General features: G+C 33.6%; 50 protein-coding genes (1 of these 50 cut by a window edge). 33 read left to right on the top strand and 17 right to left on the bottom strand.

The window, feature by feature from the left end:
* The 8 genes from sucD to H603_RS0113135 form a co-directional block, all read right to left on the bottom strand.
* Positions 1-509, bottom strand: partial view of a succinate--CoA ligase subunit alpha gene (gene sucD, locus H603_RS0113170; protein WP_026709047.1) — the 5' portion only. Its footprint begins 364 nt before the window's first position; only the first 509 of its 873 coding nucleotides appear in the window; it begins with the start codon at positions 507-509; the stop codon falls past the left edge of the window.
* Between the two features lie 86 nt (positions 510-595).
* Positions 596-958, bottom strand: a complete 363-nt coding sequence (locus H603_RS0113165) for a nuclear transport factor 2-like protein (RefSeq protein ID WP_026709046.1) — start codon at positions 956-958, stop codon at positions 596-598.
* A gap of 1 nt (position 959) precedes the next feature.
* A complete protein-coding gene (locus H603_RS0113160) occupies positions 960-1,889 on the bottom strand; it encodes a UDP-3-O-(3-hydroxymyristoyl)glucosamine N-acyltransferase (protein ID WP_026709045.1) in 930 nt (309 codons plus the stop codon).
* Positions 1,890-1,900: 11 nt separating this feature from the next.
* Positions 1,901-2,467 (bottom strand): elongation factor P, encoded by a 567-nt coding sequence (gene efp, locus H603_RS0113155; RefSeq protein WP_026709044.1) that lies wholly within the window; start codon positions 2,465-2,467, stop codon positions 1,901-1,903.
* 98 nt (positions 2,468-2,565) lie between these two features.
* Complete coding sequence (lpxA, locus tag H603_RS0113150) at positions 2,566-3,351, bottom strand: acyl-ACP--UDP-N-acetylglucosamine O-acyltransferase (RefSeq protein WP_026709043.1); 786 nt, start codon at positions 3,349-3,351, stop codon at positions 2,566-2,568.
* 73 nt (positions 3,352-3,424) lie between these two features.
* Positions 3,425-4,813 (bottom strand): bifunctional UDP-3-O-[3-hydroxymyristoyl] N-acetylglucosamine deacetylase/3-hydroxyacyl-ACP dehydratase, encoded by a 1,389-nt coding sequence (locus tag H603_RS0113145; protein ID WP_026709042.1) that lies wholly within the window; start codon positions 4,811-4,813, stop codon positions 3,425-3,427.
* The gene (gene lpxD / locus H603_RS0113140) at positions 4,806-5,849 is read right to left on the bottom strand and encodes a UDP-3-O-(3-hydroxymyristoyl)glucosamine N-acyltransferase (RefSeq protein ID WP_026709041.1); all 1,044 of its coding nucleotides are present in this window, start codon (positions 5,847-5,849) and stop codon (positions 4,806-4,808) included. Before lpxD ends, H603_RS0113145 begins: the two co-directional genes overlap by 8 nt.
* Positions 5,850-5,971: 122 nt before the next feature.
* Positions 5,972-7,201, bottom strand: a complete 1,230-nt coding sequence (locus H603_RS0113135) for an HD domain-containing protein (RefSeq protein WP_026709040.1) — start codon at positions 7,199-7,201, stop codon at positions 5,972-5,974.
* A gap of 200 nt (positions 7,202-7,401) precedes the next feature.
* Between H603_RS0113135 and H603_RS0113130 the strand changes: the two genes are divergently transcribed.
* From H603_RS0113130 to H603_RS0113115, 4 genes are read left to right on the top strand one after another with little or no spacing between them, the layout of a single operon-like run.
* Complete coding sequence (locus H603_RS0113130; protein WP_026709039.1) at positions 7,402-7,911, top strand: GbsR/MarR family transcriptional regulator; 510 nt, start codon at positions 7,402-7,404, stop codon at positions 7,909-7,911.
* A gap of 22 nt (positions 7,912-7,933) precedes the next feature.
* A complete protein-coding gene (locus H603_RS0113125; RefSeq protein WP_026709038.1) occupies positions 7,934-9,043 on the top strand; it encodes an efflux RND transporter periplasmic adaptor subunit in 1,110 nt (369 codons plus the stop codon).
* A gap of 34 nt (positions 9,044-9,077) precedes the next feature.
* Positions 9,078-12,245, top strand: coding sequence for an efflux RND transporter permease subunit (locus H603_RS0113120; RefSeq protein ID WP_026709037.1), 3,168 nt, complete (start codon positions 9,078-9,080; stop codon positions 12,243-12,245).
* Positions 12,235-13,635 carry an efflux transporter outer membrane subunit gene (locus H603_RS0113115; protein ID WP_026709036.1) on the top strand — a complete coding sequence of 467 codons (1,401 nt, stop codon included), beginning with the start codon at positions 12,235-12,237 and terminating at the stop codon, positions 13,633-13,635. Before H603_RS0113120 ends, H603_RS0113115 begins: the two co-directional genes overlap by 11 nt.
* Before the next feature lie 234 nt (positions 13,636-13,869).
* Here the strand turns inward: H603_RS0113115 and H603_RS0113110 are convergent, their stop codons facing one another.
* From H603_RS0113110 to H603_RS0113075, 8 genes are all read right to left on the bottom strand, one after another.
* Positions 13,870-14,556: a hypothetical protein gene (locus H603_RS0113110; RefSeq protein ID WP_026709035.1), complete on the bottom strand. Its 687-nt coding sequence runs from the start codon at positions 14,554-14,556 to the stop codon at positions 13,870-13,872.
* A 144-nt stretch (positions 14,557-14,700) separates the two neighbouring features.
* Positions 14,701-16,320, bottom strand: a complete 1,620-nt coding sequence (locus H603_RS0113105) for a YecA family protein (RefSeq protein ID WP_026709034.1) — start codon at positions 16,318-16,320, stop codon at positions 14,701-14,703.
* 454 nt (positions 16,321-16,774) lie between these two features.
* Positions 16,775-17,410, bottom strand: a complete 636-nt coding sequence (locus tag H603_RS0113100) for an NAD(P)H-dependent oxidoreductase (RefSeq protein WP_026709033.1) — start codon at positions 17,408-17,410, stop codon at positions 16,775-16,777.
* Between the two features lie 29 nt (positions 17,411-17,439).
* Positions 17,440-17,862: an organic hydroperoxide resistance protein gene (locus H603_RS0113095; protein WP_026709032.1), complete on the bottom strand. Its 423-nt coding sequence runs from the start codon at positions 17,860-17,862 to the stop codon at positions 17,440-17,442.
* Entirely contained in the window at positions 17,859-18,284 is a 426-nt protein-coding gene (locus H603_RS0113090; RefSeq protein WP_026709031.1) for a MarR family winged helix-turn-helix transcriptional regulator, read from the bottom strand. The genes H603_RS0113095 and H603_RS0113090 overlap by 4 nt, the downstream gene beginning before the upstream one ends.
* A 202-nt stretch (positions 18,285-18,486) precedes the next feature.
* Positions 18,487-18,933 (bottom strand): YhcH/YjgK/YiaL family protein, encoded by a 447-nt coding sequence (locus H603_RS0113085; protein WP_026709030.1) that lies wholly within the window; start codon positions 18,931-18,933, stop codon positions 18,487-18,489.
* A 651-nt stretch (positions 18,934-19,584) separates the two neighbouring features.
* Positions 19,585-19,902: a type II toxin-antitoxin system RelE/ParE family toxin gene (locus tag H603_RS0113080; RefSeq protein WP_026709029.1), complete on the bottom strand. Its 318-nt coding sequence runs from the start codon at positions 19,900-19,902 to the stop codon at positions 19,585-19,587.
* Positions 19,902-20,141, bottom strand: coding sequence for a hypothetical protein (locus H603_RS0113075; RefSeq protein WP_026709028.1), 240 nt, complete (start codon positions 20,139-20,141; stop codon positions 19,902-19,904). The genes H603_RS0113080 and H603_RS0113075 overlap by 1 nt, the downstream gene beginning before the upstream one ends.
* 599 nt (positions 20,142-20,740) lie before the next feature.
* Here H603_RS0113075 and recG point away from each other — a divergent pair.
* From recG to H603_RS0113005, 14 genes are all read left to right on the top strand, one after another.
* Entirely contained in the window at positions 20,741-22,846 is a 2,106-nt protein-coding gene (recG, locus tag H603_RS0113070) for an ATP-dependent DNA helicase RecG (RefSeq protein WP_026709027.1), read from the top strand.
* A 265-nt stretch (positions 22,847-23,111) separates the two neighbouring features.
* Positions 23,112-24,173, top strand: a complete 1,062-nt coding sequence (locus tag H603_RS0113065) for an efflux RND transporter periplasmic adaptor subunit (protein ID WP_026709026.1) — start codon at positions 23,112-23,114, stop codon at positions 24,171-24,173.
* A 45-nt stretch (positions 24,174-24,218) separates the two neighbouring features.
* Positions 24,219-27,314, top strand: coding sequence for an efflux RND transporter permease subunit (locus H603_RS0113060; RefSeq protein ID WP_026709025.1), 3,096 nt, complete (start codon positions 24,219-24,221; stop codon positions 27,312-27,314).
* A gap of 1 nt (position 27,315) precedes the next feature.
* The gene (locus H603_RS0113055; RefSeq protein ID WP_026709024.1) at positions 27,316-28,626 is read left to right on the top strand and encodes a TolC family protein; all 1,311 of its coding nucleotides are present in this window, start codon (positions 27,316-27,318) and stop codon (positions 28,624-28,626) included.
* Positions 28,627-28,697: 71 nt separating this feature from the next.
* Positions 28,698-29,555, top strand: a complete 858-nt coding sequence (locus H603_RS0113050) for a bestrophin family protein (protein ID WP_026709023.1) — start codon at positions 28,698-28,700, stop codon at positions 29,553-29,555.
* A 623-nt stretch (positions 29,556-30,178) separates the two neighbouring features.
* Positions 30,179-31,030 (top strand): hypothetical protein, encoded by an 852-nt coding sequence (locus H603_RS0113045; protein WP_245576120.1) that lies wholly within the window; start codon positions 30,179-30,181, stop codon positions 31,028-31,030.
* Positions 31,031-31,046: 16 nt separating this feature from the next.
* Positions 31,047-31,388: a hypothetical protein gene (locus tag H603_RS0113040; RefSeq protein ID WP_026709021.1), complete on the top strand. Its 342-nt coding sequence runs from the start codon at positions 31,047-31,049 to the stop codon at positions 31,386-31,388.
* 247 nt (positions 31,389-31,635) lie between these two features.
* Positions 31,636-32,259, top strand: coding sequence for an FEKKY domain-containing protein (locus tag H603_RS0113035; RefSeq protein WP_026709020.1), 624 nt, complete (start codon positions 31,636-31,638; stop codon positions 32,257-32,259).
* Positions 32,260-32,549: 290 nt separating this feature from the next.
* On the top strand, positions 32,550-33,347 hold the full coding sequence (locus H603_RS0113030) for a DUF1853 family protein (protein WP_035676074.1): 798 nt from the start codon (positions 32,550-32,552) through the stop codon (positions 33,345-33,347).
* Positions 33,348-33,576: 229 nt separating this feature from the next.
* On the top strand, positions 33,577-34,128 hold the full coding sequence (locus H603_RS0113025) for a TetR/AcrR family transcriptional regulator (RefSeq protein WP_026709018.1): 552 nt from the start codon (positions 33,577-33,579) through the stop codon (positions 34,126-34,128).
* 78 nt (positions 34,129-34,206) lie between these two features.
* Positions 34,207-34,383, top strand: a complete 177-nt coding sequence (locus H603_RS17485) for a hypothetical protein (RefSeq protein ID WP_211223777.1) — start codon at positions 34,207-34,209, stop codon at positions 34,381-34,383.
* A gap of 71 nt (positions 34,384-34,454) precedes the next feature.
* The gene (locus H603_RS0113015; protein ID WP_026709017.1) at positions 34,455-35,033 is read left to right on the top strand and encodes a GNAT family N-acetyltransferase; all 579 of its coding nucleotides are present in this window, start codon (positions 34,455-34,457) and stop codon (positions 35,031-35,033) included.
* 89 nt (positions 35,034-35,122) lie between these two features.
* A complete protein-coding gene (locus tag H603_RS0113010; RefSeq protein ID WP_026709016.1) occupies positions 35,123-35,521 on the top strand; it encodes a DoxX family protein in 399 nt (132 codons plus the stop codon).
* 321 nt (positions 35,522-35,842) lie between these two features.
* The gene (locus H603_RS0113005; protein WP_026709015.1) at positions 35,843-36,082 is read left to right on the top strand and encodes a DUF1059 domain-containing protein; all 240 of its coding nucleotides are present in this window, start codon (positions 35,843-35,845) and stop codon (positions 36,080-36,082) included.
* A gap of 76 nt (positions 36,083-36,158) precedes the next feature.
* Here the strand turns inward: H603_RS0113005 and glmM are convergent, their stop codons facing one another.
* The gene (gene glmM, locus H603_RS0113000; protein WP_026709014.1) at positions 36,159-37,559 is read right to left on the bottom strand and encodes a phosphoglucosamine mutase; all 1,401 of its coding nucleotides are present in this window, start codon (positions 37,557-37,559) and stop codon (positions 36,159-36,161) included.
* Positions 37,560-37,654: 95 nt separating this feature from the next.
* Here glmM and H603_RS0112995 point away from each other — a divergent pair, with 95 nt between their 5' ends.
* The 15 genes from H603_RS0112995 to H603_RS17570 all read left to right on the top strand — a co-directional run.
* Positions 37,655-38,242, top strand: a complete 588-nt coding sequence (locus H603_RS0112995) for an acyl carrier protein phosphodiesterase (protein WP_026709013.1) — start codon at positions 37,655-37,657, stop codon at positions 38,240-38,242.
* Positions 38,243-38,323: 81 nt separating this feature from the next.
* Positions 38,324-40,009, top strand: coding sequence for a gamma-glutamyltransferase (gene ggt / locus H603_RS0112990; protein WP_026709012.1), 1,686 nt, complete (start codon positions 38,324-38,326; stop codon positions 40,007-40,009).
* 152 nt (positions 40,010-40,161) lie between these two features.
* Positions 40,162-41,946, top strand: coding sequence for a chloride channel protein (locus H603_RS0112985; RefSeq protein WP_026709011.1), 1,785 nt, complete (start codon positions 40,162-40,164; stop codon positions 41,944-41,946).
* A 198-nt stretch (positions 41,947-42,144) separates the two neighbouring features.
* Positions 42,145-42,888, top strand: a complete 744-nt coding sequence (locus tag H603_RS0112980) for a LytR/AlgR family response regulator transcription factor (RefSeq protein ID WP_026709010.1) — start codon at positions 42,145-42,147, stop codon at positions 42,886-42,888.
* A complete protein-coding gene (locus tag H603_RS0112975) occupies positions 42,872-45,865 on the top strand; it encodes a sensor histidine kinase (RefSeq protein ID WP_026709009.1) in 2,994 nt (997 codons plus the stop codon). Before H603_RS0112980 ends, H603_RS0112975 begins: the two co-directional genes overlap by 17 nt.
* A 114-nt stretch (positions 45,866-45,979) precedes the next feature.
* A complete protein-coding gene (locus H603_RS0112970; protein WP_026709008.1) occupies positions 45,980-46,225 on the top strand; it encodes a hypothetical protein in 246 nt (81 codons plus the stop codon).
* Positions 46,226-46,239: 14 nt separating this feature from the next.
* Complete coding sequence (locus H603_RS0112965; RefSeq protein WP_026709007.1) at positions 46,240-46,674, top strand: hypothetical protein; 435 nt, start codon at positions 46,240-46,242, stop codon at positions 46,672-46,674.
* 98 nt (positions 46,675-46,772) lie between these two features.
* Entirely contained in the window at positions 46,773-48,077 is a 1,305-nt protein-coding gene (locus tag H603_RS0112960; RefSeq protein WP_169628299.1) for a tetratricopeptide repeat protein, read from the top strand.
* Positions 48,077-48,898, top strand: a complete 822-nt coding sequence (locus H603_RS0112955) for a hypothetical protein (protein ID WP_026709005.1) — start codon at positions 48,077-48,079, stop codon at positions 48,896-48,898. Before H603_RS0112960 ends, H603_RS0112955 begins: the two co-directional genes overlap by 1 nt.
* A 794-nt stretch (positions 48,899-49,692) precedes the next feature.
* Positions 49,693-49,989, top strand: a complete 297-nt coding sequence (locus tag H603_RS0112950; RefSeq protein ID WP_026709004.1) for a hypothetical protein — start codon at positions 49,693-49,695, stop codon at positions 49,987-49,989.
* A gap of 282 nt (positions 49,990-50,271) precedes the next feature.
* A complete protein-coding gene (gene uvrA / locus H603_RS0112945; RefSeq protein WP_026709003.1) occupies positions 50,272-53,100 on the top strand; it encodes an excinuclease ABC subunit UvrA in 2,829 nt (942 codons plus the stop codon).
* Between the two features lie 240 nt (positions 53,101-53,340).
* A complete protein-coding gene (locus H603_RS0112940) occupies positions 53,341-53,580 on the top strand; it encodes a DUF7218 family protein (RefSeq protein WP_026709002.1) in 240 nt (79 codons plus the stop codon).
* A gap of 204 nt (positions 53,581-53,784) precedes the next feature.
* A complete protein-coding gene (locus H603_RS0112935) occupies positions 53,785-55,182 on the top strand; it encodes an exonuclease domain-containing protein (protein WP_026709001.1) in 1,398 nt (465 codons plus the stop codon).
* A 310-nt stretch (positions 55,183-55,492) separates the two neighbouring features.
* Entirely contained in the window at positions 55,493-56,275 is a 783-nt protein-coding gene (locus H603_RS0112930) for an SDR family NAD(P)-dependent oxidoreductase (protein ID WP_026709000.1), read from the top strand.
* A gap of 503 nt (positions 56,276-56,778) precedes the next feature.
* Positions 56,779-57,671 (top strand): PAS domain-containing protein (locus H603_RS17570; protein WP_035676071.1); only part of this gene is annotated, 893 nt, incomplete at its 3' end.

The raw sequence follows: 57,671 nt of genomic DNA, 5'->3' as shown, positions 1-57,671 counted from the left end.
AATCCTTGTTTTACTACTTGATCAGCAGCCTCATATGTTAAAGTACCTGATTTAGATACAATACCTACTGTTCCTTTTTTGAATACAAAACCTGGCATAATACCAACTTTAGCTTCACCTGGAGTAATGATACCAGGACAGTTAGGTCCAATTAATCTTGCGTTTCTTTCTTTAACGTAAGCGTTAGCTTTGATCATATCAGCAACTGGAATACCTTCAGTAATCGCGATGATCACTTTGATACCTGCATCAGCAGCTTCCATGATTGCATCAGCAGCAAAAGCAGGTGGTACAAAAATAATAGTTGTATCAGCACCAGCTTGGTCTACAGCGTCTTTTACGGTGTTAAAAACAGGACGATCTAAGTGAGTAGTCCCCCCTTTTCCTGGAGTTACACCACCAACAACGTTAGTTCCGTACTCAATCATTTGAGAAGCATGGAAAGTTCCTTCACTTCCTGTAAATCCTTGAACAATTATTTTGGAATCTTTATTAACTAAAACACTCATGATATATATTTTATGTGATTTTTAAAAATTGTGTTGCAAAAGTAAGGTTTTGAAATTATTTTGAGCGCATTTATTATCAAAATAAATTAAGATAATTGACTCATTTGGTACCCTCGGTATAATTTTCCGTCTTTAAGTTGCCAAATTGCCATAAAATGTGCTAAAAGCATTTCTTCTCTTGGATTTTCAATCGTTTTTACGAAGTGAGAATAGCGCACTGACACGGTTTCCTCTTCTGTTACAATATGACTCACACGCACTTTTGAGCGCACATAAGCTTTCCCTAATTCAGCTGAAATATCTAGTATTCCTTGAAAATCAAGTTGCACAAAACCCTTACTACTATTCCATTCAAGAATAATTTCTGGATGTAGAAATTCTTTCATGACTGCACTATCGATTAAGGCATCAGACTTATAAAAACTTTGAATAATTTCTTTTGAAGACATATTATTTTAATTTCGTTAGAATTTCTGGTATTCTCTTAATGTTGGCCAATTGTTTCAACTTTTCTCTCGACTCTTCAATTGGAGTTCCAAAATACGTTTTACCGCCTTCTACTGATTTAGTAACTCCTGTTTGCCCTAGAATCACCGCTTTTTCACCTATAGTGATGCCACTAGTAGTTCCTACTTGACCCCAAATAGTTACTTCATCTTCTATTACCACACAACCAGCAATACCCGTTTGTGAAGCAATCAAACATTTTTTACCTATGACAGTGTCGTGACCAACATGTACTTGATTATCAATTTTTGTACCTTCGCCAATAGTCGTATCTCCTGTAACTCCTTTGTCAATCGTACAGAGCGCTCCAATACCTACATTGTCCTTAATAATGACACGTCCTACAGAAACTAATTGATCAAATCCTTCAGCACGTTTTTTATAATAAAAAGCATCAGCTCCTAAAACAGTACCAGCATGGATGATAACATTGTCCCCTATAATAGTATGGTCGTAGATAGCTACATTAGGATGAATCAAACAATTTTTACCAATGGACACATTGTTACCAATAAACACATTAGGCTGTATTATTGTACCCTCCCCTATTTGAGCCGTCTGCGCTATAGCAGCATGGGCTTTTTCAAAAGGTTTGAAATGCTTGGTTAAGGTATTAAAATCTCTAAAAGGATCTTCAGAGATAAGCAGCGCTTTTCCCTCAGGACAGTCCACCACCTTATTAATTAAAATAACAGATGCTGCAGAGTTTAATGCTTTATCGTAATACTTGGGATGATCTACAAAGACAATATCTCCTTTTTCAACCACGTGAATTTCGTTCATTCCAGTGATAGAAAAAAGAGCATCGCCCACATATTCACAATTGATTATGTTGGCGATATCTTTTAAAGAATAGGCATTTGAAAATTTCATATAATAATCAATTACTCTTTAACACGCTCCATGTAATTTCCTGAAGTCGTATCAATCTTGATTTTGTCACCTTCGTTAATAAACAAAGGAACGTTAATTTGAGCACCAGTTTCTACAGTAGCAGATTTGGTAGCATTAGTTGCTGTATTTCCTTTTACTCCTGGTTCAGCGTAAGTCACTTCTAAGATTACTGAAGCTGGCATATCTACAGATAAAGGTAAATCAGTCTCTGTATTAATACTTACCATCACACTTTCTCCTTCTTTTAATAAATCTGGTGAATCAAGGATGTTCTTGTTTAAAGAAATTTGTTCGAAAGATTCTGTATTCATGAAATGGAATTCATCACCTTCAGGATATAAAAACTGAAATTTATGATTTTCAACACGAACCTCTTCAATTTTATGACCAGCAGAAAAAGTGTTATCTAAAACTTTTCCATTACTTAAACTTCTTAATTTAGTTCTAACAAATGCAGGTCCTTTTCCAGGCTTCACGTGTAAAAATTCAATAATTTTGTAAATATCGTTATTGTACTTAATACACAATCCGTTTTTAATATCTGATGTTGATGCCATTATTTTTTATTTTAGCTACTGGTTTTGTTTGTAGCAATTTATATTCGTTTTTATTGTTTTTGCAATGCTAAAAGCTTGCACGATTTCCTAGAAATTAATTAATAATTCCCCGTATATCCTTTCATTACACCTCGAGAAGAATTTCTAATAAAGTCGATGATTTCATCTCTTTCTGGAGTTGCTTCCATCTCAGCTTCGATAATTCCTAGTGCTTGTGTAACGTTATAATTTTTTTGGTATAAAATTCTGTAAATCTCCTGAATTTCTTTAATCTTTTCAGATGTAAACCCTCTTCTTCTAAGTCCCACAGAATTAATTCCTACATATGACAAAGGCTCTTTTGCAGCTTTTGTAAATGGTGGAACATCTTTTCTAACTAGAGATCCTCCAGAAACCATAGCATGATCTCCTACACTTATGAATTGATGAATTGCTGCCAATCCTCCAATTACAGCGTGATTCCCTATTGTTACGTGACCACCTAATAGCACACCGTTAACAATTATTGCATTGTGTCCTACGTGACAGTCGTGTGCAATGTGTGCAGCAGCCATGATTAAACAATTGTTTCCAATTAATGTTTGACCTGATGCAATTGTTCCTCTATTAATAGTAACACACTCTCTAATGGTGCAGTTGTCTCCAATAATTGCTAAAGACTCTTCACCACCAAATTTTAAATCTTGCGGTACTGCAGATATTACTGCTCCTGGAAAAATATTACAATTCTTTCCAATTCGGGCACCTTCCATAATGGTGACATTCGATCCTATCCAAGTTCCATCTCCTATTACCACATTGTTGTGAATAGTCGTAAAAGGTTCAATAACTACATTTTTGGCGATTTTTGCGCCAGGATGAACATATGCTAATGGTTGATTCATCTGCTTTTTTTTATGTTTGCATTAATTATAAAAAGTCAGCGAAAGATACCGCTCACTTCATTATAATCCTATTTTATTGTTTTTTGGCTATTTGTGCCATTAATTCAGCCTCTGCAACTAATTTACCATTAGCATAAGCATTTGCTTGCATGTGACAGATACCTCTTCTAATAGGAGTAATCAAATCACATTTAAATATCAATGTATCCCCAGGCAATACTTTATGCTTGAATTTTACATTATCAATTTTCATGAAATAAGTTAAATAATTCTCAGGATCTGGTACAGTACTTAAAACTAAAATCCCTCCCGTTTGAGCCATGGCTTCAACAATAAGAACTCCAGGCATTACAGGTGCTTCAGGAAAATGTCCAACAAAGAAATTCTCATTCATTGTTACATTTTTCATACCCACAACATGCGTCTCAGACATTTCGATAATTCTATCAATCAACAGAAATGGTGGTCTGTGAGGCAATACCGCCATAATCTTATGAATATCCATTAACGGCTCTAAGTTCAGGTCATAAACCGGAACATAATTGCGCTGCTCAATTTTTATAATTTTAGCCATCTTTTTAGCAAACTGTGTGTTCACAAAGTGACCTGGCTTATTAGCGATAATTTTACCTTGAATTTTTGTTCCTATCAAAGCTAAATCACCTACAACATCAAGCAGTTTGTGTCTTGCTGCTTCATTAGGGTAATGCAAAGTAAGGTTGTCTAAAATTCCGTTAGGTTTTACATTGATATCTTCCTTACCAAATGCAACTTTTAAGTTTTGCATTGTCGTTTCAGAGATTTCTTTGTCAACATAAACAATAGCATTATTTAAGTCACCACCTTTAATCAAGCCGTTATCTAATAAAGCTTCTAATTCATGCAAAAAGCTAAATGTTCTAGAATTAGAGATCTCCTGCTTAAAATCATCGATGTGCTTTAAATTAGCATTTTGAGTACCTAAAATTTTAGTACCAAAATCAACCATTGTAGTTACAGAGTAGGTATCGCTAGGCATGATTAAGATTTCGCTTCCAGAAGCTTCATCTGTATACGAGATCACTTCTTTAACCACGTAAACGTTACGTTTACCATTTTGTTCTTCGATTCCCGCATTTTCAAGCGCTTCAACAAAATATTTAGATGAACCATCCATAATAGGAAGCTCAGAAGCATTTAATTCTATGATAACATTATCTAAATCGCAACCTACTAAAGCTGCTAATACATGCTCAGGAGTTTGAATTTTAACACCTAATTTCTCTAAATTAGTTCCTCTTTGTGTGTTTACCACATAGTTAGCATCAGCTTCTACCACTGGCTGTCCTTCTAAATCAACTCTAACAAATGTAAAACCATTATTAATAGGAGCTGGTTTAAAAGTCATCTTAACTTCTTTACCAGTATGGAGTCCAACACCAGTTAGTGAGATTTCGGTCTTGATGGTCTTCTGTTTAACCATTGTTTGCTTTTTTTTGATTTAATATTTGTTTTTTTAACTCTTCTAATTCATTCACAAGTTTTGGCAAGTTCTTGAAATGAACATACGACTTACTGTAGTCGCTATATCCAAACGACGGACTTCCTTGTAATATTTCATTATCTTTGATGTTCTTACCTACACCAGCCTGAGCTTGTATACGAACATTATCTCCTATTGTTAAATGGCCCACAATACCTACTTGGCCACCTATCATTCCGTTCTTACCTATTTTAGTAGAACCAGCAATACCTGTTTGCGCTGCAATCACAGTATTTTCTCCTATCTCTACATTATGTGCTACTTGAATTTGATTGTCAAGTTTTACTCCTCTTCTTATAATCGTTGATCCCATGGTTGCTCTATCTATCGTAGTGCAAGACCCAATGTCTACATTATCTTCGATGATCACATTCCCAATTTGAGGTATCTTTTTATAACTTCCATCAGCTACGGGAGCAAAACCAAATCCGTCTGCGCCTATTATTGCACCAGAATGAATCGTACAGTTGTTCCCTATTATAGTATCAGAATATATTTTTGCACCCGCAAAAATAGTGACATTATTTCCAATTTTAACGTCATCTCCTATAAAACAATTCGGATAAATTTTAACATCATCTCCTAGAGTCACTCTAGAACCAATGTAACTAAAACTTCCAAAATATAAATTAGTACCGTATTTTGCATCTTCTGAAATCACAGAAGGTTGCTCAATTCCCATCTTAACTCCTTTTGCCTGATCATAAAATTCCAGCAATTTAGAGAATGACATATAAGCATCTTCCACCTTTATTAAAGTAGTAGCAATATCTCCTTCAGGAATAAAAGCCTTGTTTACTATGGTTATAGTAGCTTTTGTAGTGTAAATAAAATTGTTGTATTTAGGATTAGAAAGAAAAGTTAATGAACCTTCTTTACCTTCTTCGATCTTTGCCAACTCGTGCACCTCAGCTTTTGGATTACCAATGATTTCTCCTTCTAAAATACCCGCTATTTGTTCTGCTGTAAATTTCATCTTATTTGATTGTATTTTTAATAGTATAAGATGCGTGATGAGCGCAGTTCTCTAAACACATAAAAAAATGATTAACTTTTGATTCGCACAAAAATATAAAAAAATAGATTTTAAATCTTGATTTATACAAGTTGTTTTGGGAAACAAATATAATATTTGGTTACCGCTTTTGATAATGATTTTAAATTCAGCTGATCTGATGATTCAATTACATCCTCCACAGTACGGTCTTTCTTTAAAATTCGTATAGGTTCTGCCTCCTTACTGTAGGCTTGGTTTTTTATCTTTCCTTTAAAAATAAAATAATCAGTATCGTGTAAACTAATCTTATTTTCGGCTGCAAAACGCTCTTTTAAAGGCTGTAAATCTTCACTAGGTACCTTTTCGCTTGTCAGTTTAATTTTTAATAAATCACGGTTAATAATCATTTTACTTAAAGATGATAATATAAAATCAGGATTGTATTGCCATGCCTTCAATGCACTAATAATATCAAAATCATCTAGTCTTGAGAACAAATCTAAATTAGTTGTATCAAATGCTTCCAATGTGATTTTGTGTTGTAAAAAAAATTGCAAAGCATCACTGCAAGGTAAAACAGTTCCTTTTAATGTTAGTTCCTTAGCACGTTTTAATATTTTTGTCAAGATTAATTCGGCCACTAAACTTGTTTTGTGCAAGTAAGCCTGCCAATACATTAATCGACGAGACATTAAAAATTCTTCTACAGAGTAAATCCCTTTTTCCTCGATAACAAGAACATCATTTTCGACATTCATCATTTGAATCAGGCGTTCAGAATTCACATTTCCTTCTGCAACACCAGAGTAAAAACTATCGCGCTTTAAGTAGTCCATTCGATCCATATCTAACTGACTCGAAATTAACTGTAGCATAAACAACCTGTGGTAATCTCCTTTAAAAACCTGTATTGCAAGATCCAGTTGCCCATTGAATTTCACGTTAAGTTCGTTCATAAATAGTAACGAAATCTCCTCATGATGCACATCTTCAACAATGCTGCGCTCCATAGCGTGAGAGAAAGGTCCGTGTCCTATATCATGTAATAAAATTGCAATGTATAATGCATTTTCCTCTTCGTCAGAAATAGTAATGCCTTTAAAACGTAAAACATCAACTGCTTTTTGCATCAAATGCATGCATCCTAACGCATGATGAAAGCGAGTATGATTTGCACCAGGATAGACAAGATATGAAAGTCCCATTTGTGAAATTCTCCTTAAACGCTGAAAATAAGGATGCTGTATCAGGTCGTAAATTAGCGCATTAGGAATACTGATAAATCCGTAAATAGGATCATTGAATATTTTAAGTTTATTTATTTGAGCCACTCTAGTATCATTTTAGGTGAACAAATATAGGGAAATTAGATTTTACTTGTAAAAGTGTTTTTTAACGCACTTTTTTCTGCTAAATAAATGTTTTGAACTGTCCTTTTTTTCGAATTAAACAACTGTTTAAAATTTAACATAACATTAAGTTCGACTAGTTCGGTGTTTTACGAACCAATTGTAACTTTGCAAAAAAAAACATGGAAAATACAGCCAAGGAGAGAGAAGAGCTTATTGAAATGTTCGGGATGCATTTTGAGTCATTATACCATGTTCCGCCACTAGCAGCAAGAATAATGGGCGTTTTAATTGTAGATGGTTGCAAATCAGGTTTGACCTTTGAAGCACTAGTCGAAAAACTATCTGCAAGTAAAAGTTCTATTTCTACCAATTTGAAATTGCTATTAAGTATGGAAAAGGTATTCTATTTTACTTTATCGGGGGACCGAAAAAAATATTATAGATCAGCGCGATTGAGTGATCGTTTAAACAATTACTTAAAAATGATTGAAGCTGAAGGCAAGATAATTAATCGAATGCATGAATATCGAGTTAAAACGGCATCATGTGCAGAGGAGATCGCTAATTTAAACAATATCGTTTCGTACAAGAATCATATTGAGCAAATCGAACAAACATTTCAACACACTATTTCTGAATTTAGAAAGATCGAAATTCAAAATGATATTAAGCAACAAATAAAAAATTAAATAACTAAGTAAATTATCCCAAATGAAAAAGAGATACTTCATTAGCGCAGTGCTACTATCTATAAGTTTGCTATCCTGCAAAAAAGAAGCTGCAGAACCAGCTGCCCCTCCTGTAATGCCCTACAAAGTAGTTGAAATAGGAAAATCTAGTACTACTTTATTAGCAGAATATCCTGCTAGTTTAGAAGGAATTACTGATATAGATATTAGAGCAAAAGTAGATGGCTATATCGAGAAAATTTATGTTCAAGAAGGACAAGAAGTAAGAAAAGGTCAAATATTGTTTAAACTTGAAACACAAACTGCAACACAAGAAGCCGCTGCTGCAAAAGCAAACATTACCGCTGCACAAGTTGAAGTAAACAGATTAAAACCACTTGTGGATCGCAACATTATAAGCGACGTGCAACTTGAAACGGCAAAAGCTAATTTAGCTGGAGTAAAAAGTACCTATCAAGGTATTATTGCACGTATAAACTATGCAACAATAAAAAGTCCGGTAAATGGAATTGTAGGTAGTCTACCCTTGCGTTTAGGAAGTTATGTTAGTAGTCAAACAGCAGAACCATTAACGCGTATCTCTGATATTAGTACTGTATTTGCCTATTTTTCTATCAATGAAAAGCAGCAGTTAGACATAATGATGAATGCAAAAGGAAAATCTTTTCAAGATAAAGTTAACAACATGCCAGCTGTAAATTTAGTATTAAGTAACGGCCAATTGTATGAGCAAAAAGGGAAAATTGAAACTTTTAGTGGTCAAGCCAATTCACAAACGGGATCGTTTAATGTGAGAGCAAGTTTCCCTAATGCTAATAAATTATTACGTTCTGGTGGAAGTGGTGTTTTACAAATCCCTACTGACTTACAAGATGTAATTATCATTCCACAGAGTGCCACTTTAGAAATGCAAGACAAGAGAATCGCATTGATTGTTGACAAAGATAATAAGGTAAAAGCGGTGCCTATCGAAGTGCGTCCTATTCCAGGTGGTCGTTTCTATGTGGTAGATAGCGGACTTAATCCAAACGATAAAATGCTTATCGAAGGGGTAGGTATCGTTGCAGAAGGAACTCAAATAAAACCAGATGTAGTAGATTATCAAGCTACAATTGATCCTACAAAAAAATAATTGACAATTCAATCTATCCTATAAATAATTAAATATGTTTCAAAAATTTATCGACAGACCGGTATTGTCAACGGTGATTTCGATCATCATCCTAATACTAGGAGCTATTGGATTAGTATCTCTTCCAGTATCGCAGTACCCAGAAATAGCGCCGCCTACCGTAACAGTTACAGCAAATTACCAAGGAGCAAGTGCCGAGGTTGTAATGAGCTCTGTAGTAATTCCTCTTGAGGAGCAAATCAATGGTGTAGAAGACATGACGTACATGACTTCAACATCAAACAATGATGGTTCTGCTGCTATCAACATTTACTTTAAATTAGGTACAAATGCCGATTTAGCTGCAGTAAACGTTCAAAATAGAGTATCGCGTGCCACTCCTTTATTACCGCAAGAGGTGACAAAGGCTGGGGTAACGACTTCAAAAAGACAGAGCGATAATATCTTGATTTTCTCATTATACAGTGAAAATCCAGATTATGATATGACTTTTCTTCAAAATTATGCCAACATTAATATCCTTCCAAAAATTAAGAGGGTTGCTGGTGTAGGAGAAGCGGTTATTTTTGGTCAAAAAGATTACTCGATGCGTATTTGGCTTAAACCTGATGTGATGGGTGCTTACGGATTAATTCCTTCAGATATTACCACTTTATTAGCAGAGCAAAATATTGAAGCTGCTCCAGGATCATTAGGAGAAAACAGCAACCAATCTTTTCAATATACTTTAAAATACAAAGGACGTTTACAAGAAGTAAAAGAATTTGAAGAAATTGTAGTACGTTCTACGCCAAACGGCGAGATTTTGAAATTAGGAGATGTTGCGAGAGTTGAATTAGGAGCGGTAAACTACGCTAGTAATACCTTAACTAACGGAAACCAATCTGTGGCGATTGCCATTGCACAAACGGCTGGATCAAATGCACAAGAGGTTATTGATAACTCCCTTGCTGTACTAGATAAATCAGAAGTCAACTTTCCTAAGGGAGTTAAATATACTACCTTGATTAATGCAAATGACTTCCTTAACGAGTCGATTACAAAAGTAATCCACACCCTTATCGAAGCCTTTTTATTAGTGTTTATTGTAGTCTTTATTTTCTTGCAAGATTGGAGATCTACGTTGATTCCAGCGATATCAGTACCAGTGGCAATTTTAGGAACTTTCTTTTTCTTGAGTGTCTTTGGGTTTACCATTAACTTGTTGACGTTATTTGCCTTGGTATTAGCCGTGGGTATTGTGGTCGATGATGCGATTGTGGTTGTTGAAGCCGTCCATGCAAAAATGGAAGCTGGTGAACACGATCCTAAAAAAGCAGCTCACAGTGCGATGGGCGATATTAGTAGTGCCATTATTTCAATAACATTAGTAATGTCGGCGGTATTTATTCCGGTTTCGTTTATTAGTGGATCGGCTGGAGTTTTCTACAAACAGTTTGGTTTAACGCTTGCCGTTGCCATTGTATTGTCGGCTATTAATGCCTTGACTTTATCTCCTGCCTTGTGTGCTATTTTCTTAAAACCTCATGATAACGCCAAGAAAACAGGATTTTTAGACCGTTTTTATACTGCGTTTAACGTAGGTTTTGACACGACGACTAGAAAATATAAAAAATCAGTTGAATTCTTTATCAAACGTAAATGGTTGGCCTTTGTAGGTATTGCTGTTTTTGCTGGAATATTTGTTTTACTATTGAACATTACTCCTAAGGCGTTTGTACCAGGAGAGGATACTGGAGCAATTATATCTGATGTTTCGCTTCCTCCGGGAACGTCTCTAGAAAATACTGAAAAAGTGTTGTTAGAGATCGAAAACAAAGTAAAAGACATTCCTGAGATTAAAGAAATCTTGCGTATTTCTGGTCGTAGTTTGATCAGTGGAACAGGTAGTAACTACGGAATGGTAATTGTAAAATTGAAAACTTGGGACGAACGTAAAGATGCCAATCAAGAAATTTCGATGGTTGTAGGTGAACTGTTCAAGAGATCAGCTGCTGTGAAAAATGCCAAGGTGCTTTTCTTTGCTAGACCTACCCTAGTTGGTTTTGGTTTTGCTAATGGTTTCGAATTTCAATTACAAGATCAAAAAGGGGGATCAATTCAAGAGTTGAGTGATGTTAACAATAAATTCCTGGCTGCTTTAAATGGCCGTCCAGAAATTAAATATGCGGCGACGTCGTTCTCACCTAATTACCCACAATATCGTATTGACTTAAATGTAGCTGCGATTAAAAGATCTGGCTTAACTGTCACTGATGTATTGGGAACAATGCAAGGGTATTATGGAGGAGTTTATGCTTCTAACTTTAACAAGTTTGGTAAGCAATATCGAGTGGTTTATCAATCAGAACCAGAGTTTAGAACTAATCCTGAATCTTTAAACAAAATTCTTGTTCGAAATAAAGACGGGCAAATGGCTCCTATTTCACAGTATGTTACGCTAGTAAAAGTGTTTGGACCTCAAGCCATTGAGCGTTTCAACTTATTTACTTCGGTGAAAGTTACGGGTGCGCCAAACGACGGATTTAGTACAGGAGACGCAATTAAAGCTGTTGAAGAAGTGGCTGCTCAAAGTTTGCCTCTTGGTTATGGTTATGAATTCTCTGGTTTAACTCGTGAAGAAATTAGCGCAGGTGGTCAAACATTGTACATTTTCATTCTTTGTTTAGTATTTGTGTACTTCTTACTTGCTGCTCAATATGAAAGTTATATGTTGCCGTTTGCAGTATTAATTTCGTTACCTATTGGTCTTGCTGGTGCCTATATCTTTGCTTACTTATTTAATGTGAGTAACAATATCTACCTCCAGATTACACTGATAATGTTGATTGGATTGCTGGCCAAGAATGCCATTTTGATTGTCGAATTCTCCGTTGATGCGAGGAAAAAAGGAATGTCAATCGCACAAGCTGCCGTTCAAGGTGCTGTATCGAGATTACGTCCTATTTTAATGACGTCATTTGCCTTCATCTTTGGTTTATTGCCATTAATGTTAGCACAAGGAGCTGGAGCAGTAGGAAACAAATCAATTGGAACGGGAGCTATTGGAGGAATGTTAATAGGAACACTTTTAGGAGTTTTTGTTATTCCTGTATTGTTTATCGTTTTCCAAGGTTTGCAAGAGAGAATTAGTTCGAAACCAATTCCGGTAGCAAATCAAGATTCAGATGTTCCACTTTTAGAAGATAAAAATGAAAAATAAAGTATATAGAATCGCACTCCTAGGAGTTACAGCAACACTGTTACAATCGTGTTTTGTTGCTAAAGATTACCAACGTCCCGAATTAAAAACTGAAAATTTATACCGCAATGAAGTAGTGTCGTCTGACTCTACTTCATTAGCAAACGTTTCTTGGGATAAAATGTTTACAGATCCTTTATTGCAAGGATACATTACAAAAGGATTACAGAATAATCTAGATGTTCGTATCGCAATGCAAAATATTGCAGCGGCTCAAGCAACAATGAAGCAAGGTGAAGCAGGTTATTTTCCGTCGCTCTCTGCCTCTACTGATTGGACGCACAATAAAATTTCTAAAAACAGTCAATCTGGTACATTCTTGAGAGACTTAGATGTTGATCAATACCAAATTTACGGTTCGCTCTCTTGGGAAGCTGATATCTGGGGTAAAATTAGAAGTAATAAGCGTGCTACAAATGCGGCTTACTTTCAAACTACTGCAGTGAATCAAGCCATCAAAACACAGCTTATCGCTAATATAGCTTCTACTTATTTCCAACTATTATCTGTCGATGCGCAAATAAAAGTAGCTGAGGAGAGTTTGATTAACCGTAACGAAAGTGTAGAAACCATTCTAGCTTTAAAACAAGCTGGAAATGTTACCGAAGTTGGTGTAAAACAAACCGAAGCGCAAAAATATGCGACTGAATTGATCATTGCAGATTTAAAAAATAATGTGATCATTCTAGAGAATATGATGAGTACGTTATTAGGAGAGCCTTCAACTAAAATTGAGCGTTCTACTTTTGATGCTCAAAATGCACTACCGGAAATTACCTTAGGTGTTCCTGCAAATTTATTGCGCAACCGTCCCGATGTAATTGCTGCAGAGTATAACTTGATCAATAATTTCGAAATGACAAATGTTGCCAAAAGTGGTTTTTATCCAAGTTTAAAAATTACCGCTACAGGTGGATTGCAAAGTATTCAGTTGAAAGAATGGTTTAGTGCCAACTCAATTTTTGCAAGCGTAATCACAGGTTTAACACAACCTATTTTTAATCAACGTCAAGTAAGAACGAGATACGAAGTGGCGCAAGCAAATCAAGAGAAAGCGTATTTGCAATTTGAGCAATCGCTTTTGACTGCGGGTAAAGAAGTATCAGACGCTTTAGCACAATACAATAACGAAACCTATAAATTCTCTATTCGTCAAAAACAAGCAGACGCTTTGACAAAAGCAGCTGACTTCTCTGATGAGTTATTGACTTACGGTTTAGCAAACTATTTAGAGGTATTGACGTCTAAAAATGACGCTTTGAATGCCAAATTAAGTTTGGTTGACAACAAGTTCCAGCAATACAAAGCAGTAATACAATTGTACAGAGCCTTAGGTGGTGGATGGCAGTAAACAGTAATTCTGTACCGGAATTATTTAGGTAATTTTAATTTTGAAAAGCCCTTAAACAGCATTTGTTTAAGGGCTTTTTTTGGTGGGTTATATAGAAATTTTCGGACTGCTTTTTTCTAATAGTTGAAAGCTATTATTTCTTTCAGAGATATATTCTTCCAGTGTTTAAAAGACAGAAATACATCATATTTAAAATCTAATTATCCTAAAAAAAGGTAACGTATTAATTCTTGTTTATTGACAGACTGATTTTTTCACTTGATTTATGTGCCAAACCAATCTTTTGAAAGACCCATTATCTAATGCTCTTTGGCCAGTCAACATACTACTAAAGAAAAATGGATTGTTTTTATAGAAATAAGTACCTAAACTTTCATTCCAAACGAAGTCTAATCCAATCCAGCTCGCATTTGCTTTTGATTCTTCTTCTTCAGCCCTAAATGTACCCAACAGTTCTCTGGCAAACGAATTTGTAACTACAAAAATTCTGGGTCTGTTTTCATCAATCAATTCATCAAGAACTTGACGGGTTATTTTGCATTGTCTTTCAATAAATTGTTTTCCACGTACCGAGCTAATTAAACTTTTTACTCTTCCTTGATTTGTTTCTCTATTAAATAGCACATCGATATGTCCCCATTTCAAATTAGTCGTTTCACCAACTTCAAAAAACTTTTTGAAATACCTATATTCTTTATCTACATCACTATTCAACTTATGGAATTCACAATTTATATCATTCTTTTCAACTAATCTTAGACGCACCTTCTCAATCATAGAAGGATTAAGTCCAATGAATATTAACCCTTCTTCTGGAACCTCTGCGATGGAGTGTGGTGAGTATTTACAGAATTCCTCATTGCTGAATTCGCTCCAAAGCTTATTTACGCTATCTCTAACGATATTTTCAATGTTAATCATGATATTTTTTAATTATTAATAAAAAGATTGATGTTGTGAAAAAATTTGCAAACAGTTATTAGCGTAATTAACAATGTTTTTTTCTATTTGAAAATTTGAATTTAATGAATTACCGTGTTTTGCATAATTTGCTATTAAATACTTTTAATTTTTCCCATGACATTTTTTATATTTTAAACCGCTATTACAATAACATGGTCCATTTCTTGGCATTTTCTTAGCACTGTGGTTATCTGTTTTTTTCTGATACATCTCATTATAATACTGTACATCTATAGATTGTGCCCAGCTTTCATCTAAAGCTATATGATATCCGCCCGCATTATTTAAACCTTTTCTTAGATGGAATCCTAAATAAGCAATTTCATTTTCAGCTTTGTAAAATTTACTGTACTTTGTTCTTCTTGAAATATAATCTATAAAAAGTTCTGCTTTAGGTAGATATTTTGCAAGTATTTCTAAGTCAAAAATATTAATTGCTACGGGTAATTCAGATGCTTTGTGTCCGAGAAAAATATGCACTTGATGCGTAATTGCGGGGTAATCATCCAACACGATAGTGACAATATTATATTCAGTTATACCACTTATACGATTTATAAATATTTCATTCTCTTGAGGAAATTTATAGTCTTTATAATTTTCAAGATATTTTCTACAATTAATACCTTGATCATATGCGTTTTCAACAGCTTTAACAAAATCGTTTTTTATAGATTCAATATTACCATTTTTTAATAGTTCCGTGAGCTTTTTGGATTTTATTTGAAAAATTATCCCTCTTGTATCTTGTATTGCTAGGATATCTATCTCCCCTATCTGATTATTCTTTGTTTTATTAATTAGAAGATTGTGATAAATATTATCTGTACCAAATAATGGTTTTAAAATATTGCGGGTTAATTCCTCAGCAACTTTTCCTCTATTATATTGTACTTTGCTTAAATATTTTTGATCACTTTGCATCCAGTAGAATGGACTTTCGTACATTGATTCTGATACAGCAAAACAGCTTGGAATATAAAAGACATCTTTATCAATTTTAATTATGGGCCGTTCGCTGTAAACATTAAAATCTCCTAAATTATTAAATGATCGGTTATTTAATAATTTAATATCAATGGAAAGTGCATTCAAAATAAATTTAAAATCAGAATTATTATTTACAATTTCTTTTTCATTGAGTGAAAAAATATCTACTATATAGTTCTTATCAAAATTTTTTTTTCTAAAACTTCTTGAATTTAATTTTTCTTGAAGTTTATTTTTAATATTATCATAAAATTTAGAGAATGAACTTACTTCAAAGCCTTTATTTTTAAATATCCAATCTCTATCATATTTATATTTGTAAATGGCAGTTTCTTTATATTGGATATCATAGGCTCCACTTCCAGAATAAAACATCGTTTCTTGAAACATTTTTCCAGTTACTAGTTGGTCCTGTAATTTGCTACCTGCTCCTAAATTAAAATCAATTTCATCAAAAAATGTTAAATGCAGATTATTCATTAAAATATAAATTTCCTCAAAAACTTCATCATGCTTATCATCCTCATATAAAATTGTTCTATCCACATTTTTAATCCATAATCCAATTAGAAATGCGAACTCTTTGTGATTAAGATGATCTGAATTATTCTTTGAAAATAGTACCTCAATGGGTCCACAGAAGTCTCGTATAACAATTTGTGATAAGACATATATAAAAGAATATGATTTTGTGATCTCATTTAATCTGTCAATAATTTCTACTTTATTCATAACTGTACTTATACTTACGATTACTTATTAGATGCTTTCTAACGTTAGAAATTTTGAAAGTTTAATAATGTAAAATAAATGTGTTCAAGATATTTGTTAGAAATATCTCTATTTTTATTTGATAACACCACCTTACCGTAAAAAAATAGTTCATGATGTAATTCTAATAACATTGTATAATCCTTTTTCCAATTTAACGGTAAACTCGCAGTTAAATAGATTTCCTACCACAAAACAAAAATCCACAACAAAAAGAAAGTGTACTCTCTATTTATTGTGGATTAATTTTGTTCTACGTGGTTTTCAAATATAGCTTTAATTAATTTACTTTTCAGAGAAAAATCTTAAAAAAAATGATTTTCAATAAATAGTTAAAGCGAAAAAGCCCAAATCAAAAATAAATTTGATTTGGACTTTTTACTATTTCGATAAAAATAATTGTTGAGATTATTTCTTATTTAAATTCTACAACAAATTCTTCTGTTGGAGTTCTTACTTTTTTCATTTGTCCAATCCAGTCGTTTGGAGCATCTGCATAACCTACGTACATTAGAGAAACACTTTTTAATCCTAATTTGTCAAGTTCTAATATTTCGTCTACAACGCTGTTATCAAAACCTTCCACTGGTGTACTGTCTACTCTTAATTCGGCTGCTTGTGCTAATGAAAGTCCAAGTGCGATGTATGTTTGACGTGCGATGTGAGCAAAATTCTCTTCAGCTGATTGTGCTAAGTACATTTTTTTCAACATGTCAGTATAACTGCTGAAACGTCCTCTTTCTAAACCACGAACATCAGTAGTGTGATTGTATACTTTATCGATACGCTCTTCAGTATAACGATCCCATCCTGCAAAAATAATTACATGCGAACAGTCTCTCATGCACTCTGGGTTCAACGCTCCTTTTACTAATTTTTCTTTCAATTCTTGATTCTCAACTACAAGAACTTGAAAGGCTTGTAATCCTGATGAAGTTGGTGCTAAGCGAGCCGCTTCAACAATTTTATCAATGTCTTGCTTGCTTACTTTTTTTGTAGCGTCGTATGCTTTTACAGCATGTCTCCAGTTTAAATCTTCTATTAAAGCCATTCTTTTATTTTAAAAATTGATTATTGTTATTAGTCGTTTGAAACTGTTAATTTCACAGGCATATTCCCTCTTGTCGCATTAGAATACGGACAAACATTGTGTGCCTTTTCGATTAAATCCTGCGCTACTTCCATAGTAACACCTGGAATATTTGCATGTAATTCTGCCTCTAATCCAAAACCTCCTGCATCATTTTGTCCAATACTAACTTTTGCAGAAACTGTGGTTTCACCTGTAGTTATTTTTTCATTTTTGATAACCAAATTTAAAGCGCTATCAAAACAAGCTGAATATCCAGCAGCAAAAAGCATCTCTGGGTTGGCAAAATCTTCGTTAGCTCCACCTAATGCTTTTGGGTGTCTTACTTCTACCTCTAGCACTCCGTTTTCACTTTTCACTTGTCCGTTTCTACCACCTGTTGCGGTAGCTTGAGTTGTATATAATGTTTTCATTTTCTTGTATTTGTTATTTTGTGTATAATATTTTTTAAACTCTCTAAATCTTCTGTTGAAATTCCCATCGAAGCCACCATTTTCTGCGGTATCGCTTGTGCTTGCTCACGTAAAGATTTGCCTTTTTCGGTCAAGCTAATATTCACCGATCGCTCATCGATTGTACTTCGTACACGAGAAACAAACTCTTTTTGCTCCATTCGCTTTAGTAAAGGTGTCAAAGTACCACTATCTAATTTTAACTTCTCCCCTAGTTGATTTACCGTTTGCTTGTCTTGCTCCCACAAAACCAACATGACCAAATACTGTGGATAAGTAAGCTCCAGCTCGTCTAGCAAAGGACGGTATTGATTAATAATCTCCTTAGCAAAAACGTAAACTGGAAAACAGAGTTGCTCGTTAAGATGTAAATGATCTTTCATAGTTTCTATTTCAGAGTACAAAGATAGCGCACAATTATATTGTGCGCAATTTATATGAATTAAAGTATTGTTAAAATGATAGTATCTCTCTTTAGCAATGAATGTATTAAAACCAAATATGCCGCAGATTAAAAAATAATAACAGACCGATCCTCCTAATTCTTATTAATCCGTGGCATAAAAAACAAAGTGCTACAAAGCCTTAAATCTGAACTTTCACCACTACTTTTTTAACTTTAGAAGATTTTCCGTCTTGAACAGAAGGTCTATGCAAATCATCTGGAAAAAATACCGTGAACATACCTTCTGTTAATTTTATGTACGCCGTCTCACCTTCATAAAAAGTATAATCTTTATCTAAGTCACTCGTAACTACCTTTTGATCTCTTTTTGTCGTAACACCCATTAATTCGCTACCCTCAATAATATATTGAATGTCAATGTACTTTGTGTGTCCTTCTAACACACAATCTTTTTCCTCCTTAGTATCATACTCTTGAACAATAGCAAATATTGCTTTGTCTTCTATATCATACGTCCCAGAAGCCATGGCAACCAAATCATTATTTATTATAAATTCAAATCCCTTTGCAAGTCTTTCAGTAATGCCTGCGTATAGCTTGTAATTTCCTATTTTATCTAGTATCATTTTACTATTGTTTGTGTTGTTATAAGTGTTACTACAAAAGTGTCAAAAAATATAATGCCATTTAAAGGATAAGTGATTTTTATTTAGGTTTTATTGGTGATTAGTTGTTAGTTGCTAGCGAAGAGTCAAGAGGAAAGAGTCAAGAGGAAAGAGCCAAGAAGCAAGAGCCAAGAGTCAAGAGTCAAGAGGTAATATCTAGAGAGCACAGATTACTACAGACAATCTAAGTCAACTTTAAACTTTAAACATGAAACTCTTGTGAATAGTGATTAGAGAAAAGTGGAGAGGAAAGAGCCAAGAGAAAATGTATGGAGAGCGCGGATTACTACAGACAATCCTCGTCAACTTTAAACTTTAAACCTGAAACTCTCAGAAATAGTGATTGGTGAAAAGTGAAGAGGAAAGAGTCAAGAGAAAATGTATAGAGAGCACAGATAATTACAGACAATCTAAGTCAACTTTAAACTTTAAACATGAAACTCTTGTGAATAGTGATTAGGTAAAAGTGAAGAGGAAATATCTAGAGAGCACAGATTATTACAGACACTCTAAGTCAACTTTAAACTTTAAACATGAGACTCTAGTGAATAGTGATTGGTGAAAATTAGTGAGCTCTCAACTTATAACTAAACAGATTTTACTACCAATAATCTATTTATTTAATTTTATTTTAATTGGATTTTGACGTGTATCAAATACGTCTGCAATTTTTATAAGTTCTAATGCTACATCGACTGAATAAATTATTTTATAATTATGGCAGACTATGTACCTGTATTTAGCGTTCCTATCAGTCAACAAGTCCTCAACTTGAAATAATTCTGAATTTTTTATAAGCCTCTCTGGTTCAGCCAAGATGTTATGAAGTATGTTTTTTGCAACTTTTAAATTTGCTTTTGCAACATAATATTGGAAAATCTTATCAAGTTGTTTTTCAGCAAAGCTGGACCAAATTACGCTGTAACTCATTAATTATACTTCTTAAGAAGTTCAGAAGTCTTCTTATACCTACCATTTTCAAAATCATTTTCAGAAGTATCAATTCTTTCATTAAATTCCTCTAACGACATAGGATTAAATTCTGAATCTCCTTTTGAATCAATAGCAGATTCGCTTCTCAAAATATTTTCTAGTTGAGAAATTACTTCCTCACTTTGGATTTTAAGGAAAGCTTGTATAAATTCTAATTTTCTACTTTGGATATCCATAATAAAATATTTTTATCAAAATTACAAATTATCTTAAACAAGCCATTGGTTTCTTCATTTTTTTTGCTAGTTAGTAGTGACTAGTGAAAAGTAAAGTTTCAAGAGTCAAGAGTGAACAGTCAAGAGTGAACAGCCAAGAGTCAAGAGCCAAGAGGTAAGACGAAATATCTAGAGAGCACAGATTACTACAGACAATCCACGTCAACTTTAAACTTTAAACCTGAAACTCTCAGAAATAGTGATTGGTAAAAAGTGAAGAGGAAACATCTAGCGAGCACGGATTACTGCACACAATCCAAGTCAACTTTAAACATTAAACTCTTGTAAAAAGTAATTAGTCAAGAGCTAAGAAACAAGAGCCAAGAAAAAATGTCTAGAGAGCACAGATTACTACAGACAATCTAAGTCAACTTTAAACTTTAAACCTTAACCCTTAATAATTCATCCTTCATACTTAATCCTTACTAATTCATCCTTAACTCTAAAAGCTTTTCCAGATTTGCAAACAAAAAACTATCTTCGCTTTTCAAAAATAAAATTCGTTTAGATCTGCGCTTTTGCATTGGCAAATTTGTTTTATCAGCGTCCAAAAAAACAAAATGAACAACCTCCTACTTACTCCCATAGAATACTTAAAAGGCGTTGGTCCCAGTCGGGGCGAATTGCTTCGTAAGGAATTGGGGATTCATAAGTACGCAGATTTAATCAATTTTTACCCCAACCGTTACATCGATCGCACGCGTTATTATAAAATCAACGAATTGCAAAATAATGTCGCCGAGGTACAAATCATTGGTAAAATTATTAATGCAAAAACGGTGGAATTTGGTAAAGGTCGCAAACGGCTTGTGGCGACTTTTGTAGACGATACGGGACAAATGGAATTGGTTTGGTTTCAAGGACATAAGTGGGTTCGCGAATCTTTAAAAATCAACGAAGTCTGTGTGATTTTTGGAAAATGCACCTCTTTTAATGGAGCGTACAATATGCCGCATCCTGAGATTGAACTGCTTAGCGAACACGAAAAGAGTTTGCGTTCAGCGATGCAACCGGTGTATCCTTCGACAGAAAAATTGACAAATCGCGGGATTTCAAACCGTACGATTAATAAAATAATGCAGCAGCTATTTATAGAAACGCATACATTATTTACAGAAACATTACCTGATTATTTGATTGCTGAGTTAAAGCTAATCTCTAAAAAGGATGCTTTAATAAACATTCATTTTCCTAAAAGCAGTGACGCTTTGGCGAAAGCCCAATTCCGATTAAAATTTGAGGAATTATTCTTTATCCAATTGCAATTGATTACAAAAAACCTGATTCAGAAACACAAGATAAAAGGACATCCTTTTTCGATTGTTGGAGAATTTTTCAATGGTTTTTATCAAAATCACTTGCCGTTTTCTTTAACGGGAGCACAAAAAAGAGTAATCAAAGAAATTAGAACCGACATGGGTAGTAATGCCCAAATGAACCGTTTGTTGCAAGGAGACGTAGGTTCAGGGAAAACTATTGTTGCTTTTATGACAATGTTGCTTGCGCTTGACAACGGTTTCCAAGCCTGCTTGATGGCACCTACAGAGATTTTGGCTAACCAGCATTTTATTGGTTTAACAGAACTCGCTGAACCACTCAATATCAATATTAAATTATTGACCGGATCAAGCAAAACAGCAGCAAGACGAAAAATCCATGAAGAACTTGAAGATGGAAGTCTACAAATACTTATTGGAACGCACGCCTTACTCGAAGACAAAGTTAAATTTAAAAATTTAGGACTAGCTGTAATTGATGAGCAGCACCGTTTTGGGGTTGAGCAACGTTCAAAACTATGGAAGAAAAACAGCATTCCGCCACACGTTTTAGTAATGACGGCTACTCCCATTCCTAGAACCTTAGCAATGAGTTTGTATGGCGATCTAGACATTTCTGTAATTGATGAATTGCCTCCGGGACGTAAACCCATTCAAACAGTGCATCGCTTTGATAGCAACCGTTTGAAAGTATGGAAGTTTATACGTGACGAAATTGCGATAGGCCGCCAGATCTACATTGTATATCCACTGATACAAGAATCAGAGAAAATGGATTATAAAGATTTGATGGACGGTTATGAGAGTATTTCTCGTGATTTTCCGTTGCCTGATTATTCGATTTCGATTCTTCACGGAAAAATGAAACCCGCGGACAAAGATGCCGAAATGAAACGCTTTAGCGAAGGAAAAACCAATATTATGGTGGCAACAACCGTTATCGAAGTTGGTGTGAATGTTCCTAACGCCTCAGTGATGATTATCGAAAGTGCGGAACGTTTTGGATTATCGCAATTACACCAATTGCGTGGTCGCGTAGGTCGTGGTGCCGATCAGAGTTATTGCATCTTGATGACGAGTCACAAATTAAGTGCCGATAGTAAAACAAGAATGGAAACCATGGTAGGCTCAAACGACGGTTTTGAAATTGCTGAAGTGGATTTAAAATTGCGCGGACCCGGTAATTTAATGGGAACGCAACAAAGTGGTGTCTTAAACTTGCAAATTGCAGATATTGTTAAAGACAGAGACATTCTAGCGCTAGCCAGAAGTCACGCGATGAAAATTTTAAAGGACGATGCGCCACTAGAAAAACCCCAACATGCGGGACTTAGAGCGGTTTATATCGAACTAACAAAAAAGAAAAATATTTGGAATTATATCTCTTAATTTTTTATCGAAAAATTTTTGAACTTTTTTTACTTAAAAGTGAAACAATTTCCCTCTTTTAACGTCTAATTTTGAGTATTTACGAATGCTTTAAATGAGCACATGTCTTGCGCAGCAATAGAATTTAATTTGTAACAAACTGTTTGTCAATTACACAAACACTTTTGGCTGCAATTAAATTGTACTTTTACGCTTTGCATGAGCTTACTTATAGAATTATATTTCGAACAAATATTTTAAACATATTTTACTATTTACCTATATTATGAAAATAAAATACATTATTTACACCTTATTAATTGTTGGTTTTGGTGCTTTTATAGCCTACCGAATTACTGAAAACAGCACTAAAGCGGATGGCCCAAAAGATGGTGGTGCAAAATCAAAAGCCATGCAGTTGTCAGGAATTGTGGTGCAACCAGAAAGCTTTAATAATAATCTATCATTATCGGGTTCAATAGAAGCTAATGAGCAAGTCGAAATACGCTCTGAAGTATCTGGAATTGTAGAAAGCATTAACTTTCAAGAAGGAAGTAATGTGACTAAAGGACAACTGCTTTTTAAAGTGAATGACAACGAATTAAGAGCGCAATTAAGTCAGGCAACTACCAAGGAAAACCTCGCCGGAGAAAACGAACGAAGAGCCAAATTACTACTAGAAAAAGAAGCGATTAGCCGTGAGGAGTATGATGTTGCTAAAGCCGAATATGCGTCAATGAAAGCACAAAGCCAACTAGTAAAAGCACAAATTGCAAAAGCAGCCGTGCGTGCTCCATTTTCAGGAAGAATTGGTTTGCGTTATATCTCAAAAGGAACTTATGTAACCCCTTCTATCTTAATTGCAAATCTTGTAAATATTGGGAAACTGAAAATTACATTTTCAATTCCTGAAAAATATGCCAACCAAGTAAAAAACAATACTGAATTAAAGTTCAAAGTTGCGGGATCTACTGAGACCTATGCTGCAAAGGTATATGCAATCGAACCTTCTGTTGAGACCAGCACGCGTACTTTGCAAGTTCGTGCGATTACTGATAATAAAGACGGAAAATTACTGCCTGGAACCTTTGCAAATGTAGAATTACCACTTGATGTTATTAAAGATGCGATTGTGGTACCTACTCAAGCAGTAATTCCAGTACAAAACGGAAAAAAAGTATTCATATCAAATATGGGAAAAGCCAAAGAAATTATGGTCGAAACAGCAACTAGAACAGATGCTTCTTTACTGATTCTTTCAGGTTTAAAAGCAGGAGATACTGTTATTACTACAGGAGTAATGGCATTGAAAAATGATGCGCCAGTTAAAATTATTATCGAAAAATAGCTTTTTGGCGAAAGCCTAATTGCCAAAATATAAATATTAAACTAAATGAGTTTATCTACATTAAGTATAAAAAGACCGGTGATGACTATTGTAATGAACATTACGATAGTGTTGTTTGGAATCATTGGGTATACCTATTTAGGGGTACGTGAATTTCCATCGATTGATCCTGCGCAGGTTTCGATTCGAACAAATTACACGGGAGCCAATAGTGATATTATCGAATCCCAAATTACAGAGCCGCTTGAAAAAGCGATTAACTCGATCGACGGAATACGTAATATTACCTCTTCAAGTTCGCAAGGAAGTAGTTCGATTACTGTCGAATTCAATTTAGACAAAGACCTTGAAGAAGCTGCAAATGATGTTCGTGACAAGGTTTCACAAGCGATACGCAGTTTGCCACAAGATATCGATGCACCGCCAGTGGTTTCTAAGGCTGATGCCAATAGTGATGCGATAATATCAATGACAGTACAAAGTGATTCGCGCTCGCCACTTGAATTAAGCGACTATGCCGAGAATGTGATTTCGCAGCGACTTGAAACAATTCCAGGAGTGAGTGGTGTTCAAATTTGGGGACAAAAGAGGTACGCGATGCGATTGTGGATTGATCCAATAAAACTAGCTTCTTACGGTTTAACAGTTGCCGAAGTACGTACCGCATTGAATGCTCAAAATGTGGAGTTACCCTCTGGAAAACTAACTGGTGACAACACTGAATTGACAGTAAAAACAGTCGGTAATTTGGCTACAGCCGAAGAATTCAATAATATTATTATTCGAACAGAAGGAGAAAAAGTAGTTCGATTAAGCGACGTAGGAAGAGCCGAATTAGGTCCTGAAAATATCGAAACTAAATTGAGTCAATCTGGATTGCCGCTGGTAGGACTTGCGATTGTGCCTCGCCCAGGAGCCAACTACCTTGATATTTCTAAAGCTTTTTACGAACAATACGAAGCTTTAAAGAAAGATCTACCTAAAGATATTCAGTTAAACATCGCGCTTGACAACACTATATTTGTAAAAAAATCAGTACTTGAAGTAGCAGAAACATTAGGGATTTCTATCTTTTTGGTAATTTTAATTATCTATTTATTTTTTAGAGATTGGGCGATCGCTTTTCGTCCGTTGATTGATATCCCTGTTTCTTTGATCGCAACCTTTTTTATCATGTGGCTGTTTGGATTTTCGATAAACGTATTAACACTGCTAGCGATTGTACTAGCCACAGGTTTAGTCGTCGATGACGGAATCGTTGTTACCGAAAATATTTTCAAGAAAGTTGAGGAAGGCATGACACCTATCGAGGCAGCAATAAAAGGATCTAACGAAATCTTTTTTGCGGTGATTTCGATTTCGATTACGCTCGCAGCTGTGTTTTTACCAGTAATTTTTCTCGAAGGATTTGTGGGCCGACTCTTTCGAGAGTTTGGTGTGGTGATTGGTGCTGCTGTATTGATTTCGGCATTTGTTTCCTTGACGCTTACGCCAATGTTGAATGCGTATTTAATGAAAGGTGGCGAACAAAAGAAATCTAAATTTTATGTAGCCACAGAACCGTATTTCCAAAAACTAAATAGCAATTATGCCAATGCGTTAAGCAAGTTCATGACAAAAAAATGGTGGAGCTTCCCCATACTGTTTGCTTGTTTTGCATTGATATTTGTCTTCTATAATTTGCTTCAAAAAGAGACAGCACCTTATGATGATAGGAGCTCGTTGATATTAAGAATGACAGCACCTGAAGGATCTAGTTATGAATATACTGATCGTTTTATGCAAGAAATATCAAGACTAGTAGACGACTCTATTCCTGAGAAAAAAGTGAGTTTGGTAATTAGTTCGCCTGGTTTTGGATCTTCCTCTGTAAACAGTGGATTTATTCGCTTGTCGCTAAAAGAAAAAGAGGACCGAGAATTATCACAAGAACAAATTGCTGAGAAATTAACCAAATGGACCAAGCAATATCCCGATGCCAAAACATCGGTGCAACAGCAACCAACTATTTCTGTAAGTAGACGCGGTGGATTGCCTATTCAGTATATTATACAAACGCAGAGTTTTGCTAAGTTAGAAGAGAAAATTCCGTTGTTTATGGAAGAGGCTGCAAACGACCCTACCTTCTCGATGACCGATGTTAATTTAAAATTTAACAAACCCGAAATCAATGTAACAATCGACCGTGAAAAAGCCGAAAGCTTAGGGATTTCTGTAATTGATATTGCACAAACATTACAACTATCTTTAAGCGGACAACGTTTTGGGTACTTTATGAAAAAAGGGAAACAGTACCAAGTTATTGGACAATTTGACCAAAAAGACCGTTCGAAACCATTGGATTTAACTTCGATGTATGTTAAAAACAACATGGGAGAATTAATCCAAATGGACAATATTGTAAGCACCGAAGAGCAAAGTCAGCCACCACAATTGTATCATAACAATCGATTCATGTCGGCTACTGTTTCTGCTGCGCTTGCTCCAGGAAAAAGTATCAATGACGGAATCGATGCTATGGAAAGAATTAGAGCCAAAGTACTAGACGATACATTTACTACAGATTTAGGCGGAGAATCACGCGATTTTGTAGAAAGTAGTTCAAATACTTCATTTGCTTTTGGACTAGCGTTATTATTAATTTTCTTAATTCTAGCAGCGCAATTTGAAAGTTTTGTCGATCCATTCATCATTATTTTAACAGTGCCTATGGCAGTTGCAGGAGCCCTATTCTCCTTGTGGTTGTTTGATCAAACTTGGAATATATTCAGCCAAATTGGAACGGTAATGTTAATTGGATTGGTTACTAAAAACGGAATCTTAATTGTAGAGTTTGCAAATCAATTGCGAGAACAAGGCAAACCAAAACTGCAAGCAATTCTAGAAGCTTCAGAGGCACGTTTACGCCCTATTTTAATGACCAGCTTAGCAATTTCTTTAGGAGCATTACCTATTGCAATGTCATTAGGAGCAGCCTCTACGAGTAGAATAGGTATGGGAGTGGTGATCGTAGGTGGAACCATTTTTTCACTAGTGTTGACTTTGTTTGTAATTCCAGCTTTGTATTTGATGTGGTCAAAAGCCCGCAAACATTATCCTGAATTTGACCACATTGAAGAATATGAAAATGAAAGTAAATAAGATGAACTATAAGACGATATTTACAACGATGCTGTTGCTTTTCTTTTGTTTCATAAAAGGGAATGCGCAGGAAATGTTATCGCTAGAAGATGCGGTAAAAATTGCTTTAGAAAATAATTACGAAATCAAGATTGCAAAGAATGATTTAAAAATAAGTCAAACTAATGTGAGCGCAGGAAATGCAGGAATGTTACCTACAGCTGCCGCTACAATCTCACAGAATAACAACTTACAAAACCTATCGCAAACCCGCTCTGATGGCACCACCACTAGTTTAGATAATGGTAAGAGCAATAGTTTGAATTATGGTGTGGGATTGGGTTGGACTATATTTGATGGGTTCAAAATGTTTGCCAAAAAAGAGCAACTAGAACAACTTGAAAAATTAGGAGAAACACAATTAAAGCTCACTATAATTACAAAAATTAGTGACGTTCAAGCTGCTTATTTTGACCTGGTACAACAACAACAACAGCTGTCTGCTTTAGATACCACAATTGTGATTTCGAACCAACGTGTGAGTTTAGCAAAGAACCGTTTCACTATTGGGAAAGCATCAAAACTAGAGGTTTTGAATGCTCAAGTAGATATTAATACTGATAAGGTGGCTTTGCTAAGACAGCAAGAACTATATCAAAATTCTAAGATTGCTTTAAACCAAATCTTAGCGAGAGATACGCAAATCGATTTTAGAGTCGACGATCATTTTGAAATTGAAAACCGCCTTGACTTTGCTGAATTAAAAGCACTTGCCGAAAAGCAAAATCCGCAAATTGAATCTTTGATCATAGCAAGAAAAGTAGCCGAGTTAGAATTAAAACAAATCAAAGGGGGGCGCTACCCTACGATTGCAGTAAATACAGGATACAATTTTTCCCGCAATGAATCTAGTTTAGGATTTACAACTCAATCATCAGCTCGTGGTTTGAACTACGGCTTTAGCGCTTCACTGAATCTATTTGATGGTTTTGCACAGCGTCGAAATGAGAAAATTGCGGGACTACAAATTGATAATGCCAATTTGCAAATCGAGCAACAAAGTCTTGCTCTAGAAAGTCAGTTGGCGACGGCTTACCAAACATATTTAACCAACTTAGAACTGATTGATCTTGAGGAAACAAATGAGGGAATTGCCAAACAAAATCTCGACATCACCTTAGATAAATTTCGAATTGGAACCATTACAACTATCGAGTTTAGAACTGCACAACTCAATTATGTAATTGCAAAAGTGCGTTACAGCGATGCACAGTTTCAAGCAAAATTATCCGAAATTGCGCTGAAAGAATTGGCTGGAACCATTAACTTTTAAATTAGAATATTAGCACTATTTTTGCGTTATCATCTTTTTAAAAACCAACATTTAATTTTCGAAAACTAAGCATGATTTCATACAACCCAAAAGACTGGATAACCTTTATTTTTCGTTTCCATAAGGCAGATACATTTCGACAATTAATCCCAATGATGATTTTTATTGGATTATATTCTGGAGCTATTGCCTATCTCGAAATTGAATATTGGAAATTATCGCAGGATAGCCACGTCAAGAACATTTCTATCATGCACGGAATGCTCGGCTTTGTGATTTCGCTGTTATTAGTTTTCCGTACCAACACTGCGTATGATCGCTGGTGGGAAGGTCGAAAAATATGGGGAAGCTTGGTAAACAATTCTAGAAATCTTGCTTTGAAACTATCCGCTATTTTACACGAGGAGTCCGATCGCGCCTTCTTTAGGAAAATAATTCCCAGTTATGCCTCGATTTTAAATAAACATTTAAAAGACGAAGAAACTAGCAAGCAACTTTTTGAAGATGTGGTGATCGAGCATCACAAACACAGGCCCAATCAAGTAGCTAAAATATTATTTCATAAAATAAACGACCTGTATAATGCCAAGAAAATAACAGGTGACCAACTCATCATTATAAACCACGAAATCCAATCTTTTACTGATATTTGTGGCGCATGCGAGCGAATTAAAAACACGCCTATCCCCTATTCTTACAGTAGTTTTATCAAGAAATTTATATTTTTTTATGTGATGACATTGCCTTTTGGTTATGTGTTTAATTTGGGGTACTATGTCATCCCAGTTGTCGTTTTCATTTTTTACGTTCTGGCAAGTTTAGAACTTATCGCTGAGGAAATCGAAGATCCTTTTGGTCATGACGCTAACGATTTACCCACAAGAAAAATAGCCGAAAACATCAAGCGCCACGTAGAAGAAATTCTATAATTAAAAAGTTTTTATAGAAGCTATTCCCGTCATCCGTTGCAGTGATCTTGCCAGTAAACTTTTTTTCAATGTTGGTTCAGGAGCTTCTTACAGTCGCTCTGCCCCAACTAGAAAAAAATAGTTTCCTTTCGGCAATCACTTACACTACTACCGGGGCTAAAACGTGTATTGTATTAAATACTCTTTTGGTTTATTATAGAACTAATAAATTAATATTTCCACGTAGGTATTTATTCACTTTGCGCTTTCGCCATTTCATGCCTTCAAACAGCTATTTCAATGAGAAATTTGCATGACTGTAAAAAAATTGGCTAGATACTCTTAACAGCAGAAATATTATTCTTTTCTGCAATTTTTACAAAAATGCTCTTGACAATCTCGTTACTGTTGCCATATAGCAATACATTATACTAAAAATGCAAAACACATATTAGTCAAATGACAGTTATTTAATAGAATCCCCCGCAAAGAGCAATAGTATTACATTTGAGAATTTTCTGACGATTTGGCTTAAGTTATCTATAATAAAGTTTACCTTTAACTTATGTAATACAGCTATTGATAACAGCTTAGTCATAGTAAAATAATCTAATTGATTACAGATAAATTCAAAAGAACAAGCAATGAAAAATTATAGATTAGCAACACTATTTTTTGGGGTACTCCTTATAGGTTGTAACCAGAAAAAAAATGAAAAATCTAGTACAGTAGCAAACGGAAAGCTTACTGACACTATTGAGAACGTAAGTAATGAATTAGATTCAGGGGCAACTGTAACACTTAAAGACAGCGAAGTAGCAAGTATCCAAGTTTTAATTGATTTGTTCAAACAAAAAGATGTGGAACAAATTGCAAACCATATCAGTTATCCTTTAAAGAGAGAATACCCCATTCCAAGTATAAAGAATAAAGAAGAATTTATACAGCGATTTAGCAAAGTTTTTGATAATATTCTTATCGAAAAAATTGCCAATTCAAAAATCGAACAATGGTCAGAAGTTGGTTGGAGAGGCATCATGTTTGACAATGGCAGTATATGGATGGGAAATTCTGACGGTATTATTACAGCTGTTACCTACCAATCTGCTGCTGAAAAAGAGATGCTTACTGATTTGGTTAAAAACCAAAAAGAGCATTTACATAGTTCTTTGAGCAATTTTGAAAAACCAACTTACAAGATTAAAACAAAAAAGTATTTGATTAGGATCGACGAATTAGCAAATGAAAAATACAGATATGCTTCTTGGAAAGTAACTGATAAGGAATCTTCTAAGCCAGAACTGACTATCAATGGTGGCGAAATAACATTTAGCGGAAGCGGTGGAAATCACGTAATTACTTTTGTTAACGGGAACTATGTTTATAAGGTCTATCGAAATGTTATTGGGACCAAGGATTCAGCTGATATCACCCTTGAAATTGAACAAGATGGCAAAACAATTTTAAGTGAAAATGGAACTTTAATAAGTGATTAAAAACAAAAATTGAAAAATGAAATATGCTGAATTTAATATCGAGAATCAAATCATAGAATTCCATAACACAATGATTGGATTCGAAAAAATCGTAATAAACAATAAAACAGTCTCTAAAAAGTACTCATTTTCTGGAGCTACTCACCAACTACCCTATAAAGATTGTTATTTAGAATCAAAGTATGTACAATTTGGTAATCGAAAAATAGAGCTATCCCTAATTAAAGAGGGGAATACCATAGATAAAAAGACGGTAGCAACGGATTTAAAGCAACGCTTTTTTTGGATAATGATGGGAGTCCTTTCGGGAATTGGAACATACCGAATTCTAAATTACATAGTGCAATTTGCAAATTAATAGTAAGATTGAAACAGTAGAGTAGTTACTGTATTAGCAATAAAATCACTTCCAATTTAGTTCATTTTAATTACATTCAAATTTTCCTGCTCTATTACACAAGTACTGACATCGAGAAAATTACTATATTATAAATTAATTATAAAAACGTGTGAATTTGTCGTATTTTAGGCGTAGCAAAGCACCAGCTGTCTAAATAAGCTGTAATGCTAATTCCTAACCAAATAGAAAACTAATAAAAATAACTATGATAAAGACTCTCCTTACGCTAATTGTTGCATTGCTTACTACTACAATTTTTGCAAATGAAATTGAAGCAACTGTTGTTTTTGAAAATATGACAAACAAAGAACTAACTTCGGGGCAGTTCATTAATATTAGTACAAACCACAAAATTGACGTTAATAATACTGAATCTTTCAAAATTACGTTACCAGAAAAAGGAAAGTACATCTTTACTTTTAATTCAGAAGATTTTGATGTTTATACCATTTATCCAGCAAAAATGAGTTCAAACAAAAACGTCATTACTGTAAGATTGACAAATAAGTTAGATGTAAACAATACGATGAACGTTAGTTCGAGTTCAAAAAATTTAGATTTAAAAACAACGAATGAAGAAATAGAAAATCTCATTAGCAAAGGTTCTGTGAACTTCATTTTGCACGGCATCGACAATACGGTACCAGAGGATTATTTAGCTTTTAAGGACAAGTATGGTATTGGTGCCATAAAAGAAAACTGTGTTATTGATCCATTATCTTATAAAAATGCTACAATGAACAACAAAATTATTTCTCAATACTTAACAAGCAAATATGGCACAGAATGGTTAAATGAATTACAAGTCAAGCCATTTGGAATCAAATAACATAGTTTCGAATTTCATTATCTAACTAGTAAGGTTTATTATTATTCTTTTGTCAGAGACAGAAAGATAATAATAAACCTTTTTTATATGTTGATTTTAAATAAATTTTAGCGTAATCAAGATAGTATGTTTCAGCTAATTTACTTTTACAATTAGCTCACCATATGTAAGAATGCGCTTCCTTTAAATGCTACATTATTCCCTTTGTATTTATTTGCGTATCTCTGTGAAGCAAAAAGAAGATAACTTTTTAATTGTATTTTCGAATACAGAATCAAATTCCTATTTAAATGAGTAACGAACAAAGAATCCATTCTATTTTAAGTGCTGTCAGTTTAGATAGTACGATTACTGGTTATCCAACGTTTGATCTTCAGGATTTAAATACTGTAGTTGACCTCGATTTTGATTTACCTACAAACCTTAGATTAGGACATTTGGTTGAGAAGGTCGTTTCCAAATTAATTCGTACTTCTTCAAATTATGAAATGATTTATGAGAATATCCAAATCAAAAAAGATGAAAAAACGATTGGGGAAATAGATTTTATTATTGAGCAAACCTCTTCTAAACGACATATTCATCTGGAATTAGCCTATAAATTTTATTTGCTAGACCCTTCAATTTCAGAAACATTTGTCAAAAATTGGATTGGTCCCAATAGAAATGATTCTTTATTCGAAAAGTTGGAAAAACTTAAGAATAAACAATTTCCCTTACTTCATAATGCCGCAACAGCTGAGACCTTAAAAAATCTTAAAATAGAATTAATCGAGCAGCAACTCTGTTTGTTGGCTTCTTTATACATTCCCTACGATTACATAACAAAACTTCCTCCAGAGTATCAAAAAGCTGTGAAAGGCCATTATATGAACTTCGAAACTTTTGTCAATCAAAATTCAGCAGAATATGAATACTATTTACCATTTAAGAAAGAGTGGGGAACTGATCCAGTCAGCAATAAAACGTGGTGTGATCAGGAATCCATATTAGAACAATTAAAAACCAATCTAGAAGAAAAACAAGCCCCTTTGTGTTGGCAAAAAAAAGGCGACAAATATGTTCAGTTTTTTATCGTGTGGTGGTAGAGCTACTAATGGTAAATATTTGGGCCTGCTTCTACTATTCTTATGAAACGAATTGGCACTAAATAGCCCTGATGGAAGCGACATCCTCTTATGTTGCGATAGCAAAAATAAGAGATATAGTGTACAGCAGGAAGAATCGTAATTGTCAATAGGGATATTCTGCTCCTAATAGCTTAAAATAATTAATTATTATTTGGAATACATATTCCAAATAATATATCTTTGCAATATGACAAAAAAGGACTCTATACTACTTGCTGCGTTACAATTACTTGCTGAAAGAGGTGTACATAACACGCCAATGTCAGCTGTGGCAAAGGTTGCGGGAACTGGAATGGGAACAATTTATAACTACTTCCCTACTAAAGAAGTTCTAATAAATGATATTTATGTCTACATCAAACAGCAAGAGTTAAGTATGTTTGCTCCTTTTAAAAAAGATATGGCTGTCAAAATACAGTTTGAGCAATATTTTAAATCTATAATTGATTTTTTTAGAAAAAACCCACCATACTTTATGTTTATGGAGCAGTTGCAAGCTTCCCCAATAATTACAGATGATAGTAAAAATAGTGGTTTGACTGCAGTAAAGTCAGTTTATGACTTAATTGAAAAAGGAAAGCTTGATGGCATTATAAAGGACATAGATACTGCTGAATTAATTCAATTTGTAGGAGGAGCAGTGTTTTCTTTTTTACGTAATAACTCAACTAAAGTTACTATAACTGAAAATTTAACGAACAACCATATAAAAATGGCTTGGGACGGAATCAAGGCTTAAAAAAATTTGATTAAATATTGGAACGAATGTTCTATCTAATAACTAAAGATAAAGTATTGGTTTAGTAAATAAAAAGTATTGCGTGCAGTAACATCAACAGTAGTAGGATTTGGAATAGCCATAATTGTTCTGCAAGCAGCTCAGAATGATAATCCACCTTTACGCATTAGAACCTCACAGTGGGCTGAAGATTTTTGTAAATTAAAAACACAAGCTGATCCTGATGGAACAAAATTAGTAAAAGAGATAAGATAAAATTTTTTATAAAATAATAATTAAAGTATTTAAACTAAATTTAGCTTTTTAAAATACGATACACGCTAAATATGATAATTAGAAAAGCGACATCAATCGATGCTCCAGACATTGCCAAATGTTTACTACTTGCAATGGAGAGCATCGTTTATGCATTTATAGGAAAGAACGATCCAGATGTAGCTTATGAATTTTTACTGCATTTTGTTGCGCAAGAAGACAATCAATATTCTTATCAAAATTGTTGGGTTGTCTCTAATGAAAATCAAATAATTGGCGCTATAAATATCTATAATGGTGCAGAATTGCATACACTAAGAATGCCTATTATAAACTATTTGAAAATAAATTTTAATCGCGAGATTATTATTGATGACGAAACTCAGGCAGGCGAATATTATATAGATACATTTGGTATAAAAACTAATCAGCAAGGGAAAGGAATAGGATTTATGCTGTTGCAATTTATTATCGATGTCTTCGTACATCAACAAAATCGAACTCTAGGCTTGTTAGTTGAAAAAGAAAATAGAGCTGCACAAAGACTTTATAAAAAATTAGGTTTTATTTACCAAAGTGACAAAAATCTTGTGGGAAAGCAACTTGAACACATGCAAATCAAAAGGCAAAAAAATAATACCAACAATTAATTTATTCTTCATATCTATATGACTGTAACATAATAATAGTACTTTAGTTTTCGAAAATAGAAATAAAAGTTTTAATTTAATTTTTTGACATGAGAAAAAACACTGATTTAGGTTTATTAGTTTTGAGAGTTGCGGTGGGTTTATTAATGCTTTTGCATGGAATTGCTAAAATAGGTAATACTGGATTTATTGAAGGAATGCTTGCCGAAAAAGGATTACCAGAATTTATGGCTTACGGCGTATATATCACAGAAGTAATAGCTCCCCTATTAATATTGATAGGTTTTAGAACGCGGTTGGCCGCGGCTGCTTATGCATTAGGTGTTCTATTCATAATAGGCTTAGTTCACGCAGACCAACTTTTTTCATTAACTAAAAATGGTGGTTGGGAACTTGAGCTAGTTGGTTTATACCTCCTAGGAAGTGTTGCTTTATTTTTTACCGGTGGCGGAAAGTTAGCAGTATCGCACTACCATAAATGGGATTAATAAATTTATTATTAGAAATTGATAATCTTTAAAATATATCATCTCCACTTTATAATTCTAACTATTAGTGGCCATTTTTTATGAATGTAAGGGATGAATATTGTCAATATTTTAACCTGTAATAGCTATTGCCAATTTACTTTTTAAAGCCCTTGTTTATATAATTCTACATAAAAGCCTTTTTAAAACGTATAATTCTCATAATTTTTACTTATATTTACGATATAACCTTTCATAGAGACATAAAAACGTTTTGGAATCTTACCAGCAATTGCATACGAATTGTAGTTTTTAGTCTTTTTAATAAAAAATAATAAAATTATGAAAACGATGACCTGTAAAGATCTTGGCGGAGCATGTGACGTCAAGTTTCAAGCAAAAACTTTTGAAGAGATAGCAGAATTAAGTAAAAAACACGCATTGGAAATGATTGAAAAATCAGATGAGGCACACAGCAAAGCAATGAGAGAAATGCAGGAACTAATGCATTTTCCGCAAGGAATGAATGCATGGTATGAAAATAAAAGAAAAGCTTTTGAATGCTGCCCTTCTACAAATTAATAATGTTATAATTCATATAAAAACCCTTTCAAAAATAATTTGAAAGGGTTTTCTATTTTTGGTGGTAGTAAGAGTTTTAGATTCCCGCTACTGCTTTTATTTCGTCAATAATTCTTAAGGCTAATGTATCTGCTTTTGCTTGTGAAGGCGCTTCTGTATAAATACGAATAATCGGTTCTGTATTTGATTTTCTTAAATGAACCCATTCTGTAGCAAAATCAATTTTGACACCGTCGATTGTTGTAATATCTTCGTCTTTATATTTCTCAGTCATTGCTACAAGAATTGCATCAACATCAATTTGTGGCGTTAACTCAATTTTGTTTTTACTCATGTAATATTCGGGATACGATGCGCGCAACGCTGAAACTGACATTTTTTTATTAGCTAAATGCGTTAGAAACAAGGCAACACCTACTAAGCTATCACGACCATAATGCGATTCAGGATAAATGATTCCACCATTTCCTTCACCACCAATTATAGCATTATTTTTTTTCATTAAATCAACCACATTCACTTCCCCTACCGCCGAAGCTTCGTATGTACCGTTATGATTATTAGTTACATCTCGTAATGCACGTGATGACGACATATTAGAAACTGTATTTCCAGCAGTTTTACTTAATACATAATCGGCGCAAGCCACAAGTGTATATTCCTCACCAAACATTTCTCCATCTTCACAAATAAATGCCAAACGATCCACATCAGGATCAACAACTACTCCTAGATGAGCACCTTCTTTAACTACTAATTCAGAAATATCAGTCAAGTGTTCTTTTAAAGGTTCTGGATTATGAGGGAAATGCCCATTTGGTTCGCAGTATAATTTCACTACTTCCACTCCCATTTGCTCTAGCAATTTAGGAATGATAATTCCTCCTGATGAATTCACACCATCTACAACCACTTTAAATTTGGCTGCTTTTACAGCTTCAACATCTACTAAAGCTAAGTTCAAAACTTCGTCGATGTGAATATCCATGTAGGCATCATTCTCTGTAACTTCGCCTAAACTATCTACATCAGAAAAATCAAATGCTTCAGCTTCGGCAATGACAAGAATTTTTTCCCCCTCGATTCCGTTTAAAAATTCCCCTCTTGCGTTAAGCAATTTTAGTGCATTCCATTGTTTTGGATTATGAGAAGCCGTCAAAATAATTCCACCGTCAGCTTTCTCAAGAGGAACAGCAATTTCAACGGTCGGTGTTGTAGAAAGCCCTAGATCAATCACATCAATTCCTAGACCAATCAAAGTATTAACAACTAAGTTATGAATCATAGGACCTGAAATACGGGCATCACGACCAACAACTACTTTAAGTTTTTCGTCATCATTTTTAGGTTGGCTACTGTTTTTTAACCATGTTCCATAAGCCGAAGCAAATTTAACGGCATCAACCGGAGTAAGGTTGTCCCCTACTTTACCACCTATAGTTCCACGAATTCCAGATATTGATTTTATTAAAGTCATTCTTATTTTTTTAAATGTTTGTTCAACGGTATAATTTTCACAAATATAATAATTGCCTCCTTAAAAAAGTCATTTAGAATTCATAATTTAGGCGAATGAACTTTTTAGCACACATATACCTTTCGGGAGATAATGATTATATCAAAATAGGAAATTTCATGGCCGATGGAATTCGAGGAAAACACTTTGAAGAATTCCCAATAGATATTCAAAAAGGCATTACGCTTCACAGAGCCATAGATACCTTCACAGATGCGCATCCTGTTTTTAGACAAAGCACAAAAAAACTACATGCGCGCTACCATCATTATGCTGGAGTCATTGTAGATGTTTTCTACGATCATTTTTTGGCTAAAAATTGGTCTGTTTATTCGAATGAAAATCTAGAGGAATTCATTCAAAACTTCTATGAATCATTACGACAAAATCAAGCTGTGTTAACGGAAAAAACAATAGGATTCATGCCCTACATGTTTAAACAAAATTGGCTTTCAAGTTATCAAACTATAGAGGGTATCAACAGTATTCTAACTCAGATGGACGGTCGTACAAAAAACAAATCTAAAATGCGATTTGCAACCGAAGAACTCCAAGAGTTTTACAGTGATTTTGAAGAAGACTTTACAACCTTTTTTAGGGATTTACAGCAACACGTTCAACAGCAAATAGCCATAAACGGATAAGTTAAGAGATTGCAAGATAAATTGTTGAGCTGCATTTTTTTTAAAATTGCGTTGCGACTTAAACGGAACAAAAACGACAACATGAAGAAAATCATTTTTATATTATTCATCGCTATAACTGGATGCAAATCTCAAAAGACTGCTAAAGCTCCAAAAGATTTAGTGGCCAACAAAGCTATGGTTGTTTCTGCACGTTCAGAAGCATCAAAAATAGGAATCCAAATTATGCAAGAAGGCGGTAATGCCTTTGACGCTATGGTTGCTACTGAATTAGCATTAGCAGTCGCTTACCCATATGCTGGAAATTTAGGTGGTGGCGGATTCATGGTTTATCGCAAAGCTGATGGAACTACAGGTACATTAGATTACAGAGAAAAAGCACCACTGGCCGCCACAAAAGAAATGTTTCAAGATGAAAACGGAAATGTAATTCCCGGTAAAAGTACGCAAACTGCTCTGGCCATAGGTGTTCCCGGTACTATAGCAGGAATTTTTGCAGTGCACGACAAATTAGGATCTTTACCCATAGCTCAAATTTTGAAACCAGTAATTGAGTTAGCAGCCCGTGGTGTGGTTGTCACAGCAAAGCAGGCAGAACGATTAAAAGACTATCACGATGCCCTAAATAAATACAATGGCCCAAATAGTGTTCTATCAAAAACTTACAAAGAGCAAGACACTATAAAATATCCTGCACTAGCAGCCACTTTAAAAAGAATTTCGGAAAATGGACGTGACGAATTTTATAAAGGAGAAACTGCAAAAACGTTAATCAATTATTTACAACAAAAAGGCGCCATATTAACAATGGAGGACTTGGCTTCTTATGAAGCAAAATGGCGTGATCCACTTACTTTTAAATATAAAGATTTAAATGTGATTTCTATGGCTCCACCTAGTAGTGGCGGCATCTGTTTGGCACAAATTTTTAGTATGATTGAACCTTTTAACTTGTCTAAAATGGGACACAATTCTCCAGATGCAATTCAGGTAATTGTGGAGGCAGAACGACGAGCATATGCAGATAGGAGTTACTTTCTAGGAGATCCAGATTTTGTCAAAATTCCTTTGCAAGAGTTGATGGATCCTACCTACTTAAAAAATAGAATGGATAGTTTTGACCCCATGCAAGCAACATTATCGAGCAGTATTAAACAAGGAGATGTAAATTACAACGAAAGTATGGAAACTACACACTATTCTATTGTGGATCAATTTGGTAATGCTGTTTCTGCAACTACAACTTTAAATGCAGGTTATGGATCAAAATTCTATTGCGACGAGCTCGGTTTCTTCTTAAATAACGAAATGGATGATTTTAGTTCAAAAGCGGGAGTTCCTAATATGTTTGGACTAGTAGGGAATGAAGCAAACAGTATAGCAGCAGGAAAACGCATGTTGAGTTCGATGACGCCAACAATTGTAGAGAAAAATGGACAGTTATTTATGGTTGTTGGTTCCCCAGGAGGTTCAACAATTATTACTTCAGTGCTACAAACCATATTAAATGTTTATGAATATGATTATAGCATGCAAGAAGCAGTAAATGCGCCTCGTTTTCACCATCAATGGTTGCCTGATTTAATCACTTTTGAACCAAATACTTTCAGCGTCGAGACTTTAGAAAAATTAAAAAATAAGGGATACATCATCAATGAAATAACGACACCTGTAATAGGAAAAGTTGATGCAGTATTGGTTTTACCCGACGGTCGTCTAGAAGGCGGAGCAGATTATAGAGGAGACGATACGGCAATAGGTTTCTAACTGTTAAAACACAGCTATCAAAACGCTTTTCAACTAAAATATTTAAGAATACGTTTTCGTTAGCAATATTATTTATTTTGCTTAAAAGAAGCGTTCAAAAATTTATTTAGGGGATAAAATAATAGTAATTTAGCATTTTCAAACAAAGAATAATGTTCAAAAAGGTAAGATCTAAATTAGAAGGAATAATAGCTTGGTCACAGTCCATGCTAACAGAGAAGCAATTTATCTTTTTATCTAGTATATTAGTGGGTATCACTTCAGCTTTTGCAGTGATCGTTTTAAAAACCTTTGCTCACTGGGTATTTTCGTTTGCTACTTACATCAACGGAATACTAAAATTAAGTTTTATAAATAGTATCCTTCCTATTGCGGGACTTGTACTAACTGTTTTTGTAGTAAAGCGTTTTCTGGGAGGTTCTATTGAGAAAGGAACTTCACAAATCTTATATTCGGTTGCCAAGAAAGCAAGTATTATTCAAAAAAAGCAAATGTACGCTCAAATCTTTACCAGTTCGTTAACCGTGGGTCTGGGAGGTTCGGCAGGTCTTGAGAGTCCTATTGTGGTTACAGGTGCAGCTTTTGGTTCGAACTATGCTCAAAAATACAAGTTGAGCTACAAGGATCGAACATTGCTTATTGGTTGTGGAGTTGCCGCTGGAATTGCAGCAGCCTTTAACGCACCTATTGCAGGAGTATTATTTGCCGTTGAATTTTTACTTGTTGATGTAAGTATTTCTGCTTTTACACCAATTATGATTGCAGCAGCCACGGGAGCTTTGGTTTCTGTGATTGCTTTAGATGAAACCATCTTATTGAACTTTAGACAGCAACAAGTTTTTGATTACCACAAGATTCCTTTTTATGTTTTATTGGGAGTTCTTACCGGTTTCCTTTCTATCTATTATACTCGAAATTTTCAACGTACCGAACACTTTTTTCACAAGCTGAAATTAAGTCCTTATAAAAAAGCTTTATTTGGAGCTTCTATCTTAGCTGTTTTAATTTTTGTTTTTCCCACACTTTTTGGAGAGGGTTACGAAAGCATAAAAGTACTTTCTGATAACAATCCGGGCAAAATATTGGAAAACACTCTTTTTAGTGATTTTAGAAATAACAATTGGGTCCTCATTGCGTTTGTTGGTTTAACCATGATGCTGAAAGTTTTTGCAACCGGAATCACTTTAGGAGCTGGTGGAAATGGAGGAAACTTTGCTCCTTCCCTATTTGTAGGATCATATGTTGGATTTGTTTTTTCTAAATTTATCAACATGACAGGCTTAACGCATTTACCAGTAAGCAATTTCACCATGGTTGGAATGGCAGGTATTTTAAGTGGTTTGTTTCACGCTCCATTAACGGCGATATTTTTGATTGCTGAGATTACTGGTGGTTACAGCTTGATGCTTCCCTTAATGATTGTTGCTTCCATAAGTTTTGCTATTTCTAAACGATTTGAAAAACACTCTATGGATGTTAAAGATCTAGCTCAAAAAGGACATGCTTTTACCAGTAATAAAGATACAAATGTCTTATCTACTCTAGAAACAGATGCTATCATACAAACCGATTATTTAACCCTTTCACCAGATGAAAATTTAGAGAAATTAGTCGATTTGATTTCACATTCGAATCAAGTGATTTTTGCTGTCGTAGATAAAGAGAAGCACTTAATTGGAGTTATTCACTTTAATAATATAAGAGAAATCATTTTTAATTCCTACCGCGTTAAATACACCTTAGTGAAGGATATAATGGTAGAACCTGCAGAGGTAGTTTATCCTTTTAACAGTATGGAAACGGTAATGAATAAATTTGAAAGATCAAAAATGACGTATTTACCAGTAATTAAGGATGAAATCTACTTTGGATTCATCTCTAAATCGGTTGCTTTAGAAGCTTATAGAAGCAAGTTAAAAGCAATGACTATTGAGTAGTAGATTTGAGTAGCAAAATACTCCAAATGTTGAAAATAAAAACACGACTTATTAATTAGTGTTTTTTATTTTGCTATATTTCAAAATCAATAGCACTCAAACTCAGTTTTAAGAGTGTTTGTGCTCTTACATTTAACCTAACAAATAAACTTTAGAATCTATCGTCCCAATACTATAGTTTCTAATTTCATTAAACCTATGACAATCAAAGCCATAATTGTTGACGACGACTTCAAATCAAGGGAGCTAATTCATAATTTTTGCGAAATTTACAGTAATGATAAAATTACAATTGTAGATTTGTGCAGCTCTGTTGATGAAGCAATCATATCTATTGCAAATAACAAACCTGATTTGGTTTTTTTAGATATTGACATGCCTCAGAAAAATGGTTTTGAATTAATTCGCCATTATAATGTAGTTCCTTTTGAAATTGTATTTGTGACAGGTCACGCTAACGAGTATATAGAAGCAATAAAGTGTAGTGCTTTAGATTATTTAATGAAGCCAATCAATCCATTAAATATTAAATCTATAATCGATCGATTTGAACACAAGACAGAAATAAGTAGTAATCAAAATAGATTTGACGTTTTAAAAAACAATTTGGTGAACACTAAAAAGTCCATCATATTGCCTAATAATGATGGTTTTAAAGTTGTCGTAATTGACGAAATCCTGTACTGCGAAACGAGTAACGGAAATGGAAAATGTACTATTGAAACCACTAGTGAAACCATTGTCGTTTCTAAGTCATTAAAAGAGATTTTTCAATTATTAGCTGATAACTCATTTTTAAAAGTGAGTAGCAGTGCTGTCGTAAATAAAAAGTTTGTAAAATCTTTCCATACCAAAAATAAAAAGTTGACACTCTTAAATGACTATTCAATTACCGTTACAGAATATAATAAATCAAGCCTAATGGATGCGATTAGTCAGTAATTATATTCTACTTTTAGTATTGTTGACTGCTGCGTTTTCTAATGCTCAATATCGTCCTACAAAAAATTACTCTACAGCAGATGGTTTGACAAATAATGCCGTACGTTCCCTTTTTCTTGATAAAAATCAAGAACTATGGATAGGTACAGAAAATGGTATTTCTAAATTTGAAAACGGACACTTTTCTTCCCTTGTTTTGCCTAAAATAATTACAAACAATAGCTGTTGGGATATTGCACAAGATACTCAAGGCAATATGTGGTTTGCAACTTATGGAGGTGGTGTCTTTAAATATGATGGAGAAAAGTATAGCCTTTTTGACACTGGTAAAGGTCTACCTGATAACCGAGCTCACAAATTACTTTCTTATAATGACAAGATATATGTGGGTACCGAATTAGGAGTTGCAATCATCGATATAAAAACAAATAAATTGGTAGTTCCTAACGGAATTGTGCCACATTTTGGTGTTTTTATTGTAACTTATTTCATGCTTTATAAAGATGAAGTATACTTTTCTACATCTAATGAAGGTATTTTTAAAATTGTAGTTAAAGACGATATTCCACATATCGAGCAAATATTAGCAGCTGAGCACGCGTTCTCATTAGGTCAATTTGGCAGTCAATTGTTTGTAGGAAACAAAGCCAGTTTGAATCAATTCGAAATTGAAAATGTACTTGCGAATAAAGCCGAAACCAGAAGTTTTGGGAGTACAACAGTTTGGGATTATGCTGCAGATAAGCAAGGTATCTTGTATGCTGCTGCCTGGGGCGTATTTGATCAAAGTGGTGGGCTTTACACTGTTGCTAATAATGGAATGACTCCTATTTCAAAAGAATATGGTGTTGACTCTCCTAATATTTTAAATGTAATCTATAACTCTAAGAACGATTTTTTATATGTCGGTTCAAAAGACCGCGGAATTTACGAAGTGCAACTCGGTAGAACAATTGATTACAATCCGTTTGCTAATAAAAAGGTAATAGATTTTGAAATTTTCGATACTCATAAAGTTATAGTCCATGGAGATGGACTTTCCTTTCTAGATGGTTCGAATGTTATTTCGAAAACAATCACAAATGAAGCCTTTAAAAAATACGAAGTGGGCTACGTTACCAATAGTGAAAATAAGGTACCTACTCACAAGGAAGGCTACTTTGAGTTAGACTATAAAATTCCAGCTACCCAAATCGAGTATTACGGATTAATTAAACACCAGCAATCGCTATGGCTAACTAGTAATATAGGCATTTACGAAATTAGCTTGAAAGGAGAAATAATCAATTATATACCCTTGCATAGTTATAAAATAGGATTTACAAACAATAACAAATTTATTGAAACGATTCCCTATGCAGGTGTCCGTATTTATGATGATGTCTATAATCTGAAAGCAAAACACTACTCTGAATTTGATAAAGACACTCCATTAAATGTTGTAGGTATTTTAAATAATCGAGACAAGACCTATTTCATATCCCTATTTCAAGGGTTGTATACTTATATAAATAATAAGTGCCAGTCACTATTGAGCGCTAATGTATGGAAGGAAGACAAGTTAAAATTTATTACTAAAAACCAAGATGGCAATTTAATTATTGCTTCAGAGCTTAGTGGAATCACTATTGTAGATGACTCAAGATCTTTTAAAATTTTACAAAAAATTCCAAAAGGCAAGCTACTGGGAAATACAATAAACTTTCTTGAATCATACAAAAACTATATTTTGATAGGTACTGATCTTGGGATTAATATTTATCATGATGGCAATTTACAATTGTTTGACAAAGATCAAGGGTTGAAGGATGCAGAAATAATTAGTGCAAAATTATCTGGAAACACTTTATGGTTAGGAACTAAAAAAGGTTTTTACACGGTAAATTTAGACAAACTTATAGCAGAAAAAAATACAGTTTCTAGTATCGAAATAAAAGACATAAAAATCAATTCAGTGCCCATTTCTCGAAAACATTTTAAATGGATGCGCTATACTGAAACGGCGTTACTATGTGACTACAGCCAGAATACTATTGCTATTGACTTTGTGCCTAAAGGCCACTCCTACTCGAATAAGTTAAAGTTTAGATACCGATTAAAGGAAAGCAATCAATGGAGCCCGTATTCTGACAAGCCTTTTGTTTATTTGTCGTATTTACCTGCTGATGCTTACAAATTGGAAATTGAAGTAACAGATATGCATTCTGGAAAGGTCAAAACCTTTAGTATTCTAGATATAAATATTAAACATCCTTTCTGGGAAACAACCTGGTTTATGGCTTTAATTGCCCTCATAACAATCATAATAATTGTATTAATTACTGCCAATATTAAAAAGCAAGCCAAACAAAAAGCAGTAAATGAAAGAGAAATTTCTAAAGCCAAATTAGAAGCTTTATTAAGTCAGATGAATCCGCATTTTACGTTTAACGCGTTGACAAGTATTCAAAGCTTTGTATTTAACAAAGATGTTATTAACTCTAGTATTTACATCAGTGAAGTTGCTAACTTAATGAGACAAACATTAGATAATTCCTCTAAACAAGCCATAAGTATTGAGAATGAAATCCACTATTTACAAACCTATATTTTAATAGAAAATAAAAGATTTAATAATCGAATTGTACACAAAATCACCATAGACGCAGACCTTAATCAAGAACAGGTATCTATCCCTACAATGTTATTGCAACCATTCATAGAAAACATTTTTAAACATGCATTTGACGACAAACATATAAATCCAGAATTCGAAATTGCCTTTAAGAAGTTAAATCAGGAGTACTTACAAATTTCGATTACAGATAATGGATATGGAAAAAAAGAGATGACGAGTAATCACAACTCAAAAGGATTATCTATTGCTACTGAACGCTTGAAAATCATGCAGCCTAATAATGTAAATCCAATTGAGGTAAAATTCTCAGAAACCGGAACCACCGTAGTGATAACATTGTTTCTTGACAGAGAAAATTAAATTATAGTCTAGAATACTACTGATATAGAATAGAAACGCTGAATTACGATTCGGGGTTTTTTATTGTTTTATAAATTTTTAATTTCGGTTGAAAATCCCCCAAACGAAGCTAAAATGAATACATGTTATTGCGAATACTGTGGCACTAAAAGCCCTTCTATATCTAGCTTAACAGCTAACTCCTGTCATAGACATCCACTTGGAAAAGGTAAACATAAGTTTTTCGAAGGATCTGAGAAAAAACAGTACAATTGCAAATATTGTGGCGCTTCAGCTTCTAGTATTTCAAGCCTAACTGGAAATACTTGTCATCGTCATCCTAATGGTGCAGGAAAAGGAAAACATTCACCTACTTTATAAATAATATTAACAAAATGGATAGCAATTTAATCAATAAAGCAAATTTTGAAAGTACTAAAAATTTTTTGAGTCAAGTAAATGAATTTGCAATTAGAAGTAATGAAAATATACACAACACCTCTGACATGATTGGAAAAATAGGTGATATTTACATAGAATCAAAAAAATTGGATAACGAAAATTTACGACTGAAAAATGAATTAGTTTCAATTGTTTCTGATTTCAAAATTAAACAAGGATATTTACACGCAATTTTCAGTGAACGCTCTAGAATAATAGACAAGCATTTTGAAATAATAAACAAAGGTATACGTGAAAATAATGATGACTTAATTCTACAAGGTTTGAAAGGTGCAAGTGATTTTGCATCAACTAACCCATTAGATAGTTTTGAAAATTTCAAAAATATATTACTTGATAATAATGCACCACTAGAGCTAGATTTTTAAATATGGACAAGAAAATACTTTTTAGTTTTTTAAGCATGTTATTAATAAGCTGTGGCTCCAAATTAAGTTACGAAGAACAGATAAGTCAATATAATTCGATGATTAGGACTGGTGATTCTTTATATAATAATAAGGAATATAGCAAAGCTATAATTAGATTCACTGACGCTATTAAAATTACTGATACATTATCTACAGCTTTTTTAAAAAGTGGTATGACGAATCTTAGTATGAAAAACTATGATAAAGCAAAAGACAATTACAGCGATGCTATAAATATTGACGGTGAGAAATCAATAGGATATAAAGGTAGAGCATTAGCAAACTACTACAATATTGAATACGATGATTTTATTGATGACATAAACATTTACATTACCAATAATAAATTTGATATCGAAGCATATTCAGTAAGAGGAGATTATTACGGCGACAATGAAGATTATGAAAATGCTAGCAAAGACTACTCAATTTGTATAAAAAATGATCCACAAAATGCTGTATACTACTTAAAAAGAGGAAATGTATATGCAATTGAAGGAAAGAACGATCTAAGTATATCTGATTATGAAATTTACACAAAATTAACCCCTAACCAAAACAATGATATAATTTATTTTAAGAGAGGTAATCTTAATATAAAAGCGGAAAATTATGAGAGAGCACTGAATGATTTTTCTCAATTGAGTAAATCATTCAGCAATTCACAGATTTTAACTTTAAAAGGTGACTGCTTTTATTATATCCAAAATTATAATGAAGCTATTAAAAATTACACCTTATATCTAAATTCAAACCCTACAGATTCAGAGATTTTATTTAAACGAGGGGATTCCTACAATAGGATTAAGGATTCTCTTAATGCACATCGAGATTATGAGAGAGCAGCTACTATCCGATGGCAGGCTAAAGGATTACTATATAAATATGGTTGGTATATCCTCTTTATTACTCTGTATTTACTAAGTGGCGTTTTAATAGGATGTTCAATGGCTGAGGTATATGATAACAAGAAAATAAAAAAAGGATACTTGTTATATTTGTTCACAGGATTATTAGGAGGACATTATCTATACCTTAAATACTACATAAGATATGTAATTCAAACAATTTTAATTTTTGCTTTGGGATATGTAAATGCATTTAACATTCGATCTTTTTATGATCATTTTGACACACTATGGACAACTGTTAAAAATACCCCGTTCAGTCTTGAAGTATTATATATCATTATTTTTTTATTACTTATCGATTGTCTTTTTCTTCCATATTACATATTCAACTACAATCATAAATTACGAATTACAATCAATGAAATTTCGTCAGAAAAAAGAGAAAGTGAAATTAATGAGATATTGAACTTAATTGAAGAACAAAACAATAACTTTAAATCTTTACAATAATGACCTTTTATAAAAATATCGTGACTGGTGGTGGGTATGATAAACTAAAAAATGAAGAAAGAGAGTTCAAAAAAACTGTCAGCTCATACAAATTAATGGAAGAAAGCTACATAGCGTTAAATCAAACTCAATTAAATGCTTTGCATTATTTAAAAAATGAAAGACAAGAAGTAGTGAAAAATCTATCGCTTTCAAAGAATTTAATTGGAAGAATCAAAACCATTGCAAAAGATAAAAAACAAGAAGTAAAGAACGACTTCATTAATTATATTGAAAATGAACATGTAGAAGTTACTATTGGCAATGTTTCAATAAACTTTCAGGACAAATTAGACAATGTTAGTGAAACATTTATGAAGTCATTAGATAGTTCATTTGAAAGAATTAATAATAAAAGTACATTTACTAAAGCAGACTTAAAAGTCGAACTAGCATCAGTAGCTGTAGAAACACTGATACAAGGAGTTAGCCAAGTAATTAACTTAAATAGCGAAGTTATAGAACGCCGAAAACATATTGTAAACTCGACAAAACAAATTGTTGAAATGATTGCTAAAATGTCAAATCAGGCCCCTATCATTTATGGTGAAGTTAAAAGAATGATGGAAATAGCATCTGTTCTAAATAAGCACAATCAAGTATTTTCTGTTAAATACGCAGCAATTAATAAAGAGATTAATAAAAATTCAAAAATAAGACTTTTCATAAAAGACATTTCTAATAGAAAGATAATCCCTGACGATAAAATAATGACTCATTTACATCCATTAATTAAGTACTCTACAGAATATAGTAACTTTAATAAAAATGCAAATCTTTAAAAATTTCATGCAACCTTAAAAACATAAAGCCCCCAGACCCAGTAATTTTTTTTAAATATCTATTGAGAGCTATTTTCTCAAATAGCATATAACATGTTAGCTAAATAAAAAAGATCCGATCAACGCAAATCTTTTTAAATTGCTACAAGTAAATCATAGTTCAGAATACTAATGATACAGCCTAGAAACCCCAAATTACGATTTGGGGTTTTTTATTGCATTAAAAATTTTTAATTTCGAGTAAAATCCCCCAAACGTTTTTAGATACATTGACCTTTATGGGTTGCTGCTACATCTAAACTATAGTAGACATAGAAGCCTACATTATCAATAAAATCTAAATTTTAGAAAGGTTTTACTTTTATAGAAATATGATCACTAGCACATATATCCGTAGAGTGTTTAACATGGGAACGATAATTGACCCCGACTGACCTTCTAAAGAATATTTAATAAATATAAATGCATTCTAACCGATGATCAAATTGCACAAGTAGTCAATTGTCATAAAAATATTAATGTGACTCTAAGAAACATAAACCAATCAAAAGGAAAATAACTAGCGAAATTATGGATGGACATAAATATTATTCCTTATGGATTAAACTCGAAGCCAACCTTACACAACTTAAAAAAGCCGAACAAGGTATTTTAAAAATGGTTACGAGTTTTGCAAAATAAATAGTTTCAAACTCGCATTTACAGTTATAAAAGATCGTGGCTGCCAGACATTTAAACAATAGATAAAGTACATAAATTAAAAGAATACAAATACGTCAAAATTTACAAATATCATGTTGCAAATATTATTAAGCAATACTGCTAATGCCATTAAATATATCGTCTGGGTTTCGCTTGTTATAGTGGCTATACCTCTATGCATCTACTCCATTTTGAATCTATATTTCCATGATTTTACAATGGAGATGGGATTCGGATTCTGGATCTTATTTTCGGTGCTTACAGTTGTAGGAATTATTGTCTTGATAAAACCAATTTTCTGGATTCTTAAAGGGGTTGAAGGGCTAGCTGAAACAGCACTAAAGAAATTTCAAAAAAACAATTCATCTGAATCATGTATGTGTAAATAATCTTGATTTATAATTTATAACTTTTCTGTTCTCAATACCCCAACGCAAATAGAACTTCTAATCACTCTAAATAGCCCCGATTGCAGTGAAAATCCTTATTAGGCAATTGTTTTGCCTAATAAGATTGAAACGTAAAGCGGGACAAAAGTTGTTGATAATTCAGTATTTCTTGCTCCTAAATTTGATTAAAAATTATTGTAAACCATTGATTTTAACATAAACTTCTAAAGTGTTCTATTAAAAGAATAAATCAAAAGATTAACTTTGCTTTTTTGCAAAATTATGTTAGATAAAGACAATACAATAGAGGTTCAAGGTGCACGTGTACACAACCTTAAAAATATAGATATTTCCATCCCTAGAGAAAAATTAGTTGTGATCACTGGACTTTCAGGTTCTGGGAAATCATCTCTCGCTTTTGATACTATTTATGCTGAGGGGCAACGCCGTTATGTCGAAACTTTTTCGGCTTATGCGAGGCAGTTTCTTGGTGGCTTAGAGCGTCCTGATGTCGATAAAATTGATGGACTTTCGCCAGTAATTGCTATCGAACAAAAAACAACAAGTAAAAGTCCGAGGTCAACCGTAGGTACCATCACAGAGATTTACGATTTCTTGCGTTTACTTTATGCTCGTGCTGCCGATGCTTACAGTTACAATACCGGTGAGAAAATGGTAAGCTACTCAGATGAGCAAATCAAGGACTTAATCACGCAGGATTTTCTAAACAAACGCATCAATATTTTGGCTCCTGTTATTAGAGCTAGAAAAGGACATTATGGTGAATTGTTTCAGCAAATTGCCAAACAAGGTTTCTTGAAAGTTAGGGTAAATGGAGATGTCCGCGAGATCACCACGGGGATGAAACTAGATCGTTACAAAACTCATGATATCGAAATTGTAGTTGACCGAATGCTCGTTGAAGACACTCCTGACAACCAAAAACGTTTATCAGAAAGTATCAATACTGCCATGCATCATGGAGAAAATGTATTGATGGTTTTAGATCAAGATTCGAATGAAGTACGTTATTTTAGTCGGAATTTGATGTGTCCCACTTCGGGAATATCGTATCAAAATCCGGAGCCCAATTTGTTCTCATTTAACTCTCCAAAAGGAGCTTGTGATCATTGTAAGGGTTTAGGAACGATTAACGAAATCAATGTTAAAAAGATTATCCCGAATGCTAAAATGTCTATAAAAGCAGGTGGTTTTGCACCTCTTGGCGAATACAAATCGTCATGGATTTTTAAGCAGTTGGAGATTATTGGAGAAAAATACGGTTTCAAAAACACTGATCCCATCGCATCTATTTCTGAGGAAGCAATGGAAATGATTTTGAACGGTGGAAAGGAAAAATTTACTATTAACTCAAAGGATTTAGGAGTTGCTAGAGATTACAAAATTGACTTTGAAGGAATTTCGCATTTTATTAAAAACCAATTTGATGAAAGCGGTTCAACTACCATAAAACGTTGGGCTAAGGAATTTATGGACGAAATTAAATGTCCGGTTTGTGAAGGAAGTCGTTTGAAAAAAGAAGCTTTATTCTTTAAAGTTAACGATAAAAATATTGCGGAATTATGTGATATGGATATTTCTGATTTAACGGTTTGGTTCAAAGATTTAGATAACCATTTAACAGACAAACAAAAACGCATTGCTACAGAAGTTGTTAAAGAAATCAATGATAGACTGAACTTTTTAATGAATGTAGGGTTAGATTATTTGGCATTAAACCGAAGTTCAAAATCACTCTCTGGAGGAGAAGCGCAGCGTATCCGTTTAGCGACACAAATTGGTTCTCAACTAGTGGGAGTTCTATATATTCTAGATGAACCAAGCATTGGTTTACATCAGCGTGACAATGAAAAATTAATCCATTCGTTAGAGCAATTGCGCGACTTAGGAAACTCTGTAATTGTGGTAGAGCACGATAAAGACATGATCGAACAAGCGGATTATGTAATTGACATTGGTCCGAAAGCAGGGAAATTTGGTGGAGAGATAATCAGCATTGGTACACCAGCTGAAACCTTAAAATCAGATACGATTACTGCACAATATTTGAACGGAAAAATGAAGTTTGACATTCCCGAAAAACGTCGGGAGGGAAATGGAAAGTTCTTAAAACTAACAGGAGCAACAGGTAACAACTTGAAGAATGTTTCTATCGAATTGCCATTAGGAAAAATGATTTGCGTTACTGGAGTTTCGGGAAGTGGTAAATCTACTTTAATCAATGAAACCCTCTACCCTATTTTAAACGCATACTATTTTAATGGTGTTAAAAAACCACAACCGTATAAAAAAATTGAAGGTTTAGAACATATTGACAAAGTAATTGCAATTGATCAAAGTCCGATAGGAAGGACACCGCGTTCAAATCCTGCAACCTATACAGAAGTTTTTACCGAAATACGTACGTTGTTTACAAAGACCTCTGAAAGCATGATTCGTGGTTATAAAGCCGGTCGTTTTAGCTTTAATGTAAAAGGAGGTAGATGCGAGACTTGTCAAGGATCTGGAGTGCGAACAATCGAAATGAACTTTTTACCTGATGTGTATGTAGAGTGCGAAACTTGCCAAGGAAAACGATTCAATAGAGAGACTTTAGAAATTAGATTTAAAGGAAAATCAATTTCTGATGTGTTAGATATGACTGTTGATGAGGCGGTTCCGTTTTTTGAGATGATCCCGAAAATCTATCGTAAATTAAAAACTATTCAGGATGTTGGTTTAGGATACATCACGCTAGGGCAGCAAAGCACAACGCTTTCGGGTGGTGAGGCGCAACGTATCAAGTTAGCTGGAGAATTATCTAAAAAAGATACTGGAAATACTTTTTACATCTTGGATGAACCCACAACTGGTTTGCATTTTGAAGACATTAGAGTTCTAATGGAAGTGATTAATAAATTAGTTGATAAAGGAAATACAATTTTAATTATCGAACATAATATGGATGTGATCAAACTTGCTGATTACATTATAGATATTGGCCCTGAAGGAGGAAAAGGTGGTGGACAATTAGTTGCCAAAGGAACTCCTGAAGAAGTCGCTAAAAACAAAAAGAGTTACACGGCAAAATTCTTAAAGAAAGAATTGTAAATGCTTTTTACAATATACAAATAGCTGTTAGTTTCAAAATTGAAATTAACAGCTATTTTTTTTTATTGAAAAGCCAATATCTTAAAAATCTCGTTTACAATTCTATAACTTTTGTCAATACTAAATTATTAATTTTAGTATCATGTAGATCAAAATTTGATACCATCCCTTATTAAACAAGAAGAGATTGTATTGAACTGTTTCATTTTCGAAAATTACTATTATAAAAAGAATAAGGTCATGGCAAAATCAAGATTAAAAAATCCAGAACAGTATGAAGCCTTAAGAGAAAAGGGATATAGTAAAGAAAAGTCGGCTCGCATTGCAAACACTCCAGACTCAGGAACCAAAGGTGGCAAAGCAAAACCTTATGAGGAATGGACCAAGAAAGAACTTTATGATAAAACAAAAATGATCGGTATAGATGGTCGTTCAAAAATGAATAAAGGGGAATTAATTGATGCTCTGCGTAACAACTAAACTTACAAAAGTTTAATTAGGAGCGAGGTAAAATAAAGATATTTTAATTTGTTACAATTTATAACATTTTAATAACACATTACTGTTCTGATTTGTGCTAAATTTGTATAGATTTCCCCACTTTACTTAATTTAAAATTAACCTATTAAAAATACGCTGTACTATTTAAAATCAAGTTTCAGCTATTTTACGGAAGGATACAAAATGAAGAAAACAGAATATGCTATCGTCGATATTGAAACAACTGGTGGTAATGCAAATGGTAGCCGAATCACAGAAATAGCAATTATTATTCACGATGGTGAACAGGTTCTAGACCGGTATGAAACCCTTATCAATCCACAAAAGAATATTCCTATGGCGATCTTTGCCTTAACTGGAATTACTAATGAGATGGTTAGTACTGCACCTATTTTTGATGATGTTTCTAATGAGATTTATGATCTATTAAACGGTCGCGTTTTTGTAGCACATAATGTGAATTTCGATTACTCGTTTGTTCATCATGAGTTAGCACGTGCTGGATTAAAATGGACCGCTAGAAAGCTATGTACTGTTCGCGCCGCAAGAAAAATTAAACCAGGATTACCATCCTACAGTTTAGGTAAATTATGCAATTCACTAGATATTATTTTAGAAAATAGGCACCGCGCCGGTGGTGATGCCGATGCTACTGCAATACTGTTTTCAAAATTGATGCATTGGGACACTGAAGGTGTTCTCAATTTGATGATTAAAAACACCTCTCAAGATCAACGACTACCGCCTAACCTCCCTCCTGCCGATTTTGAGCAATTACCATCAAAGCCAGGCGTGTACTATTTTTACAATCAGGAAAATAAAGTGATTTATATTGGTAAGGCTATTAATATTCAAAAAAGGGTAGCTTCTCATTTCACGGGAAACAGCACCACTGCACAACGACAAAATTTTTTGAAGGATATCTACAATATTTCTTTTGAGGTTTGCGGTAATGAACTTATAGCCCTTTTGCTCGAATGTACAGAAATAAAGAAATTATGGCCACAATACAATAGAGCATTAAAAAAATACGAAGCTAAATATGGTATCTTCACCTATGAAGCTCGCAACGGTTATAAATATCTCGCTGTGGGTAAATTAGGTAAATTCCAGCACAGTATTAAGGATTGCAACAATCAGTTTGAAGGTATAAATATGTTGAGTAAGTTGAGTTCGATGTTTTCGATAGACATGCGATTTTGTTACTTTGCTGCTGTAAATGAGGGTGAACATCTAGCTCCAAAAAACAAAGAAGAATTGCCGGATATAGAGAGTCACAATGCTAAGGTTGATGCTGCTATTTTTCATCTAACAGAAGAACAACCTTCATTTGCAATTATTGATAGCGGAAGATCAAACAACGAACGTAGTTGTATTTGGGTCGAAAATGGTAGTTTCTACGGCATGGGATATATTAATATTGATGAAACTGATATCGATGCTGACACGGTTAAAGAGAGTGTAACACGATACAATAGTAACCCTTACATCATGCAATTAATTTACTCTTATGCCAAGAACAATTCTAGAAAAGTGTATTTTAAACAGCATGTCAATCAATTAGATGAAGTTCTTGTATAGTTCGCATTAATAAAGTAATTCAAAGTGTAGAGTTTTTAACCCTACACTTTTTTTTATGCCTAAATTTTTTGATCAAATAAAATAGCTTCTGGATACTATGATGCTGCATTATTGGACATTCTTCAATCATAATGATCATTCGAAAATTTCAACTATTCGATAAAAATCACAAACTAAGAGGCGCAATTGATTTTTGTAACAACAATATTAAATATATCTTAATATGTCTTTCTTACAATATGTTATCCTTATTTTTGAGAGAAGGTAGCGTATTTACCTAACGAAAAATTGAATTATAAAAAAGATAAAGATGAAAAGTTTAGAAAATAAAAAAGTCATGATAAGTGGCGGAGGAAGCGGAATTGGACATGCAATTGTAACCGAATTATATAAAGAAGGTGTGAAAGATTTTGCTGTAATTGGCAGAAGTTTAGAAAAATTAGAAGCCTTGAAAACTGATTTTCCAAATGCTGAATTTACATTGTACAGTGGAGATATTGCTAAAGTTGAAGATATTAAAGAATTTGTAAGCATAGTAAATAAAAAGTGGGGTTCGGCTGATGTGTTAATTAACAATGCTGGAGTGGTTAGCGCAGGTGCTTTCGAAAATATTTCTGATGACGATATCATCACACAAGTAAATATCAATGTTATTGGACTTATTTTAATGACAAAACATGCTTTACCTCTATTAAAGAAAAGTAAAGAAGCAGCTTTGATTAATGTTTCATCAGGATTAGCATTGATTAGTATGCCTTTTTATGCTCCTTATGCCGCTACAAAATCTGCAGTGAAAGCATTTTCAGAATCGATTAGAAGAGAGTTGAAGGACTTCCCTATCCAAGTTACCACACTATACCCTACAGCTACAGATACACCTATGATGTCAGAAACCAAATTAGAAGGAATGCATTCCCCTGAAATGGTAGCTCAAAAATTAATCGCTGGATTAAAGAATGGTGATATTGATGTTATTTTAAGTGACATGGATAACGTAATTCAAAATCGTGAAAATCCTGTGGAATTTGATAAAAAAGTCGAAGGAATGTATGACGCTATTAAAAAGCGCACAGAAAAACACCGATCAATGTAGCTTTCTACTTTTATTAAGATTAGATAACGGAAATCAATAAGGCAATATTTTGGCAGTTAATGTCATCATTTGACTTACTGGCTTCCGTTTTTCTTTAAAGTTCACGCTAAAATGTATCTAGGTCAAAAACACTACTAATTTATAATAAGACTTTTCATACTAGAATTAACTATAGAAAGTAAATTAATAATAGTCGCCTCAATTCTGTAGTTCGTGTTTTAATAATCTTTATATTTACTCGAAATTATCATAAAAGCGAGGCTTTTTCTACGTTACCAGCTAAAATTGTTTTGTAGTGAAACAATCTACAAAGCGTTCAAAGTTTTAAAAAACATATCAGTAATAGTAGTTGAAAGTTAGAAAGATGGTTTTACAATCCTCTATTTGTCCTTATCCTATTAATTTATTGTTCGTATTTAGTTTTCATTTTCAATAAACTGTCACAAAGTTTATTATTGAAACACTGGGTCATTTGTATCGTATATAAATATTAAAATTTTAAATTGGAAGGAGAACTTAATCATTACAAAAAAATTCCTGCAAGCCTCTATTTGCAATTGCCTTTTTGCGTCGCAATATTAAAAGGTTATGACTATATTCATGAGAAAGCAAACGATTGTTACTTGGCTTTTTTTAAAGAAAGAGAAATATTAGGAAAGAGCTTAAAAAGTCTCTTAAATCAAGTAGGAAATAGAGATTTAATTAAAAAGCTAGATCATGTTTACAATACAGGAGAGGCATTATCTAATTACCGCTTTTCCTCGAGAGTTGACAAATTGCTAAAAAATTACAACATTAGTTGTATCGCTACAAAAAATCACGAAGGAGTTAGCACCGGACTTATTGTAATGCTTAACGAATATATAGAAAGCACTATTATCAGTGATCGTGAAAACTTTTATGAAGTTTTACTTCAATCTTCATCTGATAGCATTGCACATATTGATCCTAATTTGCAAATAATTAATGTCAATTCTCAACTATGTGAATTACTTAAATATTCGAATGCTGAACTACTGAGGTCTTCAATAAATGAATTACTAGAAGACGAAAAAATATTTGATAATACCCTTTCACAGAATTCTTTTTCGAGAAATATAATTTTAAAAATTAAACGCAGAGATGGTATTTATATAAATGCTATAACCACAATTGAAAAACTAGACAAGGGTGGTTTTATTTTTCTTATCAAAAAAGTCTTTAGCGAAAATAATATTCTCAATGATGCTATTGACGCTAAAAGATTGCATTTTGTAAATAGTGAAAGAGCATATCGCGCCGAGGAATTATTTCAGGCTAATAAGGAGTTGGCTTTTCAAAATGTTGAAAAAGAAAATCGAGCTGCTGAATTAGCTATTGCAAATAAAGAACTTGCTTTTCAAAACGATGAAAAAGA

Origin of the sequence: Flavobacterium frigidarium DSM 17623 (genome assembly GCF_000425505.1) — a bacterium.
GTDB classification, from domain to species: Bacteria; Bacteroidota; Bacteroidia; order Flavobacteriales; family Flavobacteriaceae; genus Flavobacterium; species Flavobacterium frigidarium.
Note: the sequence above shows the minus strand (reverse complement) of the source record. Positions and strands in the feature narration are given on the sequence as shown.

Coding starts and splice junctions, on each gene's coding strand:
- H603_RS0112985 (WP_026709011.1), top strand. CDS start 40,162: ATGTTCAAAAAGGTAAGATCTAAATTAGAAGGAATAATAGCTTGGTCA.
- H603_RS0113130 (WP_026709039.1), top strand. CDS start 7,402: ATGGAAAATACAGCCAAGGAGAGAGAAGAGCTTATTGAAATGTTCGGG.
- H603_RS0113090 (WP_026709031.1), bottom strand. CDS start 18,284: ATGAAAGATCATTTACATCTTAACGAGCAACTCTGTTTTCCAGTTTAC.
- H603_RS0113105 (WP_026709034.1), bottom strand. CDS start 16,320: ATGAATAAAGTAGAAATTATTGACAGATTAAATGAGATCACAAAATCA.
- H603_RS0113005 (WP_026709015.1), top strand. CDS start 35,843: ATGAAAACGATGACCTGTAAAGATCTTGGCGGAGCATGTGACGTCAAG.
- H603_RS0113145 (WP_026709042.1), bottom strand. CDS start 4,813: ATGGTTAAACAGAAGACCATCAAGACCGAAATCTCACTAACTGGTGTT.
- H603_RS0113075 (WP_026709028.1), bottom strand. CDS start 20,141: ATGGATATCCAAAGTAGAAAATTAGAATTTATACAAGCTTTCCTTAAA.
- H603_RS0113110 (WP_026709035.1), bottom strand. CDS start 14,556: ATGATTAACATTGAAAATATCGTTAGAGATAGCGTAAATAAGCTTTGG.
- H603_RS0113125 (WP_026709038.1), top strand. CDS start 7,934: ATGAAAAAGAGATACTTCATTAGCGCAGTGCTACTATCTATAAGTTTG.
- H603_RS0113010 (WP_026709016.1), top strand. CDS start 35,123: ATGAGAAAAAACACTGATTTAGGTTTATTAGTTTTGAGAGTTGCGGTG.
- recG (WP_026709027.1), top strand. CDS start 20,741: ATGAACAACCTCCTACTTACTCCCATAGAATACTTAAAAGGCGTTGGT.
- H603_RS0112980 (WP_026709010.1), top strand. CDS start 42,145: ATGACAATCAAAGCCATAATTGTTGACGACGACTTCAAATCAAGGGAG.
- H603_RS0113085 (WP_026709030.1), bottom strand. CDS start 18,933: ATGATACTAGATAAAATAGGAAATTACAAGCTATACGCAGGCATTACT.
- H603_RS0113035 (WP_026709020.1), top strand. CDS start 31,636: ATGATAAAGACTCTCCTTACGCTAATTGTTGCATTGCTTACTACTACA.
- H603_RS0113040 (WP_026709021.1), top strand. CDS start 31,047: ATGAAATATGCTGAATTTAATATCGAGAATCAAATCATAGAATTCCAT.
- H603_RS0112935 (WP_026709001.1), top strand. CDS start 53,785: ATGAAGAAAACAGAATATGCTATCGTCGATATTGAAACAACTGGTGGT.
- H603_RS0112930 (WP_026709000.1), top strand. CDS start 55,493: ATGAAAAGTTTAGAAAATAAAAAAGTCATGATAAGTGGCGGAGGAAGC.
- H603_RS0113160 (WP_026709045.1), bottom strand. CDS start 1,889: ATGAAATTTTCAAATGCCTATTCTTTAAAAGATATCGCCAACATAATC.
- H603_RS0113050 (WP_026709023.1), top strand. CDS start 28,698: ATGATTTCATACAACCCAAAAGACTGGATAACCTTTATTTTTCGTTTC.
- uvrA (WP_026709003.1), top strand. CDS start 50,272: ATGTTAGATAAAGACAATACAATAGAGGTTCAAGGTGCACGTGTACAC.
- lpxD (WP_026709041.1), bottom strand. CDS start 5,849: ATGAAATTTACAGCAGAACAAATAGCGGGTATTTTAGAAGGAGAAATC.
- H603_RS0112965 (WP_026709007.1), top strand. CDS start 46,240: ATGGATAGCAATTTAATCAATAAAGCAAATTTTGAAAGTACTAAAAAT.
- H603_RS0112975 (WP_026709009.1), top strand. CDS start 42,872: ATGCGATTAGTCAGTAATTATATTCTACTTTTAGTATTGTTGACTGCT.
- H603_RS0112950 (WP_026709004.1), top strand. CDS start 49,693: ATGTTGCAAATATTATTAAGCAATACTGCTAATGCCATTAAATATATC.
- efp (WP_026709044.1), bottom strand. CDS start 2,467: ATGGCATCAACATCAGATATTAAAAACGGATTGTGTATTAAGTACAAT.
- lpxA (WP_026709043.1), bottom strand. CDS start 3,351: ATGAATCAACCATTAGCATATGTTCATCCTGGCGCAAAAATCGCCAAA.
- H603_RS0112970 (WP_026709008.1), top strand. CDS start 45,980: ATGAATACATGTTATTGCGAATACTGTGGCACTAAAAGCCCTTCTATA.
- H603_RS0113080 (WP_026709029.1), bottom strand. CDS start 19,902: ATGAGTTACAGCGTAATTTGGTCCAGCTTTGCTGAAAAACAACTTGAT.
- H603_RS0113095 (WP_026709032.1), bottom strand. CDS start 17,862: ATGAAAACATTATATACAACTCAAGCTACCGCAACAGGTGGTAGAAAC.
- H603_RS0113100 (WP_026709033.1), bottom strand. CDS start 17,410: ATGGCTTTAATAGAAGATTTAAACTGGAGACATGCTGTAAAAGCATAC.
- H603_RS0113015 (WP_026709017.1), top strand. CDS start 34,455: ATGATAATTAGAAAAGCGACATCAATCGATGCTCCAGACATTGCCAAA.
- H603_RS0113025 (WP_026709018.1), top strand. CDS start 33,577: ATGACAAAAAAGGACTCTATACTACTTGCTGCGTTACAATTACTTGCT.
- H603_RS0113065 (WP_026709026.1), top strand. CDS start 23,112: ATGAAAATAAAATACATTATTTACACCTTATTAATTGTTGGTTTTGGT.
- glmM (WP_026709014.1), bottom strand. CDS start 37,559: ATGACTTTAATAAAATCAATATCTGGAATTCGTGGAACTATAGGTGGT.
- H603_RS0113165 (WP_026709046.1), bottom strand. CDS start 958: ATGTCTTCAAAAGAAATTATTCAAAGTTTTTATAAGTCTGATGCCTTA.
- H603_RS0113115 (WP_026709036.1), top strand. CDS start 12,235: ATGAAAAATAAAGTATATAGAATCGCACTCCTAGGAGTTACAGCAACA.
- H603_RS0113030 (WP_035676074.1), top strand. CDS start 32,550: ATGAGTAACGAACAAAGAATCCATTCTATTTTAAGTGCTGTCAGTTTA.
- H603_RS0113055 (WP_026709024.1), top strand. CDS start 27,316: ATGAACTATAAGACGATATTTACAACGATGCTGTTGCTTTTCTTTTGT.
- H603_RS0113060 (WP_026709025.1), top strand. CDS start 24,219: ATGAGTTTATCTACATTAAGTATAAAAAGACCGGTGATGACTATTGTA.
- H603_RS0112960 (WP_169628299.1), top strand. CDS start 46,773: ATGATTAGGACTGGTGATTCTTTATATAATAATAAGGAATATAGCAAA.
- H603_RS0112940 (WP_026709002.1), top strand. CDS start 53,341: ATGGCAAAATCAAGATTAAAAAATCCAGAACAGTATGAAGCCTTAAGA.
- ggt (WP_026709012.1), top strand. CDS start 38,324: ATGAAGAAAATCATTTTTATATTATTCATCGCTATAACTGGATGCAAA.
- H603_RS0113120 (WP_026709037.1), top strand. CDS start 9,078: ATGTTTCAAAAATTTATCGACAGACCGGTATTGTCAACGGTGATTTCG.
- H603_RS0113045 (WP_245576120.1), top strand. CDS start 30,179: ATGAAAAATTATAGATTAGCAACACTATTTTTTGGGGTACTCCTTATA.
- H603_RS0112955 (WP_026709005.1), top strand. CDS start 48,077: ATGACCTTTTATAAAAATATCGTGACTGGTGGTGGGTATGATAAACTA.
- H603_RS0112995 (WP_026709013.1), top strand. CDS start 37,655: ATGAACTTTTTAGCACACATATACCTTTCGGGAGATAATGATTATATC.